This is a genomic window from Streptomyces sp. NPDC004610 (assembly GCF_040609715.1).
Lineage (GTDB): Bacteria > Actinomycetota > Actinomycetes > Streptomycetales > Streptomycetaceae > Streptomyces.
On the sequence record NZ_JBEXLA010000052.1, the window covers coordinates 1 to 52,342 of the forward strand.

A 52,342-nucleotide genomic window follows, 5' to 3' on the forward strand; every position below is an offset into this window, starting at 1 on the left:
AACGCGACTACATCTTCCACGGCACCCTGGCCACCGCAGCCCTCGTCATCTGGCTCCGCGACCTCGCCAAAGAGCCGTCAGACACGGCCTAGTCGTACTGCTCCTTCAAGGACGACACCACTACGGTGTACGCATGACTGTTGATACAACGTACGCATCCGTGCGGCGGGCGGACGACGCAGACCGGCAGGCGGTGCTGGACGTCCTGACCGAGGCGTTCATGAACGATCCCCTCGCCTGCTGGCTCTTCCCTGACGCACGCCGACGAGGTCGTCTCCAGGCGCACTTCTACCGCCCCTTGCTCACCCATCCGGCCGCCGAGGCATACCTGGCCGGCCGCCGCGAGGGCGCCTCGGTATGGCTGAGCCTGGCCGCAGGCCGGACGCCCTATGAGGAGCACCCGGACGCGCCGGAGGCGGGCGAGGAGACCGTCTTCGGCGAGAACGGCGCGCGGCTGCTCGCCCTGGGCCAGGCGCTCGCCCCACGCCATCCCGCCCGCGAACCGCACCTCTACCTCCCGTGCATGGGGGTGCTCAGCGGGCGGCAGGGCGCCGGACTCGGCTCCGCGATGTTGCGGCACCGGCTGGAGCGAGCCGACGCCGACGGGGTGGCCGTGCATCTGGAGGCGAGTTCGCCTCACAGCCGCGCCCTCTACCGGCGGCACGGATTCGAGGATCTCGGCGAGCCGGTTCGCGTGGCGGACAGCCCGCCCCTGTGGCCGATGTGGCGCCCACCGCACCGCTGACCGCGAACCCGACGCCGCCTTTCCAACGGACAGAGGAGAGAACGTCCATGACAACGAACCGCGACGCCGACCGGCGACCGCCGACCCTGGTGTTCGTCCACGGCACCAACTCCTCGTCGGCCTGGGCTTCGGGCCTGACCGGCGAACTCACCCTGCGCGGGCACCGGTGTGTTGCCGTCGACCTTCCGGGACACGGCCGGGAGGCGTTCTACCCCCGTTCGTACCAGGCCCCGCAGAACCTCGAAGCGCTGGCGACCGAGCCGTCGCCACTCGCCGAGATCACCCTCGACGACTACGTCGAGTACGTCGTGAAGGTGGTGCGCCGCGCCCGCCGCCACGGGCCCGTGATCCTGGTCGGCATGAGCCAGGGCGGCGTCACCCTGAGCCGGGTCGGCAACGCCATCCCTGACCTGCTCGACCGGGTCGTCTACGTCGCCGCCTACTGCTGCGTGGACCTGCCGAACCTGGCCGCCTATCTCGAAACCCCGGAGAACAGCGAGAGCCTGCTCGGCCAGGTGACCGCCGCCATGGTCGCCGACCCGGCGGCCCTCGGGGTGAGCCGGCTCAACTGGCGCTCGGCCGACCCCGCGGTGTTCCACGGCGTCAGGAACGCCCTTGCCGCAGACTTCACCGACGAAGGCGTGAGCCGGCTGCTCGCCACGCTCGAACCGGACGAGACCGCCGGCATTCCCACGGCTGAAGCCCGGGGCGAAGCACACACCTGGGGCCGGATTCCCCGGACCTATGTGCGCTTCACGCTCGACCGGCTGATTCCACTGGAGCTGCAGGACCGATTCATCAAAGAGGCCGACCGCCTCACTCCGGACAACCCGACTGACGTGCGAAGCGTCGCCGCACCCCATGTCGGCCCGCTCCACCGGCCCGAACTGGTGGAGATCTTCTCAGAGCTAGCCAGCCGCTGACCCAGCGCGGCACCCCACTGAGGGGGAGAGGTGACCTGGTGTTCGCTTCCGAACGTGGTCAGGGGGTGGAAGTGAGGAGGTCAGCGGCGATCAGGCCGACCTCCAGGCGCCGGGCCGCTGCCGCGCACAGGGCGTCCGGCATGGTGAGCCCGTGCCCGGCCCGGGAGGCGGTCTCGATCAGCTCCAGGGCGGCGGCGGTGTCCTCGGCGAGTTGAGCGCGGTCCTTGGCCGGGCCGACTACGCGGACCCAGGTGCCGGGACGCGACCGGCCGCCCGCCTCCGGGACCGCCTGGGAACGGGGAGGGTGCGGCGGAGTGTTCGCCCTCGAGGCAAGGAGCCGTCCATGGTTGCCCCGCACCCGCCGAGTCTCTCGCCGGAGCAGCGTCAGCGTCTGGAGCGGGTAGCCGACGAGGTCCGGCTGCGCGCTGCGCTGTACCCGGCGCCCGCCCGGCGCTCCTCCCGGCAGTACCCCGACGGCCGGTCGATGCAGTGGCGCACCGTGCCGGGATGGCGTCGGCGATGAGTGGCCACGGAGGTGAGTTGACGCGAGTCGGTGGACGCAGTTCCCGCACCCTGAGCGGCCTTGAGCCCATGCAAGGATCGGACCATGGACGAAACAGGTTTCTGGACCCTCATCGCGTCGTTCGACTGGGAACGGGCCGGTGATGACGAGGCGGTGCTCGCTCCTGCCTCGCGGGTACTCCAGGGGCTGTCCGCGCGAGAGACCGTTGCGTTCGAGGACCTGCTCGCCGCCAAGCTCTTCGCACTGGATACGCGAGAGCACGCTCGTTGGTGCTACCAGGGAGAGGCGGATCTGGACAACGGCGACGACTACATCTCCGCTGACGACTTCCTGTACGCGCGCTGTGTCGTGGTAGCGAACGGAAGGGAGTTCTACGAGGGGGTTTTCGCGGATCCCTCGCGTTTCCCGACCGGGATGGAATTCGAGTCTCTCCTGTACCTCGCCGGCAATGCGTACGAGGCCCGGACCGGAGCGCCGCACGACCAGCTCACGAGCGTGTCCTGGGAGAGCTTCAGCAACACCGACGGATGGCACCCCACCCGGAGCACGGCGGGGGGACGCTACACCGGACCTGCGATGCCGCCGCTGAACCGCCGGCCTGCATAAAGCCCCTTGCCCAGGGCATGGCCGCTGACCGAGTCAGTGAGAAGCGGCGCCGGCGGGCGTTCCGGCGTGGGCGGAGCGTGGCCTGCGGATTTCCGGGCCGGAAAGTTGTCCACAGATCGCAGCTCGGGGCCCGCCCTTCGCCGTGTTCTGTCCACAGGCCGGGGCTTTTGGGGTTCGGGTCCGCTTCAGGGTGTCAGGTGCCGGGACACATACCCGGAAGGGGCACGGCCGATGGCACAGACGAAGTTCGACCGGCAGGTGGAGCAGACCGTCGAGGTCCTCATGTTCGGTATCGGCAGGTTCCTGGCCGGCCGGTGGACGGGGTGCGGAAGACGAACGAGACGTTCTGGCATCCGGGTACCGGCCCGTCGCTTTCGATCCGTACCGGTACAGGCAGCGCAACACCGTGGAACGCTGCTTCCAGAAGATCAAGACCTGGCGCGGACTCGCCACCCGCTATGACAGGTCCCCAGAAATCTACGAGGCGGGACTCCACCTCAGAGGATCGATCATGTGGCTCAAGCACCTCACCCCAACCACGTGATCCGAACCCCAAACAGCTCCTAGTTCACCAGACTTCTCAGCGCCTTGTCCTCCGGTGTCCCCGGGGCCGCCGTATAGACGAGCAGACTCAGCTCCGTGTCCTGAGGGAAGCGAGTGATCTCGTACGACAGGGTGAGCGAGCCTAGTTCGGGGTGATCGATCCGCTTGAGCCCGTACGCCTTGGTCCGCACCGTGTGCCCGGACCAGTGCTGCCGGAACTCCGGGCTCCCCGCCTTCAGTTCGTTGACCAGCTCCCACAGCTCGGGATCATCGGGAAAGACCCCGGCTGCGATCCGCAACTGCCCCACGACCTCGCGGGCGACCATGTCTCGATCGGGGTAGCGGCTGCCGATCGTGGTGTCGAGCAGGTGAAGCCGCGGCAGATTGCGTTCACGCACAGCCAGCAGGCCGAAGTCCGTGATGAGACCGCACACCGGCCGGTTCCAGGCCAGGACATCCATCCTGTGGCCCATGACGAGCGCCGGGGCACTGATCCAGTCCAGCAGCTGCTGGACGGCCGGGCGCGCCGTGCCGCCTTCGCGGGTTCCCACGGCAGTCCTGTGGGGCCGGGCCAGCCTGAGGAGATGGTCCCGTTCGTCCTGGTCCAGGCGGAGGGCGACCGCCACGGCTCCGAGCACCGCGTCGGAGACGGTGTGATTGCGGCCCTGCTCCAGTCGCACGTAGTAGTCGACGCTCACACCCGCCAGATGTGCCAGTTCTTCCCGTCGCAGGCCGGGCACCCGTCGCTGGCCCGAGCCAGATGCGAAACCGACGTCCTCGGGCCGGATCCTGGCCCGGCGTGAGCGCAGGAAGTTCCCTAATTCTCCGTGATTACTCATGGAGTTCATTCTCCACCTTGGGTCTCGTGGTCCCTGGGTACGCCAGACCACAGGCTGAGTTGAGCACACCGACAGGACGGCCGACCGTGTGAGCATGAGGAGGTGGCCGGGCCAACGCGGCAACGGCAGACGGAGAACGAGTCACTTGCACCTGCCGGCCCCGCAGCGGGCCGCCACCCTCATGGAGAGATTCGCAATGGTGAAACCGGGCAATCCACCTGTCCCTTGCTTCCCAGCGAGTCCTCTTCACACCTCACGTTGATGCTTGGTGAATGAGAAGGAGGGCTCCCGCGGCACCGACTGGCGGTGCAGCGGAGCCTCCCCATGAGGCGACAGCCCTGGAAGGGCGGCCATGACTACTAGCAGAGGCAGTGGATCGTGGCGTGGACGGTGTTGTGGCGGCGCTCCCTCTCTTTGAGGAGGAGGTCTTGGAACGACACCCGGACGGGTCCGCCGACCATGGCGTCCCGTGTTTCCGGGAGTGGTACGGGTGTCGGCGGCGATGCGGTCGATCGGCAGCAGAGCGCAGCCGAGGATGACAAACGCCTCGGCCCGGATCGTCCTCATCGTCTCAGCCAGGGACGGAGTGAGGACGGACAGAGCCTCGGCGGCTTCCCGTACGAGCGGTAGATGGTCGTGATTCCAATGATTCCCCACCGTGGGGCCGATCTGGAAGCGGCCACGGAAGCCGGAGTCGAGGAGAGAGGAAGAAGGAAGTGCGCGCGCAGCGGCAGCGTCCCCAGGACGCGCGGCGGCGCCACTTCGTCGCCGCGTAGCCGCACTGGCCCCGGCCCCGGCCGCGGCTGAACTGGATCGGCAACGCGGCCGCGTGCCATCTCGCCCGACCCCCAACGCTTTTGTCCGGGGCACGGTCGGGGCCTGCCGGACAGCTTCCCGGCATCAGAACCTGAGGCCAGACGGGGCGGGCGCCGGCCTGACAACCCGGCAGTCCCATCCGGTGAACAAGGACACGGACAGGGCAACTCCCTGTCCTCCATGACCAACGACAAGGATACGGACACATGCACACGACTCATTTGGACGCACATCGCCCCGTTCGGAACACCGGCACAAAGAGGATGCCGCGTGGCCTGGCCATCGGCGCGGCCGTCCTCGCGATCACGGGGGCTTCGCTGGGGCCGGCTGCCACCGAGGCGGCTGCCCAGCCGAAAGCACCGAAGACGGGTACGTTCCGCGTCTTCACGAACGAGGTCCAGAAGAAGGAATCAGCGCAGAAGTTCACCAAGAAGGGAACCGGAAAGGTCCAGTACACGCTGACCAAGAAGCAGTGGGACCATGCTGTCGGTGTCAGGCTGATCACCTGCGGCAAGGACTGGAAGTCGCTGACCGCGTGGAAGGACTTCAAGAAGAAGAAGGGCCAGTACTACACCTTCGACAAGACGATCAAGGACGGCACGTGCTTCCGGGTGCAGTCCGGACGTTCTGCGGCCGGAGTGATCGAAGGCAAGGTCAAGTACTAACCCGCCACCCGCTGACGAGGCCCTCCCGGACCCCCTCGCACCACGCCCGGCGGGCGTCTGCCCTGAGCCTGACGCCCGCCAGCCGGGAGGGCACCTCTGGCCTCTTCCGCCAGGGGAGAGGCTGGCTCAGACCTGGCCCCGGCCCGCCCCGGACGCTCGTGCTGTGGGCCGTGAGCCCGGCTGTGAGGAGAACAGAAGATCGAACTTTCGGCCGGTTTTCGCTTTTTCATGCGACTCCGGCCGGATTGTCAGTGCCTGGCTCTACTTTCGACGGGGTAGACCTCTGACGGTGAAGGCGGTGCGTGTTGGCGAACGTCGTCTGGCACAAGCAGTTCGGGATTCTGCTGGAACTGACCTGGGACGACCTGGGGCATCCGGAACTGCCGGACTTGTGGGAGATGGTCTACAAGACGGACCGGTACTTCGGTCAGCTCAACGTGCCCGTCAGGGACAGGGACCTTCAGTGCGGCGGTGTGTGCCGGGACCTGGGCGTGGAAGCCCCCATGCACCTTCGGATGCGCAATGGCCGCCGCGAAGCCGTTCATGAGCGCCGCGAAGACGAAGAACGCCACGCCGTTCCGATGAGCGACGAGTACAAGGCATACCAGGAGCGCATCCTGCGCGCCGCGCTCGAGGGCGGCTTCGGCGGTGACAGCGAGGTCCGCACCCGGGCGGGCCGCACCTGGATCCAGACCGACACCCTGATCGAAGGAGCCGACGGGCGCCGGATCGGCTGGGAAGTCCAGCTGTCCACCATCGACGAGCGCGGCCTGCGCGGCCTGCGCGGTGTGCGCGCCCGCGCCGGCAAGGCCGCCAAGAACGGCATCACTCCGGCCTGGCACACCGACCGCGCCGCCTACGCCCAGCGCAACGACACCCACTGGACGCGCAGCGACAGCCTGCCCGCCCATCTCATCGCCCGTAATGGCGACCTGCGCATCGTCTCCGGCTTCCGCGTCCTCGACTTCTGGCACTGCAACGTCAGCGCCCTCTACCCCTGCCCCGATGGGGTCCGGCGCTGCGGCAAGGCCCACACCACGGCCAAGCCCCGCGACGTCTTTTTCGACGACATGGTCCGCCAGACCGCCGCCGGCACCATCGTGCCGATCCAGTTCCGCGCCGGGAAAACGGTGCACCGCTACTGGGTCACCAGCACCGACCGTGACCGCCTGGACGACCTGAACGGCGACGACTCAGCCCTGCCTCTTGAACGGAACACCGATTCTCCTACCGGCGCCAGCCGCAACCGCCCTACCTGCCGCCCGGCCGCCCACCCACAGACCGTCCACGCCACACAGGACTTGCGCCACATCCCCGGCTTACCGCTCCAGCCGTCCGCGCCGGCCATCGAGACCGCACCCCCGACCACCGTCGAAAACGTGAGCCCCGGCCCCGAGGCGGCCGACAGCGTCGCTGATCTGCCCAGCGAACTGATCACGCTGCAGCAAGCCGCCGACGCCGCCCACTCCAGGCTCCAGCAACTCCACGACCACCACGAGCGGGCCCAGCAGCGCCTGGTCTGGCGCCAGAGCGCAGTGGCAGCACAGGCCGCAGTCACCCACTACGCCCGCACCAAGCGCCTGAACCGGTACGACGTCGAGTCGCGCCTGCGCAGCCTCGTACGCCACATCGCGCGCTGACCGTCCTGGCTGGCGGCTCCGCTGGGGTTCACCGAAGGGACCGCCGCCTCTACTATTCCGGGGCTGACGGCAGGTCCGGCCCTGAGCCCGACCACGGCTGGGCAGCGTGCTGGCGGCCTGCCGTCGGTGAGCTGACACAGACCCGCCCCCAGGGGCCGTGCTTGCCCGCACAGATCAGGAGTGTCCGTTCGACCCCGGTCCGCCGACCGGGCTCCGTACGGTTGTGCCCATTGTCGGCAGCGGTGCGCAGGTTCTTCCGCGGTCCCTCGCCGCCCGGCGTGTCTGTGGTCTGCCGCATCCCGGCTGTAGTCCCTTCCGGGTGTCTGCCGTTCGTCCGCGCGCTGTCCGGCGATCCCGGCCGCGGAGGGCAGATTGATGCGGGCGGTGCGGTACGGAGCATGGTCACCCGTTTCGCGGGGTGGCAGGTTCTGACGGCATGCAAAGGGAGATCCGAGATGACGGACCAGCCGAAGGTGGAGCGCAGCACCTGCCCTGACTGCGAGGCCGGGCCCGGCCGTGACAACGCCTGTATCTCGGCCGTGATGACCGACGGCCGGGTCACCGAGATCTGGCACACAACCGAATGCCCCGCGTACATCCTCCAGCGGATCAACTGGGAGGAGAGCGCCCGCCAGGTGAAGGAACAGGACGCGTGGGCGCAGGGCGTCTTCCCGGCCGCGCACGAGCGCCTGAAGCAGGCCGCCGCCGCGGCCCCGCCGGGCAGCCCCGCCCGGCCGTTCGTCGACGCGCTCAGCGAACTGGTCCAGGCGCAGGCCGACACGACCGGCTTCGTGGACCTGCCCGAGTGGGCGACGATCCTGGAACGCCACTTCCCGCCGGAGCTTCCCGACCCCGGCCCCACTGGGTGAATCCTTCCCGCCGCCCCGGCCGGAGCCCCGGGCCGGATTCGGCGGCGGTCCGCTGCGGAGTCGTCACCGTGCGGCCGGGGGCGCGGTCGATCCGGCAGCCGGCTGCGGGCATGAGCACGGTTGCAGCGCGGGAACGCGCGGAGGTGAAGGGCGGGCCAGTCCGGCGGCGGCGTCCGGCAGACCGGCCCGCCCACCCGAGCGTAGGCCACGCGGGCAGAGCGCTCCTGTCGGCCCCTGCGCTGTGCCCGGCCCGGTCGCTGTCCCGGCGGGGCACGGGCCCCAGCGCGCGGGCGCGGTCCGGTTTCTGCGGGGGTCGGGCTGTGGCTCTGCCCGGTGTCCGGCCGGGGTGTCCCGTGGGCCCGTCCGGGGCCCGGAGAGCTGGGGGGTTGGGGGGTTGGGGGACCGAATTCCCAGGTGGACGGGGACCGGCCGCCCTGCTGGGGGGTTGGGGGGTTGGGGGTCAGCGGAAGATCCGCGGGCCTCCCGGAGCAGTGCGGGGACGTAGCGGGATCGGGGTCCCCACCGCTCCGGTACAGGGGCCGGTCCGGTCCGTGCCGCCCGGATGGGGACCATCTCCTGCGGCATCCCGTGCAGCGCTTCCTGCGGCAACGGTCGCAGCTTCTCCTGCCAGGGTCCTGCCGCGCTCTGTGTGCCGGTACAGGTAACCCCCCTGCTGTACGGGTGCGGTCGGGGAGCGGACAACCCCGCTCTGGGCCGCTTCGCCCGTGTCCCTGGCTGAGGTCGAGGGAGGTCGGGCTGGGCGGCGCGGCGGGGGACCGGGGCGCTCGCGGGTCCTGCGCGTCGGCGCCGCCGCGCGCCGCCGGGTCCGGGTCCGGGGTTCAGGGGGTGTCGGGGTGGCCGGTGTGGTCGAAGCCGTGGAGCAGGGGGGTGAGTTCCTGGGCGCAGCCGCACAGAGTGCACAGCCGTGTCGGCGGTCTCTCGGCGAGGTCCAGGGCCAGGTCCAGGCCGAGCGGCGGCGCGCCCTCCGGGGCTTCGTCGCAGTCCCGGGTGTGCAGGACACCCCTGGCGGGACCGCGGCCGTCCAGTTTCTGCAAGACCCATCCGGTGGGGCGGTGTTCGCCGAGGATCTCCCGGACCACTGTGTGCGGGGTCTGCCGGAGGCGGTCGGTGGGGACCTGGCCGTAGTCGGCGCCGTCGACGGGCCGTACCTGGCCGGGGGCGCGGACCCACACCCGGTACTCCGCCGCCTCCACACCGCCGTCCTCGAGGTCCCGGTACGAGGGCAGGCCCACGAGATACAGCCAGCCCGTCCCGGTCTGCCGCCGCCTCCACAACCGCGCGACGACCTCCTGTTCCGGCTGCCCGAGCAGCGGGTCGGCGGGCAGCACGACCCGTACCGGCACCGGTGCGGGCGCGTCGGCGGAGGGCATGGCCACGCCCCCCACGGTATGTTCGCTCCCCGGGCGGAGAGTGCTGCCCGGGAGGCTTACAAGGGGAGGCCCCGCCGCACCGGCTCCCTGACACCCCGAGGCCGGGCCACACCAGGCACCCGCAGACTGCGGGCTGTGGGCGGTTCGGGAAATCCTCCCGGCCCGCGCGGCGCCGGTGCAGCCTGCTGCCAGTGCGGTCCGTGAGTATCCGGGGATGGACCCTGACGAGCCCAGCGCCGTCTACCGGCTCTACGACGCGTACGGCGTGCTCCTGTACATCGGCCTGACCTGCAACCCGGCCTCCAGGTGGAAGGACCACCGCAAGGAGATGCTCTGGTGGCCCGAGGTGGTCCACAGACACCTCACCTGGTACGGCAGCCGCAGAGAAGCCTGGGACGCCGAACGCGCCGCGATCCGGTCCGAGGGCGCCCGCTACAACAAGGGCTGGTGGCCGGACATGGTGCCGAACCTGCCGCCCGGCGTGGCGCCGCAGCCGCACGGCGCGCGCACCGCCTACCAGTTCCGCGAGACCCGAGTTTCCCACCGAATCCTCTGGTACCACTGGCGCCTCACCCTCCAGGACGTCCTGGAGACACGCAGAGAACAAGCCGGCCGGGAAGACTCGGATCAGACATGGCCTACCTCACAACAGCAGCGATCAACGGCACAACGACCCTAGTCGCCACCGCCGTACCCGTGTGAAAGCCCACAGCAAAACTCCCAGCGCCGCCCAGCGCGTACGCGCAGATCACACGCAGCGACAGTCCGGTGAGGTCCTTCTGCAACGCCACGGGGTGACCGCCGGGACCATTGTCACCCCGTCCAGGCCCTATATCCCCTCCAACGCCTCCGGCCCGCTCGGCCCACTGGTCCGCCAGCGCTGTCGTGAGAGTGCCCGCGGGTGGGAGCCCCGCTACCTGAGACTCCGCCTGCTCTCCGCCGCCGCGCATCTGGTCACCACCACCCGCCGTCGGCACCTGCGATTCGCCCGCCACTGGCCCTGGAGCGACATCATCACCAACGCGATCCAGCGACTCGACGCCCTTCCAAACCTCGGCCGACCAGCTACAACGGCCACCCCTACGACAGCAACGCTCCGACCGGAACCGTGGAACCCGGCGCACGCCCGACACGACAGCCAGGACATCGGCATGCCCTCAGTACGCCGAACAAGCCGAAACGGTCCCCCAGCGAACTGGCGGACCGTCACGAAAGATCGAGGGCTAAGCGCGGTTGCAGGCCGCGATGGCGTGGGCATTGCTGACGTCGCGCGCGATCAGTGTGCTGATGCAAAGTGGCTTGAACACGCCCGACTGGCGGCATGCATAGTACACAACATCACCGATTTCGTAGTTCTTACTTGCCAAGTAGTTGACGCATTGCCTCTGTGTTGCCTGCGCCGGGGCGGCCGTCGCCAGTGGTACGGCTGTCAGCCCAGCGGTCATGGCCAGAGCGACTAGGACACGCTTCGCCTTCATTCTTTTCCCCGTTCCGTCACCAAGGTTTTCACCGTTGAGTTGATGAGGACAGGCAACACGATGGTTGCTTCTTCCGGGAAGTGTCTGAAGCGTCAGCGAAGGGAGCCGTCGGTGTCAGGTTGCATAGTCTGACCCTGGCTGTACTGCTAACTAAGGGCTTGCCGGGAATCAACACGTCGGTTTGATCTTGGTGTTGTCGGGGTTGAGGAACCTGGCGATGTCATCCCGTGTACGGAAGCGGGCTGTTGAGGCGGGGAGGTGGACACCGTGACTCCAGCAAGGGACAGCTCCTGGAGGCCAAGGACAACCTTCAGCGCATGCTGGCGAGCGTCCCGCTCAGCGACGAGGAACGCGCCGCCGTCGACGACGGCCAGGCCGCACTCGACCAGCTGCTGGAGGCGGGTGTCCGGCTACAACGCAGGCAGCCTCGGCACCGAGCCGATGGACCCGGCGCCGCCGGAGGCCCCCCCGGAGCACCCCGTCGTCGTGGGCTCCGGCTGGACCGGCGGGTTCCTCAACGAAGAGGCGTACCAGTGGGTGCGCTGGGTGGAAACCCTCTCCGATGAGGAGTGCACCCTGCCGTGGGCGGTCGGCCTCGACCTCAACACCGCGTTCCTCGCCGCCGCCGCCCGCCTGGTCGTCGGCCTCTCCGCCCCGGACCACTTCCACGCCCCGACGTTCAACCCGAAGATCCCCGGCTCCTGGCTGGCCGACCTCAGCCACATCGAGCTGGACCCGCGCCTGCCCAGCTCGTTCACCCCCGACGGCTCCCGCCCGACCGGCCCGGCCTGGTACCAGACGCACACCCTCGCCTACGCCCAGGAGCTCGGCTACGACGTGTACCCGATCGAGGCGTACCTGCGCCGCGAGACCGGTGCGTACCTGGATCCGTGGCACGACCGGCTCAAGAACGCCTACGTCGACACCCTTGCCGACATGGGCGTCACCCGGGACCTGTCCGACACCGAGTTCCTGGCGGCGATGGAGCACCACAAGGAGGAGGACCCGGCGCTGGCCGCCGTCCTCGCGGCGATCAAGGCCACGGTGAAGGGCGGCGTCGGCAAGCTCCGTGAGCGCCCCCAGGGCAAGTCCTACAAGGAGGGCGAGACGTGGCCGGCCCTGTCCCGGCCGACCTGGCGCCCCGACATCCGCGCCGCCGTCATCTCCAAGGCCCGGGTCAACATGCACCGCAAGCTGTCGAACATGGCCAGGATGACCGGCCTTTACCCGCTCGCGGTGCTCTCCGACTGTGTCGTCTACCCCGCCCCGAGCCCGAGCCTGCTGGACTTTCTGCCCTACGCGGAGTCCGGCAAGCCGCAGCCCGGCGCCTTCCGGCTCGGGCCCACGCCTGGTCTGGCGAAGCTGGAGGGCGTCCAGTCGATGCTGTGGGCGGTCGACCTGATGGAGAAGGGCCTCAACCCGGCCCGCCATATCAAGGGCGGCGACGCCGTCCTGGACGAAGGGGAGTAGGGCTGTGGGGGAGATCGAGGACGCCATCGAGCGCGCCGACCGGGAGTCCTTCACCCGCCAGCCGCCGAAGACGCTGAAGGGGCAGATCGGCTACCTGCTCAAGCAGTTGGGCAGCGCGAAGGCCGTCGCGGCGGAGCTCGGAGTCACCGCCGACTCCGTCAACCGCTACCGGCGCGGTGCCCGCAAGCACGCCCGCGCTGACGTCGCCGCGAAGATCGACGACGCGGTACGGCAGCGCTGGCAGCCACAGGTGCGTAGGCGCCGGCAGAAGAAGGCCGCCGCCTCGGGCCGGATCACGGTCGAGACGAGGGCCCGGTTCGGGTACTCCGCCGCCGTCGGCACGACCGACGACGGACGGTTCCGCAGGCTCACCGTGCACCTCCCCTCGACGTACGCGCAGCGTCTGTTCGACGCCCGCGATGCGGGGGCCAGCGACCAGCAGATGCGCGGAATCATCGCCGCAGGATTTAAAGAAGTGTATTTCCAGGACGGCGGCGGTCGCGCTATGGGCCTGTCGGACGTGGAAATCAACGACATTGATTGCCTGGATCTGGACTACTAGATAGGAGCGGAAATCATGACCACGGAATTTCCGCTGATGAGCCGGAGCACGGTACTTGTCACCAAGGCAGCTCGTGGTCACCAGGACCACGGAACGGAGCACGCTGGGGCGGCCCGCCGGGGGTGCGGAGCAGCTCAGGCGGCTGCAGAGCACCCTGCAGCCGTGACAACCGTGATGCGTCGCGCTGCTGGTGACAAGTAGCGTGCCGCATGGTGACAACCACCGTGCTTCGTCCGGCTGAAGCCGCAGCTCAGCGGGCGCCGAAGGTGACAACTATCGTGCCTCAGGACCCCATCGACCGCGACAAGAGGCCGCTGACCGCCGTGTACGGAGAGGCCGTGCGCGTGGCCGACGTCCTAGAGGCTCACCCGGACACTCACCGACTCGGCGTCCAGAACGACATCGTCTTCACCGCAACGGAACATCTTGGGGAACGGTGTGACGCAGGCCAGCCGATGAACCCCCGAGCGCGTCGTCCGGAGTATGGCCCCGCCTCAGTCATGAGCCCGTCGCTCGGCGGGTAGGCCCTCTCGGGGGGGCAAAGTACTGCTGCGGCAAGACAATCGGCCTCTTCCTGTGGCGGGCTTCCAGGGCCCGGGCACGCTGATCGGCAAGGCAGAGGGGTGCGACGTGGGCGAGCCGACGGTGCCGTCCCGGGACTCCCGGCGCGCGGCCGATATCCTGACCATGCACCGGCTGGCCCGCAGGGTGGACGGTCTACAGGCGCTGGTGCGGTGGCTGGCGGGCCGGACGGGGTGCTGGGTCGGTCTCGTGGACCCGGCTGGCGGCATAAGGGCAGCATCTTCCCTGGAGCACGGCTCCGATGTGCTGCCGCTCGTCACCGGCGGTCTGCGTGTGATGCGTGAGCAGGGGCTGCACACGTTCGTCGTGGGCGAGTCCCCGAGCCGCTCGGGCGCGCTGCTGGCCATCGACTTGCCCGGTGACCAGTCCGGTCCCGTCTCGTGCGGACTGGTCCTCGTGGTCGTCGGATCGGATCCTCTCGGGACGGCCGCCCCGGGCGACGCGGGGCCACTGCTCGGGATCTGCTACCGGGCGCAGGAAACCGAGCGGACCCGGCGGCGCGTGGAGATCGCCGACGCGCGCGGACGGGAGACGGTGCTGCATCTGCTGATGTCCGGGAACCTCACGACGGCGCATCAGATCGCGAGCGTCCTCGCACCGAGCCTCCACGATCCGGCCCGGTTCCATGTCGTTGAGTGCGGCGTGGACCGACGGGCCGAGACGATCCGCGTCTGCGCCGAACTCACCGGCGGCCGGGCCTGGATCGTACGGTGCCCCGTCCACTCCGACCACGTGCTCATGATCGCGCCCGCACCTGCGCCCTCCGTCCCCGCCGACGCCCGCCCGCTGGAAGCCGCGCTCGCGGCCGGGATCGAGGGCTGTGTCGTGGGGACCGGCGACGCGCTGGCGCTGCGCGACATGGCCACCGGCTACGAACAGGCGTTCCATGCGCTCGCGGTGGCCCGCGGTCGTCCCGAACGCTGGGCACGGTTCGACGCCACGCTGGGGCTGCCCGTCGTGGTGGGCCGCCAAGGCCGCGCCTGGGCCGACCACCTGCTGACACCTTTGACCGGACATGTCCCCACCCGGGGCACCGGCCTCGACGGCCGTGCGCTGGCCGAGACAGTCCGGTCGTGGCTGGCCTTCTCCTCTGCCGCGACCCGGCACATAAAGATCCACCGCAACACCCTTGCATCGCGCCTCCGCCACGTCGAAGCGCTCCTCGGCCTGGACCTGGACCTCGTGGCTGACCAGGCAAAGCTCGATCTGGCCCTGCGCATCACGGCACTGCCACAGGTGACGGACCACAGGCCGACAGACACGGCGCGACCGGCGCTGACGGCCCCGGCCGGGGACGACTTCGACGCGCTGCTTCACCTGCCGGCCGTACAGGAGTGGGCACTGACACAGCTGCGCCCCATACATGAGGACACGCCCGCTCTGGAGACGACGTTGCGCACCTGGCTGCGCAACGGCACCCGGCTCAGTGCAACGGCGCAGGCGCTCGGGGTGTCCGTGACGGGAACCCGCAAACGACTCATGAGGCTCGAACAGGTCCTGCACCGGTCACTGTTACGCGTTCCGAACGCGCGTCACGACCTCTGGCTGGCCATCGAGATCCTCGATCACGGAAGACCGAGCAGGAACATCTGACACACGACACCATGCATCACACACATCACGACGACACCAAAGGCGGAGCGGGACAAGCTCACCGCTGATCCACGCACAGCCCCGTAGCGCTGGGCGTGACACCGGCTGTGGTCGGCCGTCCAACCGGACGGCCAAGCGAAGTCCACAGAGGCTCCGGGCATCATCACCTGGGGCTGCGTACTGTCGGCAGTCGGCCGACCCTCGATCACGCGCCCCAGAACGAACTGGCGGCGGCGCGTCCGGGCATGGGGAGCGGGCGATCCAACACCGCCGGTGGTCTTCGATGGGCAACTTGACACTCCCGTGTCCCGCCGCCGGAATCTAGAGTTGCCCCGGCGGCCCTGACCCGGCCTCCCCGTTTCACACCAGGAGAAATACCCACGCGCACTGCCGCCATGGACAACTGCATCATCAGTGCGTATTCCGGCGCGGCTCTCCAGGAGAAATCTTTCGGCCGTCCTATTAGTTGCCGTCCGCTGGTCAAAGGACAACCATCATCAAATGGGGGAAACTTGAGAACGAAACGCCGTATCGCCGCGTTAATCGCGTCGACGACACTACTGGTCGCTGGAACGGTCGTAATGGGGGCGGGCACAGCTGCCGCTGTTCCCGATTTCACTGTCAAATTCAGCGGCGTAAGCAACAATGGGAGCTTCACCGTCGCGGTGTACAACAACGGCCGCTACGCAGGGCTGGCCGAGTGGAACGCTGACCACGTAGCCTATTCCCCCGGCGATGCCATGCGGGCAGTGGACAGGCTCGCAGACGGCTGGGGCGTTGAGGCAGTTCTCCAGAGCCCGTATCGCAAGGCCACGACACAGGGCCACGACTCGCCATACATAACCTCTTGGAAGACCGGAGATCTTCCGGAAGGCCAGACGGTGAAAATGCGGATCGGCGTGGTAAAGGGAGACGACTGGTATGTCTCTTCGTACTACGCTGGTCACGCGTAAGCGGTTCCTTGGCAGATGACTCGCTCCGCCTGCCAGCCAGCGCCGCGAGCCGATTCGGCGAGATCTGAGACACCGATAGGAGACGGTGCCGAACGAAGACTCTCAGGGCAGAGGACAGGGAGGCGTGCCTTGGTTGGCGGTCCCCCGGTCGGCTCCCAGCCGAAGGCGACGTCTGAGTGGTACGACCAGATGCGTCGACAGCCGCAGGTCCCCGGTGTCGGCCAGCACGGGCAGACCCGCTAAGACATCGGCCGGCACTTCGACGTCGGCGGCAACCAGGCCGCGGGCCGCCGTACGCCAGCTGATCGCCGAAGGGCTGCTCGTGGGTCCGCGCGGACAGTACGTCAACGCGTTCAGCCCCGAGCAGCAGCGCTGGCGCGTGAAGCAGTTGCGCGTGCGCGCCAGCCAGCTGCGCCGCGAGGCCCTCGAACTGATGAGGACCGCCCGGGAGATCTAGCAGGAGCTGCCCACCGGCGGCGACGCCCAGGAGACGTAGCCGCGCCCCGGCCCGGGTTCCGGGGCGGGTGTAACGTACCTGGTGTCACATCAGCCTCAGCCTGTGAGGTCTATCAGGCTCACGGGGCGATTCCCCAGGTAGACGCGATGAACTATGAGGCTGTGAGGTCCTGAGGCTGAGCTGGCGCCGGTGCTCCCGCCCGCCCCTGGTGCCGCCCGCCGACCCGGAGGACGGTGTGCGGGCTCATCGCCCGATGAGCCCCTTTGAGCGGTAGCCGGTAAGGAAGCGGTCCGGCAGACGATCCCTTTCCGCCGTGGAGCTTGACCACGACCCTAGCGCGGCTGACCGGGCAGGGGCCCCGGATGGCCGGTGCGGCGGTCGTCGGCCACGGAGAGGACCGGCGGGCGGTGACCGTGCTGCCCAAGCCGCGGTGAGCACGCCGCAGCCCGGGGGTGAACTGCCGCTTCCAATGTTCTGGCGATGCGCCCTCACTGCGGCCCCGGCATCCGGGGGAGGGTGACGGGTTCCGGCCTGTCAGTGCTCCGTCTGGGCGCCGGTCCCGGCGGAAACGGTGCCCCGATCGCGCCGGTGTCCCAGGGCATGCCCGCGGCAGCGAGGGCGGTCTGCCGTTCGGTACCCGCCCCGGTGCTCGACGTCCATACGCACAGCTTTGATGGCAAGGGCTCCGCCTTGCCGTCGGTTGTGATCTGTCCGCTGATCCCGATGCCACCTGGCTGTTCGAGGCGGTGCGGTGGTGCGGGGTGGGTCCACGTGACTTTGTCCGGGGGCACCAAGGGCGGCTGCCGGACAATGCTCCGTCGCGAAAGCTGCTGGTCGTGAGGTGATTCGCCGACCGGTTCACGGTCGGTGCCGTTCGCCGGTCCACGGGTTGGCCCATGGACCGGCATTCCCAGGAAGGACGCTGAATGGCTTCCGGGTTCAAGCAGGCCGCCCTGTCCGCTGTGGCTGCGGCGACGCTGCTGACAGGAACGTCGGAGACCGTCGGCGCGGCCACCCCTCAGGCCGCGCCGGCTGCGGCGCGGGCCAAGTGCGGTGCTCCGGAGATCAAGGTCTGGTACGACCGCGATCAGTACGGCTCCTACCTCAAGGCGTGGTTCAAGACCGCGTCCAGCTGTCCCAGGAACCGGCCCGTTGCCGCCATGGTCGGGGAGATCCTTTGCCTGGCCGGGCCGAAGAAGGGAAAACTGGTCTACAAGATCAACACGGCCGGTAAGACCCCGCTGGCGACCGACATGCGCACTCTGCCGCGCAAGAACCAGTGCTCGCGGTTCAAGGCCTTCGGCGTGCTCGCCTTCCGCGGTACCGCCATTGAGTTCGCCGACGAGTGGCTGTGGAGCCATGGCAACTACCCCGCATGAGACCAGCCGCGCCGGTGAGTTCCGGCGTGCCTTCGCAGATGAGGAACACATGATGCGTCACACCGCCCGCTCCGCGTACTGGACCGCTGCCCTGGCCGGCTCCCTCGCCCTGGCCGTCCTCGGCCCGGCACCCACGGCCGCTGCTGACGGCCCGGTGTACCTCGGCAAGGTCACCAAGCAACTGCAGTCTTTCGCTGCGGTGAAGACCACTGTCGTTGACAAGCAGTACCGGGGCGTCAGCCTGCCCGACTACCGGACGCACTTGATCTCGGTCAAGGTGTCCGGCGCCTGCCCGAAGTGGCGTGTACGTGCCGCCGTCGAGCGGCCCGGGGGCGGCAGCCCGGTCACGGTGACGAAGTCCAAGAGCGGCTGCGGCACCGTTCACCTGACACTGTCCGGCGGGATGCGCAAGGCCGTCTCCCTGTCGATGTACATCACCGGCGGCGGCACGTTCGGCGTGACGATTCCGCCCGTGCGCTAGTCGGCCGAGGCTGCACCCCCTGGGGAACCCGGGGGTGCAGTGCTCCGTTGTCGTGTGCCGGTTCTCGGCCGTGAGTTGTCCGGAATCCGGCGGATCAGCCGACGCCCGCAGGCGTCGCTAGGGGAGACCAGGGGCTCGCGCGTGCGGCCCGATGGGTGTGGTGGAAGGGGAGATCACGGATGGGGCGGCGGGAGAGTGTGCTGGATCCGGAGGAGGGTCCGGTCCAGGGTTTCGCGTACGGGTTACGGGAGCTGCGCCGGCAGGCGGGCGGTATCACCTACCGGGCGATGGCCCGGGTGACGCCGTACTCGTCGACGACGCTGGCGGATGCCGCCGGGGGAGAGCGGCTGCCGTCGCTGGAGGTCGCCCTGGCCTACGCGGCGGCGTGCGGCGGTGACGTCGAGGAGTGGCGGCGGCGGTGGGAGGAGACGGCGGCCCTCGTGCAGGCGCTGCCGGTACCGGAGGACGGGGCACGGCCGCCGTACTGCGGTCTGAACCGGTTCCAGCCGGAGGACCACGGCCGGTTCTTCGGCCGCGGCCGGCTGACCGCCGACCTGCTCGCCCTGGTCGGCACCGCACGGCTGGCGGTGCTGGTCGGGGCCTCCGGCAGCGGCAAGTCGTCACTGCTGCGCGCCGGTCTGGTACCGGCACTGCGGGGCGAGGGCCCGACACCAGCGCCGTTCCGGCCGGCGGCCGTGCGGATCCTCACTCCGGGGCGGAGCCCGGCACGCACCCACCGGCCCCTGTTCACCCCGTCCGGGCAGGGCGGCGACACGGTCGTCATCGTGGACCAGTTCGAGGAGACCTTCACCCTCTGCCAGGACACGAGGGAACGGGCGGAGTTCATCGCACTGCTGCTCACGGCGCGCGACCCCGCGGCGCGCCTGCGGGTGGTCATCGCTGTCCGCGCGGATTTCTTCGGGCGTCTCGCCGCCCACCGGGACCTCACCGACGCGCTGGGATCGGCCACTCTGCTGGTGGGGCGGATGACGCCGGAGGAACTCCGTGAGGCCATCGTCCGGCCCGCAGCGTCGGCCGGCCTGACCGTCGAACGCGCCCTGACCGCACGCCTGGTGGAGGAGACCGCCGGCGAGGAGGGCGGTCTGCCGCTGCTGTCCCATGTGCTGCTGGAGACCTGGCGGCGCCGCCAGGGCCGCATGCTGACCCTGGCCGCCTACGAGGCGGCGGGCGGCCTGCACGGCGCCGTCGCACAGAGCGCCGAGGCCCTCTACACCCGCCTCCCCGACGACCGGCGCACGGCCGTGCGGCGGACCCTGCTGCGGCTGATCGCCCCCGGCGAGGGCACACCCGACACCCGCCGCCCCGCCGGCCGCACCGAACTCGGCGCCGACACACCCGGCACCCCCACCGCCGAGGTCCTGGAGGAATTGGCCCGCGCCCGGCTGACCACCCTCGACGACGACACCGTCCACCTCGCCCACGAAGCACTCATCACCGCCTGGCCCCGGCTGCACGACTGGATCGAGACCGACCGCCACCGGCTGCGCCTGCACCGCCAGCTCACCGAGGCCGCCGCCGGCTGGGAACGCCTGGGCCGCGACTCCGGAGCCCTCTACCGCGGCGTACGCCTCGCCGAGGCCGACGAGGCGTTCGGCCCGCCCGAACGGGCCGCGGACCTCACCCCGGCCGAACGCACCTTCCTCACCACCAGCCGCACAGGCATACGCAGAGAACGCCGCCGCCTGCGCCAGACCCTCGCCGTCATCTGCGTGGTCACATCCCTGGCCGGCCTCGCCTTCTGGCAGCGCTCCACCGCCGTCGACCGCGAGAACGAAGCCCAGACCGCACGCCGGACGGTCCAGTCCCTGCAACTCGCCGTCCAGTCCGAAGCACTGCGCGACAAAGACCCCGACCTCGCCGCGCTGCTCGCGGTGCACGCCTACCGGGCCCACCCCACGCCGGAGGCGGCGGACAGCCTGCACTGGGCGGCGTCCCTGCCCACCCGGAAGCGCCTGACCGGATACGACGACATGACGCATACGGTGGCGTTCAGCCCGGACGGCCGCACGCTGGCCGTCGGCGGCCCCGCCGGATCGGTGCGGCGGTGGGACACCCGCACCGGAAACGAACTCAAGCCCTTTACCAGGCATGGCAGCGGCGATGTCTCGGTGGTGGCGTTCAGTCCGGACGGCCGCACATTCGCCATCGCCACAGCCGATGAGGTGCGGTTGGCAGACGCGGACACCGGACGCACTCGACACACGATCAGTCTCCCCAGCTATCGGCTGACGGCGATGGTGTTCAGTCCGGATGGCCGCACGCTGGTCACCGGCGGATTCCTTGGGGAGTTGAAACTGTGGGATGCCCGGACTGGCCGTCTGCGGAACACTTTTCCTGGTGAATTGAGTGTGCGATCGGTGGCGTTCAGCCCAGATAGCCACACATTCACCACTGACAGACTCCGCGGAGTAACACTGTGGGACGCCCGGTCCGGCGGCCTGCGCGAGACCCTTCCGGCTGCTTCCGAAACGCAATCGATTGCCTCAGGTGCGCACGTGGCGGCGTTCAGTCCGGACGGCCGCACACTCGCCACCGGTGGGGAGGGCGGGGTGAAACTGCGGGATATCGGGTCCGGCCGCCTGCACGAGACCCTCCCGGCTGACCCACAGGTGCGCGCGCTGGCGTTCAGTCCGGACGGCCGCACACTCGCAACCGGCGGGGACGAAGGAACCGTGCAGTTGTGGGACGCGCGTACCGGCGAGCTCCGGGACACCATCCCCGGGCCGGGCCGGGTGAACGCGCTGGCGTTCAGTCCGGACGGCGGCACTCTCGCCACCGGCGGTGGTACCCCTTCCACCGGCAGAGGCATCTTCTCCACCGACGCAAATGATACGTATGTACGGTTATGGGATCTGGAGGCGGACCGGGTGCGGGAGGACTTCTCCCCTGGCCCCGGCGGACCGGTGACGTCGCTGGCGTTCAGTCCGGACGGCCGTACTCTGGCCACCGGTATGAATCCGGGGCCGCTGAGGCTGTGGGATGTGACGGCGGGCCGTACCACGGACGTCCTGGCCAGGGAGCCCGGGCCGATATTGACGGTGGCGTTCGACCCTGAGGGCCGCACCCTTGCCACGGGCAGCGGAAGCGAGAACGACAGCATCCGGCACGCGACGCTGTGGGACCTGGAGAATGGCAACACTCCGCGCCCCTTCACTCCCCGGGGCTACAACGCTGTGCCGTCACTCGCGTTCAGTCCCGATGGTCGCACCCTGGCCACGGGGGACGTCGCCGGGCCGGTCTATCTGTGGGATCCGGACACGGGGAGTCTGCGCCATCAGCTGGACGGCGCAGGCGAACTGCGGTCGCTCGCGTTCAGCCCAGACGGCGGGACGCTGGCCGCCGGGACCTTGTACGGCGCCACGAAGTTGTGGGACGTGGAGAGCGGCCGGCTCATCCGCACGCTCGCCGACGAAGAGGAGGGCGCGCTGTCGGTCGCCTTCAGTCCGGACGGTCGCACTCTGGCCACCGGAGGTGCCGACCACCTGGTGCGTTTGTGGGACGTGAGGACCGGCCGCGTCCTGCGCACGCTCAAGGGCCATACCGCGGACGTGGAGTCCGTAGCGTTCAGCCCTGATGGCCGGACCCTGGCCACTGGAGACGGCGATGGCACGGTACGGCTGTGGGACATGACGAGCGGTCGGCCGCGGAAGGTCATCGGCAGTCTCGTGGAGAGCGTTATGTCGCTGGCGTACAGTCCCGACGGCCGGACCCTGGCCAGTGGCGGCGGCGAGGGCTCGGTCCGGCTGTGGGACGCGGCGGGCGGCGAGCCCCGGGGCTCGCTCATCGGCCACACCGACACCGTGGGAGGCTGGCGTTCAGCCCGGACGGCCGCACCCTGGCCACCGGCAGTTCCGACGGGACCGCACGACTGTGGGACATCCGCCTGCGCGAGCCGGCGGCAGCGATCAGCAGGATCTGCGAAGCCGTCGGCCGTGACCTCACCCGGGACGAACGCGCCACCTACCTGCCAGGGCAGCCCGTCAACCGCGCGTGCCCATGAGGACGGACCGTCACGCGGACCTTGCCCACGTGGCGCGGGAGCGGACAAGGCGCTGGATGTTCGCGAGGTTCGGTGTGACGTCAGCCGCAGGTACTCAGTGCTGCGGCTGACGTCACACCGGCAGCGAGCAGGCTCGATCACGACGAACGGGCCCTGACTCCAGTCCGGACCACCAGAGGCCTGGAGGAGAACGCTGTTCCGGCCCGCAGGGTGCCGGACGGCCCGTGTTCCTGGTGGTCGTCGGCGTACGGACGACGAGGGTGGTGGCGAGAAGCGGCGGGTGCCCCGAGGAGATGATCCCCGGGGCACCCGCCGTCCTGCTGCCAGGCACCGCCAGCGTACGTGTCCAGGGTCTGCGCCCACGTCAGCCCGAGCCCGGCCAGCCGGGCGGGTTGCTCCACGCAGTTGCAGGGCACCGTCCGCTGCATCCGTCTCGTACGGGCCCTCTACACCCGCTTGGACCGCCTCAGGGATTCTTTCCCGCCGTCCCGTAGCCCGGCCCCCGCGCTGCTGGCGTCCGCCCGCCGACTGCGCCAGTCTCCCTCCGCTGCCCCCGGCAGGGGGCGGTATCCCCTATGTGGTGGATGTGTTCCCGATGGGCGGTGTGCGGTGCTCCGGGTGTGCCATGATCGCGCCGTGAGGAAGATCATTCCCCTGTCGGTCACCGCTCTGGCCGCCGCCGTCCTCCTGTCCGGGACAACCCCGCCCGCATGGGCCGTGCCCGCTCCCGCTCAGCAGGATCCCTTCGACAAGCGGGTCCGCTGCACGACCACCGACAAGGACGGACGAAAGATCGTCACCCGGAACGGGAACTCCGCACTGGGCTGGAACCACTTCACCCACCGGCACAACATCAAGAAGTGCGCGATCCTCCACGGGGCCCTCAAGGACAAGGCCGACCGCAACGACGGGCAGGGACGCCTGGAGTACGACGGGGTCGCGGTCAAAGACGGACGCATGGTCAGGTTCGTGGTGATCGTCCAGTACACCCGCAAGACCAAGGACAAGAGGCACGACGCCGGGGAGAGGCAGAAGATCGGTGTCGTCAACGCCTTCTGCCGCAACCAGCCGAACAACAAGTGCCCCGCGTGGATGAACCAGTGACCGGCCCCGAAGACCCCAGGGATCCGGAAGACCGTGAGCAGCAGGCGTCCGTCACCCGCCTGCTGCTCTACTACCTCAACGGGCCCCTCGCCGAAGGGTGGCGTCTGCGCGGAGTCCTCCCCGCCCCCGGCGCCGTCCGCATCGCCGTCCTCGCCGAGGGCGACGGCAGCGACGGGGGCGAAGGGGAGGCCGTCACCTTCCTCTACGAGTTCCCCCACGACACCGTCGCCCCGTACTACATCCCCGGCATCCTGCGCACCGTCCTGACCGGCACCCGCTTCTACAGCAGCAGTGAGGTCGGTGAGGTGATGGGGATGACCCTGATCCGCCTGCGCCCCGGGGAGATCACCCCCGACCCGGAACCCGAGGCCGGTCTCGCGCTGACCGTCCTGCGGTCCCTGTCCGAGCCCGGCGACGACGAACACCCCTTCCTCGTCGGCTTCCTGATCCTCGACCCCACCCGGATGCGCCTGTACGTGCAGCGCCCCGACGGTCCGGGCATCGCCGGCGCCGACATCCGCTTCACCGACGCGTCCACGGCGCTGATCGGATCGGTCCCGAGCCTGCTGGGGGAGAAGCAGTACCGGCGGCCGTCACCCGGCGACCCGCACTGCGACTACGTCGTGGACCTGACCGGCTGGTAGCACCGGCCCCGCTCCTCCGGGCCAGCCGACAGTTCCGGGAGGACTGGCGCACCCGGAGGGGAGAGGACAGGAAGAACGCCGCCTCCCCCACGGAGCGGCGGCCGTCAGCGCTTCGTCTGGGCCTCGGGGGTGGCGCCCCTGGGCCGGGGCAGTTCCTGTCGCCCGGTATCACACCTGTGCGGGATGGACCTGGTCCCCCGCAGCAGCGCGTGCCCGGACCACGGGAAGCCGGACCTCACGCGAGGGCGTCCCAATGTGCGACGTACAAGCGCGGCTCACTGTCAGACCCTCTCCGTACGCTTGATGTGAGACACCTGAGACAGGTGCGCAACGCGGCCCGTCGCATCAGATCCCACGACTTCGGCAAGTTCTCGAACGTACACGCCGGGGGTTTGAAACGGAGCCTGGAGCAGGCCGCGCGGCGCAACCTCTCGGGTGCTGACCCAATCCGAAAGCGGCACACATGGAGGCGTGTTGACCTACACCGGGGCGATCGAGAGCAGCGCCTACCTGGAACAACTGCTGATGTGGGTGGACGCCCACCACCAACAGCGCCCGGCCGAATTCGTCGACGTGACCCGGTTCGTCGAAGAACGCCAGCTCGAAGACGAGGATCCCACCGTCCTTGCTCTCCAACTTGAGCAGTACGGCCTGGTGAGAATCGCCCGCAGCATGACCGGAGCCACCGACGTCCACCTCGCCGACCAAGGCGTCGTCGCCGTACAGCAGCTGAAGAAACTTCAAAAGGACCGAGCCGCCAGGCTGCGCCACACGATGGACGCCTTCCTGCGATGGCTCTACGACACCGCCGGCGATCAGACGCCCATCAACCCGACCCTGTTCCTCGCAACGCCCGGCTCGTACTTCGCCGGAGCCGAGATCACCGGCACAGAACTTCACCAAGCGCTCGCCTACATGACAGAGCACGATCTCATCGAAGCCATCGACACTGACCCCACCACGGCCGCCATCACACCCCGGGGCGTCAGCTGCGCTCTGGCAGGAGGAAGCGTGCAAGACCACATCAGCCAGCCGAAACCCGGCGACAACATCACCTTCCACATCGGCGAGAACACCGGAAACATCGCCGCCAACAGCCGCGACTTCACCATGAACGCCACGAGCAACAAGGACGGGATCGACCTTGCGGCGGTCGTCATGCTCGCCCGCGCCCTGCGCCAGGCCGCACCCATCCTGGAACTGCCGGAAGACGACGTCAACGAGTTCACCGACCTCGCCACGCGTATCGAGAACGAGGCCGCCAGTGGCTCTCCCGACCCCGGAAAGCTCCAGCGCTGGGGTGCCAACGTCATCGCCATCCTCAACTCGCCTGTCGTCAGCGGCGCGCTGGGAAGCGTCCTCGCCGCGTACACGGGGACTGTCCTACCGGGCCTTCCCCCAGCCTGACATCCCGATCCCACGCGGGCCCCAGAAGCTTCCCTAGGCCTGGCCTGTCCCGTTTCATCACGATGCCGCCACCCACTCCAGCACCAGCGGGTGGAGGGAGCGGGTCCGATGGCGGTTCCACGACGAGCCGATAGCTCCCCATTCACCGGGACCGCCTGTGCGGTGACCGCCGACGTACGCAGGCACGCCGCCGTACTACCCAAGGGCGACGGTCGCGGCGCCCTCGCTGAAGTCGGCCTCCGTCACGCCGACGGTCGCATGTCCGCCCCGCTCGAAGGCACCGTCCGCTGCGCCTAGAACCGCGGCCGCATCGTACGGGCCCTCTACACACAGCTGGGCCCGCTTCACAGAACCTGCCCGGCCGCCACAGAGCACCAGGGGACCGCGCCCGGCCCGGCGCGCCCGATGGACCTGTGCGCACCTGCGGCGAGTGTGGTGTTGCCTGTGCCTACTCCGGCCGTTCGGGCCCCAGGTAGCGCACGGGCGGGCTGTGTTCGGCCAGGCGCATGACCACGGTTGCGTGCCCGTGTTCGGCGAGTGCGCGCTGTGCCTCACTCATGTTCAGGATCTTGTTCATGGTGTAGGTCTCGGTGCAGGGCCCGAGGTCGATCTGGTGCTCGCCGAAAGTGAAGATCATGGATTCGTATCCGGCGGTGAGACGGAACGTCCCGCCGCAGGTGTCGGTGAGCTGGTTGAGGCCCTCGGCGCTGATCACGTCTGCGGACATGGTCTCGCCCCGCATCACGATCTTCTCCCCGTCGAGCAGCGCGAGGGCTTCCCTGACTTCGCGCACGTCCCGCCAGGTGAAGTCGTCGGGGACGGGGAAGAAGTGTCCGGTCGTGCTCTGCAGCCGCGCGAGATCGGTGAAGGCATCGGCCCATCTCTGGGCTTCGCCCGCCTTCCAGCCCTGCGGTGTCATGCCGGGGGTGATCGGCGCGCGCATCTGGCCGGTGGAACCTCCGGCGAAGACGAACGTCATGACGCGGCCAGGGACGCTAGCGGCGATCAGCCGCAGCAGCGGCACCATGGCCGTCGGCATCGCGGCTTCGGGCGGCTCGAAGGAGAACTTCAGCTGTGCGGAGGGATCGCGATGGCTGAAGCGCAGACGTACACGCATCACACCGGTCGGATCGCTGCCATGGAGGGTGCCGCCGTCCATGCCCAGGACCCGGTGCGTGAAGGCCACGGGAAGGGAGGTTACTGGTACGCCGGAGAACTGCTGGACCGCAACCTGTCCGCGTAGCGGCGGCGTCACCTCCTGCCGAGGCGAGGTGATGCGCAGCCCGCCGAGCCTGCCCCGTTCGAGTGCGAGCCCGGCGGGCCCAGACAGGCTGGCTTCGGCGAGGTTGTCCGCCGTCAGCTCTACCTCGCCGCCGAAGCGCAGGGTCTCCTCATATCGCGCCCGCCGCTCGGTCTCCTGCGGGTCACCGGCGGCGAAGCGGATACGGCCGATGACGCGGATTGCCGCCTGCCCGTCGAGGTCGGGCCCCTTCGGCGTCAGCTGCACGATCGTCTGCCCGTCAGCGCCCAGCGTGGTCTGCACCGCGTGGTGATGGGAGATCTCCTGGACCCGCGCATGTAGCGCGTGAGCCCGCTCGAGGTAGTCGGGCAGCCCGCCCAGCAGCATGTCGCGTTCGGCGCGGGCCTCAGCGATCCGTTCCAGGATGTAGTCGCCGGACTGCTGCAGCGCGTAGCGCACCAGATCAGGATGGGCCGCGAACTTCTCGTCCAGCCAGCTGCGCCCCAGCCACTCCCGGACGAACGGGAACTGTGCGCGCAGACCGTCGAACCATCGCTGCTCGGCAGGATTGGGGTCGATGGGTACGAGCAGATCCCAGTGATCGGGCTGGTGACGGGCTCCCGACACCAGCGAGCGCTCCACCTGCCGCCTGCGACCTGGGGGCATCCGCCCGGTGAACGACTTCGCCTCGTAGACGACGAGTTCACCGCTGTCGGTGTACTCGAATAGGTCACGCCCGCCGTCCCCGCCGCTGCCGTCGACCGCATGCGCCTTCTGACGCAGGCGCAGCATCAACAAGGTGACGAGCGACTCGGACACCTTCGGGCTCTCGGCCAGCTTCTCCCAGGGAACCTTCACCACACGTCCACCCTACGAACTCCCTCTGACAATAAGTTCTTTTCGGCCGGGAAGCTGCTGTCTTGCCCGGCGCCAGCCTCGGCAGGGGCCGGGCCGACGGCCTCGCTGGGGGCTGTGTGAGGCTGTGATCAGCTGGCGACCTCCAAGGTCGTCGATCCAGATCCTTGTGTTGTGTCCAGAACCGCGCCCGCCTGGTCCGCGCCCTCTACGAACGGCTGGACCACCTGGACGCCACGCTCGCACCGGAGACGGCTGCACCGACCGTCGGCTGACGCGCTTCCTGCGCCTACGGCGGCGCGATGGGTACATGTACCGGTATGGCGTCGGAGCGGATCCGGTGGCCGGTCGTCGTGGATCGGGCCCGGGAGATCGTGGAGAGCTACGAGGGCGGCGTCACGCTGCGCCAGGTGTTCTCTCCACAGTTCTGATCTGTCTCACTGCAACGAGTGGTTTGGTCAACTAGCTCTAGAGTGTCCGGTCTGTCCTGCTCTTCTCTGTTCTGGGTTGGTGTTCCAGAGGAGGGGAAGTTGGACCTGTTCTTCGTGAGACGGCCGCTGGTGGAGCGGTACGGGGATGGGCTCGCCGGTGGTACAGCGGTGGCCCTGTTGGACCGGCAGGTGATCCCGGACGGGACGCCGATCGTGCTGGGGCCGGACATGCGGCCGGTCGAGCCGCTGTCGTCGTGGTTCCGTCACCTCGCCTACTTGGGCCGGGTCGCCGGGACGATGCGGTCGTACGCGTACGTGGTGTTGCGGCTGGCCGAGTACCTCACCTCGCGGCAGACGGACTTGCTCGCTGCGGGCGAGGTCGATCTGCTTGCCTACCGGCGCCAGCGCTTGGACGTCCAGGCGGTACCGATCGACCCGGTGACGTGGGACCGGGAGGCGTCGACAGTCAACGGGCTGTTCGCCTGGCTGACCGAGGCCGGGCACCGCTCCAGCGGACCGTTGCGGATGCCGAAGGCTTACGGCTCGGGGATGTCGCACGGTATGCAGGTGCGGCATCTCGCGCTCGATCAGTACCTGTTCTTCCGCGACGTCGGGCTGGGCGGGCAGTGCCCCGACGGCGAGGTCGACGTCGCTTTTCGGGGCGGGTTTCCGCACCGCAACCGGGCGGGAGCCGAGCTCGCGTTGATGACCGGGATGCGCAAGCGGGAGTGGTCGACGGTGCTGCTGCCGGAGCTGGACCGCCGGCCCGAAGGGCCGGCGGAGTTCGGGTTGCAGGCATGTGCGAAGGGCGGGCGGCGCCGGAAGGTCTACGTCCCGCCCGCGCCGCTGGACCTGGTGGACACCTACCAGTTGCTGGAGCGGGCGGAGATCGTGGAGCGGGCGGCGGCCCGGCTCGCCAGCCGACACCGCGAGCTGTTCGTGGTCGACGACATCGATGACTTCGGCCGCCTCTCGGGGGTGTTGAAAGGGCGGCGCCGGACGTTCGCCATGGCCAGGATGCCCGCCGAGCTGCGGCGGATCACGGTCCGCGAGTGCGCCGGCGGCCTGGAGGCGATGGCGGTCTTCCTCGGACAGGGCGGGCTGATGCTGGGGCCCTCGTCCTGGGACCGGATCCGGCGCCACGCCTGGGAGAGGATGTCCGCCTTCGCCCAGCGGGGGCCGACGCCGGTGCTGCCGCGCAGGCCCTGGCGCTTCCACGACCTGCGGCACACGTTCGCCCTGCGGCTGCTCAAGCACCTCACCCAGATGTTGATCGAGGCGGAACTGCGGCGGGCCGACCCGCGGCCGCTGGTGACGTTGGCCGAGCACATCTCGATGAACCCGCTGCTGGTCGTCCAGCGCGCTTTGGGACATGCGAGCCCTCGCACCACCTACGAGTACCTGGCCTACCTGGAGGACCCGATGACCTACGTCGACCAGGCATTTCGCGCTTGGTCGGACAGCGACGGGGCCTCCTATGCGGACATCGCAGTCTGGCTGCTGGAGAGGGAACGCAATGCCCAGGAGGGGTGAGCGCACACGGGACTTCACCGAGCCCGCCGAGGAGGAGCGTCCCCAACGGCTCGGTGGTCTATGGGAGCTGCAGGCGTTCACCGCGACCGGCCGCAGGGCCAGGGTGAAGGTGGACACGACGGGATTCGCCTGCCGCCACCTGGCGGACGAACTCGCGGCCGAGCTGGCCGACTACGTCGAGTTGAAGCGGCCGCATCCGACCGGGGTCTTCACCTACAGGCAGGGACTGCTCGACCTGTGCTCGTTCGTGGACCGCGAGGCCGGGACGGAGGCGGCGGACTGTTCGCTGGCCCACTCGGAGCCTGACGTCAGCTACTACATCCGGGAGTGGATCAGGGCCCTGCCTGAACAGTTCGAGGAGGGCTCGACCAGGCCCTACTTCCTGGCCGCGGACGTGTTGTCCCTGATCCGCTTTCGCGGCCAGCATCCCGAGCGGGTGCTGGCGCCGGCCGTCCAGCGGGTGCTGACGACCGCGATCCCGGCGAGCGTTCCGCGCACGCACCGGCAGCTGGAGGAGTTCACACGGGCGGAGAAGCGCGAGCTGGTCAGGGGCGCCTGGGCGGACATCCGCGGGCTGAAGCAGCGGCTTGAGCGGGGCCGGGAACTGGTGGCGGCGGGCGCCGACCCGCGCACGGCGGGCTGGAACAGCCTGGCGAACCTCGCCTTCGGCCTGGCGAACGGCCTGGTCACCCCGCTGGAGATCTGGAGGGCTCTGCCCAGCCACCATGCCTGGCAGCCGGAGTTGAAAGATGTCTTCGACTTCGCCGGAGTGCGGTTCAACCCGAACACGGGCCGCTACCTGCTGACGATCGCGATCGCCTCCCTGCTTTATCCGCGCAACATCGACCTGCAGTCGTTCCGGGTGCTGCTGATCGCCGCGACCGGCCACGCTCCCGAGGAGGTCGCCTACCTCACCGAGGACGACGTGGAGTTCGTTCCCGGAGGAGTACGGCTGCGGCTGGTGAAGCGACGCGCCCACAAAATCCGCTACCGGGAGTTCAAGGAGATGGGCGAGGAGAGCCGGGTCATGCACCCGGACCGGGCCGGGCTCAGCACGGCCGAGATCCTGCGGACCTTGATCGAGGTCACCGCTGGTTCCCGGCGCCGCAGCACCGCCGTGAAGCCCTACCTGTTCATGCGGGCCAATGTCGTCCCCGCCACCGACAACTCCCACCAGCGCGGCGAACTGTCCTTCCGGCCCTTCGAGCCGGTCGGCCGCGGCGGCGACCTGGCCGAATGGGTGGAACGGACCGGAGTCACGGTCGCCGGGAAGATGGACATCCGGCGGCTGCGGAAGTCGACCAAAGTTGAGAAGACCATCGCGTTTCGCGGTCTGGTCAGCGATGCCGCCGACGACCACACCGAGCAGGTTTTCTGGGGCCACTACGCGCATGGCACGACCCTGAGGACGATGGCCGGGCACACCATCACTCGGGCGCAAACCGACTGGCTTCAGCGGGCGCTTGCCGGGCCGGTGGTGCTGGACGAGCAGGCCGCCGGCCAGCTCGGCGATCCGGAGGTCCGCGACACGCTCGGGCTGGACGCGAAGCAGGCCGAGGACATCGTCCAGGGCGAACTCGACATGGGCGTCAGCAGCTGCCGCGACCCCTACCAGTCGCCCTACAGCCCGGCCGGCGAGCTCTGCGCGGTCGCCCCGCTTCGCTGCCTGGAGTGCACGAACGCGTTCATCCTGCCCTCCAATCTGCCCCAACTCCTGTTGTTCGCCGAGCACGTGGAGTCTCTGGCGGCCCGGCTAGACCCCCGCGTCTTCAATCGAGCATGGGGGCAGAGCCGCACGAACCTGAAAGCGGTCCTGGCCGACGTGCTGCCCGCCGACCTGGAGCGGGCCCGCCAGCAGATCACCGACCAGGGCCTGCGGCTGCAGCTTCCCCTGTCCTCGTCCGTGGAGTTCGACTCATGACCTCACCTGCAGACGTCGGCCACGAGGCCGTACGCGATTCGGCACCATCGTCCCTGCACGGATATCTCACCGCCCCGCTCGGCCTGTCGGATGTCTTCGACCAGGACGAGCCGGTCCTCCAGGGCCGGCCGCTGTTGCCGGGCGTCGAGATCCCGTCCTTCGGCTGCACGGACCGGTGGCCGTTCGAGGCTCAACGGCGTCCCGCGAACGTCGCTCGCTCGGGCTGGGTCGCGGTGTTCGACAGCTTCCCCCGGGAGTGGAATCTGCGGGCCCGTGAGATCAGCATGGCCGTGCTCAATCCGCAGCACCCGGCCCTCGTCAAGATCGGGGCCGACCTCGACCGGGACCCCTACCAGCCGGGCACGGTGAACGGGGCGCTCTCCGGGCTGCGGGTTCTGATCGAGTGGGCCCGCGAAGCGGGCCTGGGTTTGCATCCCGCCGCTTGGAGCAGCAGCGACATGCACCGGTTCGCCGCGGAGAAGTCCGAGACCCATTCGACAGCGATGGTCCGCAACTACGTCGGCTCGATCCGGCTGCTGCACGAGCTTGCTCCGGCGCTGACCGGCGGCGGCCTGGCGGCCGACCCCTGGCCGGGACGCTCGGCCCGCGCAGTGGCCAAGGACCCCAGATCCGACGTGGTCTCCACCCCCAACATCCGGCCCGAGGTCTGGTTCCCGCTGATCAAAGCGGCTTGGACCTACATCGATGTCTTCTCCGCGGACATCATCGGTGCCCGCGACACCCATCTGCGGCTGTCCTCACGACCGATCGGCCCGCTGGAGTCGCTGCCCGACCACGTGAGCCGATGGCTGGCCGTCGCCCACCACGCCATCCCGCTTCATCACGGCGGGTCAGGACAGGCCGGTGAGACGAACTGGAACCTGCTGGCCGAGCTCATGGGCCGCAGCCGCGGAAACGCGTTCTCCATCAGGGCCCGCGCCGGGAGCCGGATTGGCAGAGCACGGGAGATCGTCGGGCAAGCACTCGCTGCCGGGCGGGGGCGTCCTGGCAGCCTCATCGAGCACATCGCCGAAGTGGACCGCCCCGACGGCAGCCGGGGACCCTGGCATCCCGGCATTGACCCCTGGGCCCTGGGACACGAATGCCGAGCCCTGCGAGCCGCCTGCTACATCTTCGTCGCCGCGCTGTCGATGATGCGCGACAGCGAGATCCGCGAAGTCGTACGCGGCAGTGTCATCGCCGAGTTCTACGGGGCGCCGGCCGTCATCTCCCGCAAACGCAAGCAGGACCCCGGCCGCCCCTTGGAGCACTGGTGGGTCATCGAGCCGGTCGCCCGCGCGATCCTCGTCGCCGAGGAACTGTCCGCCCACCCCGAACTCGTCTTCGCCGACCCCGGCCTACCGGGCAGTACGACTCGCGGCAACAGCTACGAGCACAGCATCAGCCGCAAGCTGATCGAGAAGTTCATCGAGCACGTCAACGACACCGCCGACCGCACCGGCCTGGAGCAGATCCCGGCGGACAGGGTCGCCCCGCACATGTTCCGCAAGACCATGTCCATGCTGGTGGCCACCGAGCCCGGCGCCGAGATCGCCCTGGGACTCCAGCTCAAGCACGCGGCCACCAGGGCCCTGGCCAACCGATCCACCCAGGGCTATGGGGCCTCCGACGCGAACTGGGCCCGCCTGCTGGACACCGCCATTGAGGACGCCCGCTTCATGCGCCTTCGAGACCTCTACGACCAGCACCACGCAGGCGCCGTGATCGGCTACGGCCCCGGCGCCGACAAACTCACCCACACCTTCGACAGCGTCAAGAAGGCCGCTCTCGCAGCCACCCGCACCGCCAAGACCGGCGACAAACGGACCGAATACGACCTGCTGCACAAGACACGCGTCACGCTCCGTTTCGGCAAGCTCAATCACTGCACCCTCGACCACAACCACCCCGACGGCGCGAAGTGCCTCGAAGAAGCCGTAGTCCCTGCCGGCCACACCGGCCCGCTGATCGACCGCTGCCAGCCCGGCCGCTGCCCCAACAGCGTCATCACCCCCGACCACCTCAAAATCTGGAAGAGCGAGGAACACAGCCTCCTAACTCTGCTGGAGACACCCAAGATCGCCCCTTGCCGCCGGGACCAGCTGATCCAACAGCTCGACGACGTCCGCTCAGTGATCCGAAGGGCCGAGAAATGACCCAGCCCACCACCGAGACGCTCACGGACCAGGTCTCCACCGAGACCGTGAAGGCCCTGCGAGCTGCCATGGAACGACTCCTCGCAGGCCGCCCCACCTGCACCGATGGACGGCTGGTCAAGGAGAATCTCTACCGCGAAGCCGGTGTCAGCCGGGCCACGATGAACCGGGCCCACCGCATCCTCGCCGAATGGGACCGGCGCACGGCTGCCACCGACGCCCGCACCCCCGGCGAAGCCCGACGCGATGACGAACTCCAGGAACTACGTGTCGAGGTGAGGACCCTCAAACGCGAGCGGACCCAACTCCAAGGCCGCCTCGATGCCTCCGCCACTGTCATTGCCGCCCTCCACCACGACAACGCCGCCCTACGGGACCAACTCGCTGGCCAGGGAGCAGTTGTCGCCCTCCACGGACACCGGGCCTCCACTCGCCCCGAGGCCACCGGACAGCGCTGATCATCTGAAACCCTCGCCGCGAAAAGCATTCCGTCACGCCGGAAATCCGGGCCTACAATCTGCTCCATGACTTCGGATGCCGTTCAGCCCTGCCCAGTGGCTGACGCTCACAGACGACTGATGGACTGCCACACCCAGTGGCACATGCTGCACGACTCCTACCTTGATCCGGACGGATTCAGGCTCAACCTGAATTCCCTGGTTCCAAACCTCAGAAACGTCACCTGGCTGCTTCAGAAGCAGAAAGCCGTGATCCCTGATTTCGCCACCTGGTATCCGGAGTTCCAGGAGGCTTGCAAGAAAAGCGAGATCATGGGGTGGGTCGTTAAATCCCGCAACCGGATCACGAAGGAATCAGACCTGGAGCTCTTGAGCGGCTGCCAGGTGATCTGGACCCGGAACTGGCTTCAGCGTGTCGAGGGAACCGCTACATTTCCGCCCCGGATGTCCACACCTGAGATCATTCACGCACTGCGTCACTCCAACACCCCGCCCGTCGGCTTGATCACGGTCCGGCGGAAGTGGGTCGACAAGGCGCTCCCTTCGTGGGAACTCCTGGCCGCCACCGCTGAAGCATATTCTTGGCTCAGTCAGATTTTGTGGAGGGCCCACGAGGCGTTCGGTGTCGATAGGTGCGACCTCGCGGACCGGCCTGTCGAATGCGTCACGTCGGCGCTTCACGGCACTCTGATGCGCTTGCCCTGCATGCACCTGGCCCAGTCGGAACTACAGGCCCACTTCACCATGTCGGGCGGCGTCGTCGAGGAAGAGTTCGAGTCTTTCGATCCGGACACTGCGACTCTGGAAGCCGCCGGAGAGCGATACGGGGAACTCAAGTTCCCCACGGCCGGCCCCATCGAAAATGTCCCCGGGTTTATGGCGATAGCTCGGAAGCTGACTGAGAAAGACGGTCATCACGGCATGTTCGCCTTCCTCTATAACGGGGAAAGGGTGGTCGCGACCCAGGAACTGCGATTCAACGATCAGGACACCAAGATGCTTTCATTCGAAGGCCTCGCTGACCTGGTGGAATCCACGCGAGCCGACGGGATCGTGATCATTTCCGAGAGCTGGCTCGCGATCCCCACAGAGAAGGAGAAGGAGCTGAAGACCATCTTCTTCCCGGCCCGGGACCGTCTCGACCGAATGGAAGGGATCACGGTCTATGCCGCGACGAGGGACGGCCGGCAAGCGGAACTGCTCTCCATGATCGAGCGTGGCCTCAACGGCGAAGCGAGCTGCGGAGAACCAGTAGACGTCACGATTCCGACGGGGGCGAACACGCTCACGCCCATCAGGCGGAAGTGGGACGACATGCAGAAGCGCGGGCTCTGAACCCTGTCTCGGTCGCCTCTCACGGAACTGCAAACCCAGGCCACGACTCGCACGGCATCAGGGAAGGTCAAAGGCCACAACTGGTGTCTCATGAGACACCGGAACGGTGGAGAACACGTCATGTACCGCTTGGTCTCCGAGCGCGCGCTGCCGCACACCGCTCCGATGTACCGGCGGCTGTCCGCACAGCTGGCCAGGGCACGTCGGGAGGGCAGGTTCCCCGACCTGATCGACACGGTCCGGGAGATCCATGTCCCGCCCGCCTGGCCGGGCGCGGACGCGTTCGTTGCGGAGATGCCCGGTTGGTTCCGGCTGGACCGCACTGAGGGCCAGGAGCACGCGCTGTACGTCGCGGCGGAGAAGGACACCCTGCGCCGGCAGCTGACCGGCTGGCTCGCGTACGCGGGCATCCCGGTCCTGGTGGTCCGCGGTTTCGGCTCGCAGTCGTACGCCGGCGTCGTCCACGACCGCGTCACCGCCGACCCGCGGGACGCCGTGCTCCTGGTCGTGGTTCTCCCAGGCTTCTCTGAGTGTGGTGTGACGTCGCACTAGTGGTGTGACCTGGGGATTTCTCTAGCATCTCTGGGGCTGTCGCGATTGTTGCGACACATTGCACATGAGATCGGAGGAGACCCTTGCGGGCCTTTCCTGTTCAACTCCCATCCGGTGTCCGCTACTGGACCGTGGTGGATGACGGCCTGGCCGTGGTCCCGGAAGCAGACGCGTTCCTGCGGTACGTGCGGTTCGGCAGAGACCAGGCCGAGTTGACGACCCGTACGTATGCCGGGCACGTCGCGCTGTACCTGCGGTGGTGCATACGGACAGGCCGTGACTGGCGGGTGGCAGCCGAAGAACTGGGGCTGTTCATCGTCTGGCTGAAGTTCGGCTCGAAGACGGTCACGGGCATCGAGCGGCCGGTGGGCAACGGGCTGGTGTATCCGGGGCCGGGGGCTGAGGCCGTGCGCGAGCCGGCCCGGGTCCGGAACGTGCTCACGGGGGTACGGCAGTTCCTGCTGCACGGCATCACGGCGAAGACGGTGCCCTCGTCCGTGATGGCTCAGCTCTATGAGGTGGCGGAGTCGTGGGACCTGCCCGAAGAGGCTCGCGGGGAGGAGCTGACCGGCTACCGGATGAGGCCGCGGCACCGGGTGCAGGTCCCGCGGAAGAAGGGTGAGCGGGCCACTGACCGGGAGATCGTGGAGTTGTTCCTGGCCTGCCGCACTGCCCGGGACCGGTTCGTCGTGCTGCTGCTCGGCCGGGCCGGACTGCGGCCGGGAGGCGCCGCCGGCCTGCGTCGGGAGGACATGCACTTCATGCCGGACTCGACGCCGCTGGGCTGCCCGAAACGGGGCTCTCACCTGCACACACTGAGGCGGGACAACGTCAATGGGGCCTGGGCCAAGCGGCAGCCGACCGCCGCGCCGGGCCGTTGGAAGCCCGTCGACCGCCTGGTGGTCCTCGCCTACGACCAGTACGTGATGGAGCGGATGGCGCTGCCGCACGGCCCAGGCGGCGACTTCGTGCTGGTGAACCTGTTCGCCGAGCCGCTCGGCGCCCCGATGACCGCGGACTCGATCACCGAGTTGTTCGGGCGGCTGTCGAAGCGCGCCGGGCTGAGCCGGAACGTCACGCCGCGGATGCTGCGCCGGGCGGCCGGCAGCAACCTCGCGGACGCGGGCGGCGGCCAGGACGAGATCGCCGCGCTGCTGGACCACTCCCGGCTGTCCAGCGCGGAGCCGTACCTGACACCGGCTCCGGATCGCCTCCGGGACGCGGTGGACGCGGTGCCCTCGCCCCGTGAGTTCACCGGGGGTGCCCGATGAGTCGCATGCTCACGCCCGTGGTCACCGCTCCGGCCCCGGGAACAGACGCCTCCGACGCTGAGGTGACCGCCTTCCTGTGGTCCATGATCAGCGAGGACTTCCTGACCGAGGCGGGCTGGAACTCCGAGCGCCGCGTGATGACGCCGGTCGGTCATCCCACCATGGGCGGCAGGCGCTGTCCGGTGCCCGACTGCGAGTCCCCGGTGCGCGGGAAGAAGCTGTGCAGTACCTGTTACACCCGGCACCGGACGTCCGGCATGCCCTTGGACGAGTTCGTCCCGGTTCCCCGTATCTCGCGCCATCTCCACCTGGGCACCGAGAACTGCCGGGTCTCCGGCTGCGAACGCCCCTGGATCAACTCGGGCAACGAGCCGGTATGCCGAGCCCACCGCTGGCAGATGATCAAGCACGGCGGCACTCTGAAGGAGTTCCTCGCCGACCTGTCCGTCAGGGGCCTGCCCGGCCTGGGGGACTGCTCGGTGCTGGCCTGCAACCGCCAGGCCGTCAACAAGAGCGGCACGCGACTGTGTTACCCGCACGGCAAACTGCTCCCCGCACTGCGCCGGGAACCAGGGTTCGACGAGGAGGAGTGGCTGCGCACCGAGCCGTCGGGCGGCTTCGGCATCGAGATCAGCTTCCGGGGCCTTCCCGAGCTTGTCGTTGCCCAGCTGCTGTTCGGACTCCAGCACCGCTGTCACCGTGGCGCCCGCACCGAGGCCGGCAACTTCCGCGCGCTGATCGACAAGACGGTCCGGCCCTCGCTCGCCCGCCGCCTGGAGGACGTCCCCGACCCCGTCGCGAACAGCAACGCCCTGATCCTGCTGAACCGGACCCGCATCTACGCGATCCGGGCCGTGAAGACTCCCGAGGGCGAGTACGCCAAGGACGAGTGGGACCTGGTGGCCTTCGGCCACCGCGGCACCCTTGTCTTCACCGTGATCCACCAGCCCTGGCTTCGGGAGAGCGCCAAACGCTGGGCCCGCGACTACCTCTCCAAGGTCCGCTCCAAGAGCACCGCGTCACACGCACAGCAGCACCTCCACGGCCTGGCCAAGGTCTCCGACACTCTGCGAGCCCGCCCCGACCGCGGCATGGACAAGACCGAGCTGTCCCGCGCCGACATCGAGAACTTCCTCAACCGGATGGCCTTCCTCGACGCCAACGGCCGGTACACCACGAACACCCGCATCACCTACGTCCGCATGGCTCGCAACGTCCTCAAGCAGTGCCGGGTCATGGGGCTGACGCGTCCCGAAGGACCGATGGCGGGCCTTCCGGACGACTTCGTCATCACCCGCCTCGACGTCCCCAAGGCGCCGGAGCCCTCGGAAGAGGGGCAGGACCTGCCGCCCGAGGTGATGCGCCAGCTCTGCGCCCACCTCGACTCGTTCGAGGCGATGACCTGCTTGGAGATACGTCTGAGCGTCGAGCTGCTGATGGACACGGGCCGTCGGCCCGAAGAGATCTGCCGCCTGGAACTCAACTGCCTCACCCGCGACAGCCAGGGCAAGCCCGTGCTGCTCTACAACAACTGGAAGGAACAGCGGGTCGGTCGCCAGCTACCCATCCACGAGCCGACCGCGAAACTGATCACCGAACAGCAGAAACGCGTACGAGAACGCTTCCCCGACCGGCCGCCGCCGTCACTGGTCCTGCTGCCCGCACAGAATCTGAACCTCCGCGGGGACCGGTCGGTCGACTCCAACCACCTCAACGCCATGCACCGCGAATGGGTGGAGAAGCTGCCCGACTTCGTCCTCGACGACGGCACCGTCTTCGACAAGGAGAAGGTCTTCCCCTACACCTACCGGCATTCCTTCGCCCAGCGCCACGCGGACGCCGGTATACCCGTCGACGTCCTGGCCGAGCTCATGGACCACGACAGCCTCGAATCCACCCGCTCCTACTACCGCGTCAAGGAAGTGCGCCTGCGCGAGGCGGTCGAGCGCGTCACCCAGTTGCAGTTCGACCGCCACGGCACCCGCATCTGGGGAGCCGTCACCACCGTGCTGGACGCCGAACGCACCCGCCGCGCCATCGGCGCGGTCGTCGTCCCCTTCGGCACCTGCTCCGAGCCCACCAACGTGGCCGCCGGCGGCGGAGCCTGCCCGCTCCGCTTCCGCTGCGTGGGCTGCGACCACTTCTCCACCGACGTCTCCTACCTCCCCGACCTGCGCACCTACCTCGACGACCTCCTGCGGCAGCGGGAGAAACTGAGGTCGATGGCTGAGGCGGACGACTGGGCCCGCGCCGAGGCCATGCCGTCGGACGCGGAGATCACCCGCATCCGACGTCTGATCCAGCGCGTCACCGAGGACGTCGCGACGCTCACCGAAGCCGAACGCGCCGAGATCCAGCGGGCCGCCCAGGTCGTCCGCCAGATGCGGCAGAACTTCCTCGGCATGCCCCGCGTCCGCCAGCCCCTGCCCGACCTGCGACCGGAGCGACCCGCATGACCGCACCCGACTCCACCGTCCAGGCGATGATCGAGGGACGCCGGGCCGACACCGGACGACGCCGCCAGCGCGTGCTCACCGCCCTGGCCCAGGCTGCGAAGGACGGATCGGACCTCAGCGTCGCAGCGATCGCCCGCCGCGCCGGCGTCGACCGCACCTTCCTCTACCGCCACCGCGATCTGCTCGGCCAAATCCACGCCCAGGCCGCCGAGCCGCCCACCACCCTCGGAGGCCGCGGCCCAGCCGTCAGCAGGGCCTCTCTGCAAGCCGATCTGCTGGCCGCCGACGCCCGCACCGCCCGGCTCGCCGCCCACGCCCGCCGCCTCGAAGCCCGCCTCAGCCAGGTCCTGGGCGAGCAGGTCTGGCGCGAGTCCGGTATCGGCGGCCCCGAGGACACCGAGCAGTTCAAGGCCCGGATCACGACCCTCGAACAGCAGGTCATCGACCTGGAGCTGAAACTTCAGGAACGTGACGACGACCTTGCCGCCGCCCGCGCCCGAACCGCGAGCTGATGGCCCAGCTCAACCGCCACACAGATTGATCAAACAGATCGTGATCAGCTGAACACGTGGGCGCCCGAGGCCGTGACGATGGCCCCGCCTCGGGCGTTCACGGCATGAGGCTCCCACGACTCACACCAGCGGTGATGCGAGAAGATCAGGGATGCGAGAAATCGGCCGATGCGAAAGAATTTGACATGCGAGAAACTTCTACAGTTGAGTGTCCGTCAAACCTCAGCCGATGAAGGGAGTTGCTCCCGTGGCACCAACGAAGACCGCTACGGCGCGGAAGGTCGTGGTCAAGCAGCGCCGCAAAGCCGCGGAGCCGGAGTATGAGCCGGTGCCGGCCGACCCCCGGCCCGTCCACTACGAGAAGGTCCGAGTGGGTCTCCTGGAGGTAGACCCCAGCCTGGACGCCCAGCGCATGTTCCAGCGCTCGTGGGCGAACAAGTTGGGGAAGAAATGGAACCCCCGCCTCCTTCTCCCCGCGATCGTCTCGAAGCGGCCGGACGGCCGGTACTACCTCCTGGACGGCCAGCACTCCACCCACGTGGCGGAGGAGAAGCACGGCCCCGACTTCGAACGGCACTGCATGGTCTACGAGGAGCTGACCCCGGCCGAGGAGGCCGCGCTCTTCCTCGCCGCAAACCGTGACCGCAAGGCGGTCAAGCCCGTCGACAACTACCGCGTGGCGTTGACCGCAGGGGAGCCCCTGGTGACCAGGGTCAACGCCGAGGTGGAGTCCTGCGGCCTGACCGTTACCGGCAGCACATCCCCCAACCAGGTGGGCGCCGTCCAGGCCATTCTGACTATCGGCGAGAAGCGCGTGGACCTGCTCCCCAAGGTGCTCACCACCCTGGCCGAAGCATGGGGCCGGGACGGCACATCCTGGGACAACATGATGATCCGCGCGGTGGGGATGGTCATCTACACCAACTGGAAGAAGGAGGAGGCGGCCCCGAAAATCGACCTGGACCGCCTGGCCGTCGTGCTCCGCAAGCGCACCGTGCGCCAGTGGAAGACCGACGCCATCCGCTCCACGCACTCCGGCGGCGGCTCCCAGTCCCGTTCCCAGCCGCTGGCCGAGAACATCGTGACGTCCTACAACATTGGCACCTCGGACCCCACCCAATTGGTGATTGCACCCGGCCGCGGCGCCAGCGCGTAACGCCTCGAACAGTGTCCCTCCACCCCGCTAGCGACGGGGTGGAGGGACACTGTGTGTCCGGACCCTACCGGGCCACTGCGGCCTCAGCATGATGGGGCCTGCGCGAGCTCGTGCACCACAACTGTTGCATCGGCTACAGTGCTCCCGACCGCTCCTGAGCTGCGGAAACTCCGTCCGCACACTCGCGGCGCCCCGGAGAAACATCGGCGACTTCGACTGTTCGGGCGAGGACATCGAGCGGGACTGGGTGGCGCGGACGGGCTGCTGGAGCCGGACGGAGCGGGTGCTGCTCACCTACGACCAGGTCCAGCAGTACGAACTGCCCGCGACCGGAGGCAAGAGCGGCGACCCGCGATGGCCCGGCTTCGCCCGCCGTTACGGCTTCGATCCCGGCCGCCCGGTGCAGTGGGAGGTGGAGGCGCTGGAGCCGGCCGAACTCCGGCGTCTGGTCCTCGCCGCCGTCGACCCGTACGTCGACCGTGACGTCCTGGCCCGGCAGATCGCCCTTGAGGAAGAGCAGCGCCGCGCCCTGGCCGCCTTTCTGGACGGCTGGGGCGCGGCGGGCGGGGGAGTACCGGAGTAGCGCTGTACGGGTGCCTGAAGGTTCAGGCGGGTGTGGGCGCGGGTGCCGGGCGCAGCGCCGCGAGCGGTGAGCGCCGGCCCTTCTCCACTGTGCGCAGCCGGTCCCAGTCGACTTCGGGGTGGGCGGGGACGACGGCGTCGACGGAGGCGGTGGTGTAGAGGGCGACGTCGACGGCTCCGGCCCGGCTGGTGCCGAACCGGACCTCGATCGACTGCGGGGAGCGGACCCAGCCGAGGCGGACCATGTGGTCGAAGTCGGCCCGGCGCACCCGGAGCCTCGCTGCGGCCTGCTCGGGGCCGAGCGGGGTGTCGGCGGCGACCAGGTCCGCCAGGTCCTCCCGGCGGCAGACCTCCGCTACCTGGCCGGGGTGGTGGAGCGTCCCGTCGGGGTTGGCGCTCAGGTCGGTTAAGAGGCCGCGGCCGACGAACCGGCGTACCACGAACGCCGTCACCCGCGCCTGCTCACCGAACGTGTTCGGGGTGCCGAGCGCGGCGGCGATCCGGTCGGCCGCCCTGCCGCCGCTGATCGGCGGAGCGGGCATCGCGGCCCGGATCGCGTCGGCGTCCAGCGCCTCGACGGCGGCCCGGGACCACTGCCGGGAGGACACGTCCGGCGCGGGGACGAGTCCGGTGTGGAGAGCCCACCGGAACGTGGTTGCGGGCACCTTCAGGCGCTTGGCGGCCTGACCCGCGTCGTACTCGGTTCGTCGCATGAGAACACCTCTCGCTCGTTCACCAGAAGATGCAACAAAACATGACATATTACACGAAAACTGTCAATACCCTTTTAAAATAGGCAAGTTGGACGCACGCCGCCAGGACCGCGCCCGCGTACGCGAAGGAGAATCACCCGCCCGGGTGCCGCTCCGCGCCGACCGGGCGGCCGCGGTCGGGGCGACCACGGGCCCGACCATGAGGCCGACCACAGACCCGACCGCGCCGGGCCTGTGGGCGTCCGAAGTGACACGTAATTCGAACACGCGATCTAATGCAGGGATGGACGCGAAGGACTTCCCCGACGACCTGGTGCAGACGCAAGCCGCCTGGATCGCCACCTACACGGCGCTCGCCGCGCCTCGCCCCCGCGACACCACCGCCCTGCGCCGCCGTCTGCTGCTCCTGTCCGTGCGGCTGTGGTGGCACCCCTACTGGGAGACCGTCCCCTCGGCGCCGGTGGCACGGTCCGAGCTGCGCCACCTCGCCCGCGCCCACGGAGCCGTCCGGGCCGTGTGACCGGTCGCCCCGGTCGGCCAGGAGCACGAGGTTGCGCTGGGGGTTGCGCGGTCCACAGAACCGTCTCGGTGTCCGCGCAGGTCACCGCACTGCTTTGCCGTGGTCGGCCTGCTGACATCCCCGTTGCGGCTGCTCTGCCCATGTCCCTCGGCTGGAGTGAAGGAGGAAAGGGCGGGGCGGGCGGGACGGCAGCGGCCGGGGATCGGGGCGCGCTCAGCCGGTCGGCGCGGCGGACCCGGCCGACGCGCTGACCGGCCGTCGGGAGGGAAGTGGTCGGCGCTGCGGTGCTGTCCTCCGAGCGGCGGGCCCCGCCAAGGGGTGAGGCGGGAAACTCCCACCGGAGGAGGCACTGCTGTGATCGTTCGACTCGCTGGCGGTTCGCTCGCCGGGCGCGAGCTGGAGACCACTGACGCCCCGTGGGCCGGGGACTGGCTCACGGCCGGTGACGCCGACTGGGGCCTGTACGTCCCGGTGCACCGCGACCCGGCGACCGGCACAGTCCTGGCGGAGGTCCGGGTCACCCTCCCGCGCCGCCGGTAGGGGCAGGGGCCCACCGGCACCGTGACGCATGAGACCCCGGGCCCTGTCGGGCCCGGGGTCTCATGCCGTCAGTGGGCGGGTGGTCAGTAGTTGTCCCAGTCGTCGTCTGGTCTTTGTACCCGATGCTCAGTCTCCGGCGCTGCCGCCACCACCCGAGCCGAACCCACCCGTCCGTGCCTGTCGTGCTGCCTTCACCCAGGCAGTACGGCGGCGCCCGCGGACACCGGACAGCATCGACAAGACGGCCCTCAGCACCGCCCAGGTTACGGCGATCCGCATGTCTCGCTGCTTGTCTCGCGTCAGACGGCGCGCCCCACCGAATCCCGATCCTTCCCGCCATCCAATGCTCTTCCGCCACTCGTTGGCAGCCTGTTGGTCAACGACCGTCCACTGCTTCCTGCACGTGTGACGTTTCGCGAAGGACACTCCTGCGTCGTACAGGGCGCCGCACTTCCAGCACGTGTAGATGTTCGCCAAGGCCTACTCCCCGCTCGGACCTGTAGACCGTATCGAGTGCCGTCGCAGCTGGGGAAGAGATCCTCTGTCCCGGACCGGGCGGGGCAGGGCGTGGCCCTGGTGGTGGTGCTGTCCGGCTTGTGCGGAGTGCCGGGACCCTGGCGGTACCGCCCTCGGGGTCTCGCGGGCGACGGTGGGCTTCCGGGGGTGGCGGTGTGAATTGGCTGCGGTGCAGGCGGTGTTCGGGTTCGATTGAGGTATGTCTCCTGCGCCTGTCCGCCGTCCGCGGTTACGCCGTACCACCCGCCTTGCCGCTCGGACCGAGCGTGGTCCGGGGCCGGGTTCCGCCTGGCCACCGGAGGCCGTTCCGGGCCGTCGGGGCGGGTTGGACTGGGCGCGCCGGATCGAGCTGCTCACTGTCGTGATCGCCTCTCTCGTGGCGGTTGCTGGCCTCTGGTACTCCAACGTCCAGACACAGCAGGCGAACGAGCAGGCTCAGCAGGCCAATGCCCAGGCGCGGGAGGACCGGGAGCTGGCCAAGGAGGGGCAGATCACCGACCGGTACACTGCGGCGGTTGGGAATCTCGGTGAGGACAAGATGGATGTGCGCCTCGGCGGCATCTATGCCCTTCAGCGGATCATGCAGGACTCCCCCCGCGATCAACCCTCTATCGCCAACGTGCTGGCCGCTTTCATCCGTGTCCATGCCGCCGAGGAACCCGAGACGAGCACGGGCACCGTCGGGCCGCCGGAAGACGGCATCGAGCACGATCCTGTTCCGGTGGGACTGCCGGATGCCGTGGCCGCGTTTGACGTTCTCACCACCCGGGACCCGGCCCACGACGAAGGGCCCTACCTGAGCCTGACGTCCGCCTATCTGGCCGGGGCCGAGTTGCATACCGGAGCCCAGCTCGACAACGCGGACCTGGTGGGTGCTGTGCTGTACGGCGCGACCATGGCCAAGGCACACCTGGCCGGAGCCACTCTCTCATCCGCAGACCTGACCCTCGTCAACCTGAGCGAAGCCGACCTGAGCGGCTCAATCCTGATTGACACCAATTTCTACTACGCTGCCCTGTCCGACGCGGACCTGACAGGCGCCATGATGCAAGGGGGAAACCTGAGCGGAGCCAGCCTGCTCAATGCGGACCTGAGGGAAGCCTCTCTGATCGACGCGGACCTGAACGAGACGGCCCTGAGGGGAACGGATCTGAGGGACACCGACGTTACCGAGGCCCAGCTCCTCACTGCGGTGATCGATTCCTCCACCCGCCTTCCTCCCCACCTCGCGGCAGACCCCGACGTAAAGGCGCGGATCGCCGAGGTCGAAGCGCAATTTCCATGACCTGTGTGCCAGCCTGAAGGCCACACGAATGCTGTCATGACCCTGGGCTGTCCTCGGTTTCGTACAAATGCTGCTGTCCCGCAGAGAGGACTGCCCCGCTACCTTGAGCGCCGGTGTGAGGTACTTGGGACCTGGGCCGCAGACGTCGCGGGGATCGGTGCCGTTGGCTCCGATGAGGTTTTTGGACAACCGGAGGTCCAAGGCGGCCACGGTCGCGTCGATCCGGGCTGGTGAGATCAGGCAGCAGGAGCCGCAGGTGTTAGAGGGCGAAGCCGATGATGCTGGTCGTCGTGCAGTGCTAGAGATGGTGACGGAGTGCGCGTCTTCGTGGGATTCCCTGCCGCCGGACAGAGCGTAGGCGGACTTGGACGCGTTCTAGGCCCGATCGCTGATGGTGCAGTGCGCGACAGCCCGCACCCTGGTGAGCCAGTCCTCGGTGAACAGCAGTTGCTCGATCGGATCGCCGGGCACGGAGATACCGGTTGCGGTGGTGACTTCGTCCGTGCCGGTCAACTTGTTGTTCCGCTTGAACGGCACGTTTCCGAGCGGCCTGCTCGGGAGCGTGCTGGAAACCGACATGGTCCGTACGACTGCGCCTGCCGCGCCCGAAGGCACGAGAGATCCCCACGCCTCAGGAAAGACGTGGGGATCTCTCGTGCCTTCGGTGAGGGGGCGGTCAGTAGTTGTCCCAGTGGTCGTCGCGTTCGGAGGGTGGTCCGTACTGTTCGATGAGGTCGCAGGTGCAGGTGCCGCCTTCGTACAGTTCTCTGTTGCATTCTTCGTGGTGGTCCCGGTCGGAGCGGCGTCCGGCTGGTGCGGGCGGCTCGGTCTGTGTAGCGGACCGGGGCGGGGCGGGCCGGAGTTCGATGTCCGCGACGGTGCGATGTGCCGGGTTGGTGTCAGTGAGCGGGTGTCAGTGATGGCATGTCAGGTACGGGTGTTTTCGCTGGTCGGGCATTGAGGAAGGGCGTGGTCACTGTCGCGGGGCGGTTTCTGCAGTGGGTGCGGCTGTCATGGGGCGGTACACCCCTCTCCACTCCGCTGTCTTGGGAACGGCACTTCTGATCCTTTCGGGGGCTGCGCAGCGGCACGGTGGTCGGTGACGGTCTTGCGCGGGTGGAAGGGCGTGGGGTGGGGGAGCTGGGCGCGTGGGGTGAGGTCGCGGCGGGGTTGAGGGTGTCTAGGCCGGTGCTGGTGGCGCGGCTGCTGGAGCTGGATGCGGTCGGGGTGTTGACGACGGCGCACGTGCGTGCGGGCGCCCAGGTTGGCGGGGTGAATGTGCGCACGGTGTGGCGCTGGTTGGAGGCTGCGCGGACGGAGGGCCGCATGGAGCCAAGGCCGCGGGCCCGGCTGGAGGTGTCCGACCAGATGTGGGAGGTGCTGGCGCAGGCGGGCGGGAACGTTGCGGCGCTGCACCGGCATCTGAAGGCGGCCGGGGGCGAGGTGCCCTCGCTGGCGTCGTTGCACCGGGTGGTGCGCCGGGATCTTCAGGCCGGCAGGGTCCTGCCGGACCGTGCGGTGGTGCGGCGGGAGCGGGATGAGCAGCAAACGCGGCTGGCACTGGCTGACCTGGCCCTGGCCGGACCGGGTGAGGCAGGCGCGGCGAAAGTGGCTGCGCGCCGGCTGCCGCGTCTTGCACCAGAGGCGAGCAGCGGCTTGCCGGTGGGGGAGAGTGGCGCGCTGGCGGGTGTGGCGTTGCCGGCGGGCGCTCAGCTGGTGCGGACGTCGTCGGTGCGGGCGGTGGCCGAGGCGGTCGGGCAGGCGATGGCGACCCAGGGCGCGGTGTGTGTGTTCGGTGACCCGGGCCGGGGCAAGACCGCGGCCGTGCGGATGGCGCTTGGCGAAGTGCCTCCGGGCTGGAAGGTGACGTGGGTGCCGGTACCGGTGCGCCCGTCGGTGGCCGGCATGAGGCGTGCGGTGTTCGACGCGCTGGCGCTGGCGGGCCGCTTTCCGCACACGTCGGCGCTGGCCGACACCGCGGTCACGGGGGCCTTGAGTGAGGCGCGGGTGCTGGTGGTCGACGAGGCGCAGCGCCTGCCCGTGCCGTGCCTGGAGTACCTGCAGAGCCTGTGGGACCACCCCGGCACCCGGATCACGCTGGTGCTGTGCGGAGCGGGCAGCGAGCGGGCGCTGTCCCGGCTGCCGCAGCTGGCCTCGCGTATCGGCGCGTGGCAGGAGGTTCCACGCCTGGACGCAGCGGAAGTGGCGACCGTGGTGACCGGCTTCCATCCGCTGTGGCGCACCGTACCGGCCCCGGACCTGACGTGGATCGACCGGTCGTGCGCGCACGGCACGTTCCGCACGTGGGCCGCTTTGACTGCGCACCTGCAGAACGCGCTGCTCACCACCGCTGACGCATCCATCGACCGGGCCTTGCTGAGGCGGCTGTTTAAGCGGGTCGCGCCGCCACTGTGAACGAAAGCGCTCCTGCAAGAGACGGGAGGGCGATCGCATGCTCCCGGCCACCGGCAAGCACATGACGTCCCACCCGCCCGAGGGGAGCTGACATGAAGGACGGCGACGCCATCCGCCCAGACGGCGGACTGCCTGCGGTGTCGAGGACGGCGCTGCGTGGTCCGGCTGTGCGGCGGCTGCTCGCACTGCGGGCAGCCAAGAAGCTGACAGTAGGCCATGTGCGGGTGGCTGCGGACGCGCTGGGGGTGTCGGAGCGCACGGTGTGGCGCTGGCTGGCCACCGCTCAGAGCGATGAGACCGCAGCCGCCTACCCCGGCGCACGCTCCCGGGTCGATGCGAGGTTCACCGTTACGCCCGAGGTCCGTGGACTGTTGGCACTGTGGAAGGGGAACGTGCGGGCGGTCCACCGCGAACTGGTCCTGCGTGCTGCCAGGCAGTCTCCGCCTGCCAACGCACCGTCGCTGACGACGCTGCACCGGGCGATCCGCCGTGATCTGACGCTGGGGGAGCGGGCCGGGCTCGCGGGAGGGGAGCGGGCGGCGCGCAAGCATGATGTGTTCCTGGCCCGGCCGCGGGGCTGGCGCAACCAGGTGTGGGAGACCGATCACGTCCAGGTGCCGGTGCTGGTCGATGTCGAGGGCAAGGCCCGCAGGCCGTGGATCACCTGGTTCACCGACTGCTCCACCAACGCGATCACCGGTGTGGCGGTCACACCCGGGCATCCGTCGCGGGAGTCGGTACTTGCCGGCTTGCGCTCCGCGGTCCTGCGTGAGGACCCCTACGGCCCGTTCGGCGGCGTGCCCGAGAAGGTACGGGTGGACCGCGGCAAGGACTTCCTGTCGAGGACGGTGACCGCCGCGTTCGATCTGTTGGACGTGACGGTGGAGGACCTGCCCGCCTACACCCCCCACCTCAAGGGCACCGTGGAGGGGCTGAACCGGGCGGTGGAGAGCATGTTCCTGGCCTCGCTGCCCGGCTACGCCCGCCAGCCTCGTCCGGGTAAGCGGGCTGCCCGTCCGAAGGACGAGGTGCTGCTGGGCTTCGAGGAATTCACCGCCCGGCTGCTGGATTGGACGCTGTGGTGGAACACCGAGCACCGCCCGGCGCCGTTGCGTGGCAGGACTCCGCTTCAGGCGTGGCAGGACGATCCCGCTCCGCTGCGGGGCGTGCCGGCCGCGGATCTGTGGACGTTCACCCTGGAGGACGCCGGCACCCGCACGCTGACCACCCGCGGTATCCGCTTCAGGAAACGCGACTACGTGGGGCCGTGGATGACCGGCCAGGCCGGGATCCAGATCCGAGTGCGCTTCATGCCCCACCACGATCACCGGATCGAGGTCTACCACGCGGCCACCGGCCGCTACCTGGGTCCTGCGGACCTGGCCGACCAGGCCACCGACGAACAGATCAGCGCCGTACGAAGGGCGCGGTCCGCTCGCGCACGCCGCCTGAAGATGGACCTGGAGGCCTCACAGCGCGAGCGCTATGCCGCTGTGAACCAGCCCGAGGCACCTCGGCGGCTCGGCGCGCTGACCGGTGCGCAGGCCGAGGCCGAACTCGCCCGGACTGCCGACGCCGACCTCGCGCAGCTCGCGATGCCAGATCTCATCCCGCACGCTGCGCCCCCGGCCGACTGGCGCACCCCGGCTTCCCTGGCCGCGCTGACCGCACCAGGCCCGCCCATCCGGTACCCGGACGGCCGTGACAGCGCTTCCGCCCCGGACGGCCGCGACGGGCGGGCCGCACGTCCCACCACCGATGAAGACGGAGACGCCTCGTGACCGCGGCCACCTACCAGTACGTCGACCTGCCGGACGCGTCTGTGGTCACCACCCGCGCCCTGCTCACTGCCCGGGAGAACATCATGGACACGGTCGCTGCCCGCGCGATGATGTGCATTCATGGCGGCGCCGGCTTCGGCAAGACGCTCGCCGTCAACACCTGCCTGCGCGAACTCGAACCCGGCGAGGACGTACGTAAGATCACTTTCAGGGCCCGGCCCACCGCCCGTGCGGTGCGCTACGAACTGTTCACTGCGCTCGACCTGGCCGGCGAGCCACCGCGCCACCCCAGCGAGTTCGACCGTCTGCTGAAGACGGCCCTGGCCGAACGCCCCCGTACCTTCCTCGTGGATGAGGCCCAGTGGCTCAACGGGGAGGCGTTCGAATACTTCCGCTATCTCTGGGACGAACCCTCCACCCAGCTCGCCATCATTTTCGTCGGTGGCGCGGGCTGCCACACCGTGCTGCGCCGCGAACCGATGCTGTCCTCCCGTGTCTTCATCTGGCAGCAGTTCACCCGACTCACACCCGACGAGGTCCTCGAGGTGATCCCGCTGTTCCACCCGGTCTGGGCCGGCGCCGCCCCCGAGGACATCGCCTTCGCCGACCAGCATGCCGCGCACGGCAACTTCCGCGCCTGGGCCCAGCTGACCGCCCACACCCGTACCGCACTGGCCCGCACCGGTCGCGCCCGCGTCGACCAGGAGCTGCTGCGCTGGGCCTTCAGCCGCCTCGCCTGACCACACCGTCCATGCCTCCTGCCCCGCCGCTGCCACCCGTCACCGTGGTTCTCGACCGCCACGACGACGTGCTGCACACGCACACCGCTCTGGCCGCCCATCATCCGCCGTCCGGCCGGATCACCCTGCACCCCGGCCCGGGCACCACCAGCGAAACTGGCCTCGCCCACGACCTTCTCGTCGCCCTGGGTAAACCGCCCCTGCTCCCGGGCCGCTTTCCCGGCGGCCGTCAGCCCGCCTGGGAAGCCGCCGCGGCCTGGATGACCGCCCTGCCCGTGAACCGGCTGACCGTGCTGCGCGCCCACCGCCTCACGGCCCGCCGCGCGATGCGCCTTGTGCAGCTACAGGCCCGCACCGGGATTCACTTGACCTTGGTTTGCCACCGCCCTCACCTTCCCGCAGCTCTGCACCAGGCCGTGCGGACGGCCGACTACTCCGTCACCGCCGACTTCGAGGCAGCCCGCCGCCACTACTACGGCACTCCTATTGCCGAGCCCCCGTCGGCAGAGGAGCCCACCGGGCCGGCCAGCCGGTGGCTCACCCTGCCCGCACTGGACCGCCTCGTCTCCTACGACAGCCCCCGCGCCTGCGTCGCCCCGTGCACGCCACCGCCGATCGCCTGGCGGCACCGCCCACCACCCGTGCCTCTCACCGCGTACACCGCCCAGCGAGTCACCCACCGGCTGCACACGGCGACCGCACATCCTCGCCTGGCCGCAGCCCTTGCCACCGCGCTGTTCACCGGCGCCTCCCTCCAGCAACTCGCCACCGCACGCCCCCGCGACTACGACGACGCCGCGGCCACGCTCGCCCTGCACGACCGCGCCCGCTACACAGACGGCTGCGCCGCCTACCCCGTACCACCCTGGGCCAGCATCTTCCTGCGGGCCGCAACCAGCTTCACCCGGCTCCTCTCCGGCGAGGACCAAGAGCTGCTCGCCGGAGAGGAGCCGGGTGACCGTGCCCACTTGCTGCGCGTTGCGGAGACGGCCAGACTACGCCCGCCCCAGCCGCCCACAGGCCGCCGCAAAGGCCCGGTCGGCCGGGTGGAGTGGGACTGGCGCGAGCGGCAGGAAGCCGAGAAGTACGAAGCGATACCGGCCAGGCGCGCCAAGCCGTCGCAACGCTGACCACCCTGCAGTGCTCGCTCGATGGGCCAGGCTCAGCCGATCGAGAAGTCGGCGAACTCAATGTCGCTGAAAGCCACGTGCAGGCCGTGGGCCCGGCAGCCCCATTCGCGAAAGTAGGCGTGTCCCAGCGCACGGGCGAGTATCACCGTCTGCTGCTGCTCGCCCGCGCCGGCATCCCGGGCGGCGAACAGCTCCCGAGCCACCTCTCCCGGCAGATCCTGTGTGATCCACCGCACCCGCGGATCGTCCGAGGAACCTGCCGCAGCAGCAAACCCGAACCGCGCCCTGGTATGGAAGACGAAGCCTTCCGCCTCGGCCTGGGCACGCCGACGAGCCCGTACTCGCGGCTGCCACCGCGCCAGGACAGCCTCCTCGATCGCCTGGGCCTGCAGCGGCCCCGGCAGACGACGCGCTCCGGGCTTCTTCGTCACCCACCGCTGCACAGTGCGCTGCGACACCCCTAGGAGTTGTCTTCAATTGTCACGCCCACATCAGGAGCGATGCGAGGGTGACGGCTGCCTGGTAGGACTCGGCGGTCTTGTCGTAGCGGGTT

At 69.2% G+C, this 52,342-nt stretch carries 45 protein-coding genes and 5 pseudogenes; 41 read left to right on the plus strand and 9 right to left on the minus strand.

Annotation, left to right across the window (positions count from 1 at the left end):
- Window positions 1-133: 133 nt before the first annotated feature.
- Window positions 134-745 carry a GNAT family N-acetyltransferase gene (locus ABZX40_RS37840; RefSeq protein ID WP_355749591.1) on the plus strand — a complete coding sequence of 204 codons (612 nt, stop codon included), beginning with the start codon at window positions 134-136 and terminating at the stop codon, window positions 743-745.
- Between the two features lie 47 nt (window positions 746-792).
- Complete coding sequence (locus tag ABZX40_RS37845) at window positions 793-1,668, plus strand: alpha/beta hydrolase (RefSeq protein WP_355749588.1); 876 nt, start codon at window positions 793-795, stop codon at window positions 1,666-1,668.
- 58 nt (window positions 1,669-1,726) lie between these two features.
- Here the strand turns inward: ABZX40_RS37845 and ABZX40_RS37850 are convergent, their stop codons facing one another.
- On the minus strand, window positions 1,727-2,026 hold the full coding sequence (locus ABZX40_RS37850; RefSeq protein WP_355749585.1) for a hypothetical protein: 300 nt from the start codon (window positions 2,024-2,026) through the stop codon (window positions 1,727-1,729).
- Here ABZX40_RS37850 and ABZX40_RS37855 point away from each other — a divergent pair.
- The 3 genes and pseudogenes from ABZX40_RS37855 to ABZX40_RS37865 form a co-directional block, all read left to right on the plus strand.
- A complete protein-coding gene (locus ABZX40_RS37855; RefSeq protein WP_355749582.1) occupies window positions 2,012-2,191 on the plus strand; it encodes a hypothetical protein in 180 nt (59 codons plus the stop codon). The two genes, ABZX40_RS37850 and ABZX40_RS37855, sit on opposite strands and share 15 nt — an antisense overlap.
- 84 nt (window positions 2,192-2,275) lie before the next feature.
- Window positions 2,276-2,797, plus strand: coding sequence for a DUF4240 domain-containing protein (locus ABZX40_RS37860; RefSeq protein WP_355749579.1), 522 nt, complete (start codon window positions 2,276-2,278; stop codon window positions 2,795-2,797).
- Window positions 2,798-3,185: 388 nt separating this feature from the next.
- Window positions 3,186-3,341: pseudogene (locus ABZX40_RS37865) on the plus strand (IS5/IS1182 family transposase); the annotation flags it as partial.
- Between the two features lie 19 nt (window positions 3,342-3,360).
- Here the strand turns inward: ABZX40_RS37865 and ABZX40_RS37870 are convergent.
- Together ABZX40_RS37870 and ABZX40_RS37875 are read right to left on the minus strand one after the other, a co-directional pair.
- The gene (locus tag ABZX40_RS37870; RefSeq protein ID WP_355749577.1) at window positions 3,361-4,179 is read right to left on the minus strand and encodes a helix-turn-helix transcriptional regulator; all 819 of its coding nucleotides are present in this window, start codon (window positions 4,177-4,179) and stop codon (window positions 3,361-3,363) included.
- A 492-nt stretch (window positions 4,180-4,671) separates the two neighbouring features.
- Window positions 4,672-4,800: pseudogene (locus tag ABZX40_RS37875) on the minus strand (IS5/IS1182 family transposase); the annotation flags it as partial.
- Between the two features lie 401 nt (window positions 4,801-5,201).
- Between ABZX40_RS37875 and ABZX40_RS37880 the strand changes: the two are divergent.
- The 3 genes from ABZX40_RS37880 (at window position 5,202) to ABZX40_RS37890 (ending at window position 8,169) form a co-directional block, all read left to right on the plus strand.
- Window positions 5,202-5,660, plus strand: a complete 459-nt coding sequence (locus ABZX40_RS37880; protein WP_355749574.1) for a hypothetical protein — start codon at window positions 5,202-5,204, stop codon at window positions 5,658-5,660.
- Between the two features lie 305 nt (window positions 5,661-5,965).
- Window positions 5,966-7,300, plus strand: a complete 1,335-nt coding sequence (locus ABZX40_RS37885) for a hypothetical protein (RefSeq protein WP_355749571.1) — start codon at window positions 5,966-5,968, stop codon at window positions 7,298-7,300.
- Window positions 7,301-7,755: 455 nt separating this feature from the next.
- Window positions 7,756-8,169, plus strand: coding sequence for a hypothetical protein (locus tag ABZX40_RS37890; protein ID WP_355749568.1), 414 nt, complete (start codon window positions 7,756-7,758; stop codon window positions 8,167-8,169).
- A gap of 839 nt (window positions 8,170-9,008) precedes the next feature.
- Here the strand turns inward: ABZX40_RS37890 and ABZX40_RS37895 are convergent.
- Window positions 9,009-9,560, minus strand: coding sequence for a DUF6233 domain-containing protein (locus ABZX40_RS37895; RefSeq protein WP_355749598.1), 552 nt, complete (start codon window positions 9,558-9,560; stop codon window positions 9,009-9,011).
- A 214-nt stretch (window positions 9,561-9,774) separates the two neighbouring features.
- Here ABZX40_RS37895 and ABZX40_RS37900 point away from each other — a divergent pair, with 214 nt between their 5' ends.
- Both ABZX40_RS37900 and ABZX40_RS37905 read left to right on the plus strand, forming a co-directional pair.
- Window positions 9,775-10,239 (plus strand): GIY-YIG nuclease family protein, encoded by a 465-nt coding sequence (locus ABZX40_RS37900; RefSeq protein WP_355749565.1) that lies wholly within the window; start codon window positions 9,775-9,777, stop codon window positions 10,237-10,239.
- A 214-nt stretch (window positions 10,240-10,453) separates the two neighbouring features.
- Window positions 10,454-10,618 (plus strand): annotated as a pseudogene (locus ABZX40_RS37905) (transposase); the annotation flags it as partial.
- 165 nt (window positions 10,619-10,783) lie between these two features.
- Here ABZX40_RS37905 and ABZX40_RS37910 read toward each other — a convergent pair.
- On the minus strand, window positions 10,784-11,005 hold the full coding sequence (locus ABZX40_RS37910) for a hypothetical protein (protein ID WP_355749600.1): 222 nt from the start codon (window positions 11,003-11,005) through the stop codon (window positions 10,784-10,786).
- Between the two features lie 435 nt (window positions 11,006-11,440).
- On the opposite strand from ABZX40_RS37910, the pseudogene ABZX40_RS37915 reads away from it, so the two are divergent.
- From ABZX40_RS37915 to ABZX40_RS37970, 12 genes and pseudogenes are all read left to right on the plus strand, one after another.
- A pseudogene (locus tag ABZX40_RS37915) lies at window positions 11,441-12,508 on the plus strand (transcriptional regulator); the annotation flags it as partial.
- Between the two features lie 4 nt (window positions 12,509-12,512).
- Complete coding sequence (locus ABZX40_RS37920) at window positions 12,513-13,070, plus strand: XRE family transcriptional regulator (RefSeq protein WP_355749562.1); 558 nt, start codon at window positions 12,513-12,515, stop codon at window positions 13,068-13,070.
- A 630-nt stretch (window positions 13,071-13,700) separates the two neighbouring features.
- Complete coding sequence (locus tag ABZX40_RS37925; protein ID WP_355749559.1) at window positions 13,701-15,245, plus strand: helix-turn-helix domain-containing protein; 1,545 nt, start codon at window positions 13,701-13,703, stop codon at window positions 15,243-15,245.
- Window positions 15,246-15,640: 395 nt separating this feature from the next.
- Window positions 15,641-16,198 (plus strand): hypothetical protein, encoded by a 558-nt coding sequence (locus ABZX40_RS37930; RefSeq protein ID WP_355749556.1) that lies wholly within the window; start codon window positions 15,641-15,643, stop codon window positions 16,196-16,198.
- Between the two features lie 322 nt (window positions 16,199-16,520).
- A complete protein-coding gene (locus tag ABZX40_RS37935) occupies window positions 16,521-16,655 on the plus strand; it encodes a hypothetical protein (protein ID WP_355749553.1) in 135 nt (44 codons plus the stop codon).
- Between the two features lie 926 nt (window positions 16,656-17,581).
- The gene (locus ABZX40_RS37940; RefSeq protein WP_355749550.1) at window positions 17,582-18,034 is read left to right on the plus strand and encodes a hypothetical protein; all 453 of its coding nucleotides are present in this window, start codon (window positions 17,582-17,584) and stop codon (window positions 18,032-18,034) included.
- Complete coding sequence (locus ABZX40_RS37945; RefSeq protein WP_356009209.1) at window positions 18,015-18,515, plus strand: hypothetical protein; 501 nt, start codon at window positions 18,015-18,017, stop codon at window positions 18,513-18,515. Before ABZX40_RS37940 ends, ABZX40_RS37945 begins: the two co-directional genes overlap by 20 nt.
- Before the next feature lie 287 nt (window positions 18,516-18,802).
- A pseudogene (locus ABZX40_RS37950) lies at window positions 18,803-22,234 on the plus strand (hypothetical protein); the annotation flags it as partial.
- Window positions 22,235-22,281: 47 nt separating this feature from the next.
- Window positions 22,282-22,536, plus strand: a complete 255-nt coding sequence (locus ABZX40_RS37955; RefSeq protein ID WP_356009213.1) for a WD40 repeat domain-containing protein — start codon at window positions 22,282-22,284, stop codon at window positions 22,534-22,536.
- Window positions 22,537-23,172: 636 nt separating this feature from the next.
- Complete coding sequence (locus tag ABZX40_RS37960) at window positions 23,173-23,640, plus strand: hypothetical protein (RefSeq protein WP_355749544.1); 468 nt, start codon at window positions 23,173-23,175, stop codon at window positions 23,638-23,640.
- The gene (locus ABZX40_RS37965) at window positions 23,637-24,284 is read left to right on the plus strand and encodes a hypothetical protein (protein WP_355749542.1); all 648 of its coding nucleotides are present in this window, start codon (window positions 23,637-23,639) and stop codon (window positions 24,282-24,284) included. The genes ABZX40_RS37960 and ABZX40_RS37965 overlap by 4 nt, the downstream gene beginning before the upstream one ends.
- Window positions 24,285-24,758: 474 nt before the next feature.
- A complete protein-coding gene (locus ABZX40_RS37970) occupies window positions 24,759-25,691 on the plus strand; it encodes a hypothetical protein (RefSeq protein ID WP_355749539.1) in 933 nt (310 codons plus the stop codon).
- Between the two features lie 448 nt (window positions 25,692-26,139).
- Here the strand turns inward: ABZX40_RS37970 and ABZX40_RS37975 are convergent, their stop codons facing one another.
- Window positions 26,140-27,792 carry a hypothetical protein gene (locus ABZX40_RS37975; protein ID WP_355749536.1) on the minus strand — a complete coding sequence of 551 codons (1,653 nt, stop codon included), beginning with the start codon at window positions 27,790-27,792 and terminating at the stop codon, window positions 26,140-26,142.
- A gap of 296 nt (window positions 27,793-28,088) precedes the next feature.
- Between ABZX40_RS37975 and ABZX40_RS37980 the strand changes: the two genes are divergently transcribed.
- The 12 genes from ABZX40_RS37980 (at window position 28,089) to ABZX40_RS38035 (ending at window position 42,150) form a co-directional block, all read left to right on the plus strand.
- On the plus strand, window positions 28,089-28,217 hold the full coding sequence (locus tag ABZX40_RS37980; protein WP_355749533.1) for a hypothetical protein: 129 nt from the start codon (window positions 28,089-28,091) through the stop codon (window positions 28,215-28,217).
- A gap of 99 nt (window positions 28,218-28,316) precedes the next feature.
- Window positions 28,317-29,750 (plus strand): hypothetical protein, encoded by a 1,434-nt coding sequence (locus ABZX40_RS37985; RefSeq protein WP_355749531.1) that lies wholly within the window; start codon window positions 28,317-28,319, stop codon window positions 29,748-29,750.
- Window positions 29,734-31,671 carry a hypothetical protein gene (locus tag ABZX40_RS37990; RefSeq protein WP_355749529.1) on the plus strand — a complete coding sequence of 646 codons (1,938 nt, stop codon included), beginning with the start codon at window positions 29,734-29,736 and terminating at the stop codon, window positions 31,669-31,671. The genes ABZX40_RS37985 and ABZX40_RS37990 overlap by 17 nt, the downstream gene beginning before the upstream one ends.
- Window positions 31,668-33,827: an integrase gene (locus ABZX40_RS37995; protein ID WP_355749526.1), complete on the plus strand. Its 2,160-nt coding sequence runs from the start codon at window positions 31,668-31,670 to the stop codon at window positions 33,825-33,827. The genes ABZX40_RS37990 and ABZX40_RS37995 overlap by 4 nt, the downstream gene beginning before the upstream one ends.
- Window positions 33,824-34,285, plus strand: coding sequence for a hypothetical protein (locus ABZX40_RS38000; RefSeq protein ID WP_355749523.1), 462 nt, complete (start codon window positions 33,824-33,826; stop codon window positions 34,283-34,285). The genes ABZX40_RS37995 and ABZX40_RS38000 overlap by 4 nt, the downstream gene beginning before the upstream one ends.
- Window positions 34,286-34,351: 66 nt before the next feature.
- Complete coding sequence (locus ABZX40_RS38005; protein WP_355749520.1) at window positions 34,352-35,620, plus strand: hypothetical protein; 1,269 nt, start codon at window positions 34,352-34,354, stop codon at window positions 35,618-35,620.
- Between the two features lie 120 nt (window positions 35,621-35,740).
- Window positions 35,741-36,172 carry a hypothetical protein gene (locus tag ABZX40_RS38010; RefSeq protein WP_355749517.1) on the plus strand — a complete coding sequence of 144 codons (432 nt, stop codon included), beginning with the start codon at window positions 35,741-35,743 and terminating at the stop codon, window positions 36,170-36,172.
- Window positions 36,173-36,303: 131 nt separating this feature from the next.
- Window positions 36,304-37,443, plus strand: a complete 1,140-nt coding sequence (locus tag ABZX40_RS38015) for a tyrosine-type recombinase/integrase (RefSeq protein ID WP_355749514.1) — start codon at window positions 36,304-36,306, stop codon at window positions 37,441-37,443.
- 5 nt (window positions 37,444-37,448) lie between these two features.
- A complete protein-coding gene (locus tag ABZX40_RS38020; RefSeq protein WP_355749511.1) occupies window positions 37,449-39,899 on the plus strand; it encodes a tyrosine-type recombinase/integrase in 2,451 nt (816 codons plus the stop codon).
- Complete coding sequence (locus ABZX40_RS38025) at window positions 39,896-40,411, plus strand: hypothetical protein (RefSeq protein WP_355749508.1); 516 nt, start codon at window positions 39,896-39,898, stop codon at window positions 40,409-40,411. The genes ABZX40_RS38020 and ABZX40_RS38025 overlap by 4 nt, the downstream gene beginning before the upstream one ends.
- A 247-nt stretch (window positions 40,412-40,658) precedes the next feature.
- Window positions 40,659-41,567: a DUF6551 family protein gene (locus ABZX40_RS38030; protein WP_355749505.1), complete on the plus strand. Its 909-nt coding sequence runs from the start codon at window positions 40,659-40,661 to the stop codon at window positions 41,565-41,567.
- A 124-nt stretch (window positions 41,568-41,691) separates the two neighbouring features.
- Window positions 41,692-42,150: a hypothetical protein gene (locus ABZX40_RS38035; protein WP_355749502.1), complete on the plus strand. Its 459-nt coding sequence runs from the start codon at window positions 41,692-41,694 to the stop codon at window positions 42,148-42,150.
- Window positions 42,151-42,172: 22 nt separating this feature from the next.
- On the opposite strand, the gene ABZX40_RS38040 is transcribed toward ABZX40_RS38035, so the two are convergent.
- Entirely contained in the window at window positions 42,173-42,862 is a 690-nt protein-coding gene (locus tag ABZX40_RS38040; RefSeq protein WP_355749499.1) for a hypothetical protein, read from the minus strand.
- A gap of 283 nt (window positions 42,863-43,145) precedes the next feature.
- Between ABZX40_RS38040 and ABZX40_RS38045 the strand changes: the two genes are divergently transcribed.
- From ABZX40_RS38045 to ABZX40_RS38055, 3 genes are all read left to right on the plus strand, one after another.
- Complete coding sequence (locus ABZX40_RS38045) at window positions 43,146-43,382, plus strand: hypothetical protein (protein ID WP_355749496.1); 237 nt, start codon at window positions 43,146-43,148, stop codon at window positions 43,380-43,382.
- A 354-nt stretch (window positions 43,383-43,736) separates the two neighbouring features.
- On the plus strand, window positions 43,737-43,922 hold the full coding sequence (locus tag ABZX40_RS38050; protein ID WP_355749494.1) for a hypothetical protein: 186 nt from the start codon (window positions 43,737-43,739) through the stop codon (window positions 43,920-43,922).
- A gap of 877 nt (window positions 43,923-44,799) precedes the next feature.
- Window positions 44,800-45,723, plus strand: a complete 924-nt coding sequence (locus ABZX40_RS38055; protein ID WP_355749491.1) for a pentapeptide repeat-containing protein — start codon at window positions 44,800-44,802, stop codon at window positions 45,721-45,723.
- A gap of 375 nt (window positions 45,724-46,098) precedes the next feature.
- On the opposite strand, the gene ABZX40_RS38060 is transcribed toward ABZX40_RS38055, so the two are convergent.
- Window positions 46,099-46,260 carry a hypothetical protein gene (locus tag ABZX40_RS38060; protein ID WP_355749489.1) on the minus strand — a complete coding sequence of 54 codons (162 nt, stop codon included), beginning with the start codon at window positions 46,258-46,260 and terminating at the stop codon, window positions 46,099-46,101.
- A gap of 651 nt (window positions 46,261-46,911) precedes the next feature.
- On the opposite strand from ABZX40_RS38060, the gene ABZX40_RS38065 reads away from it, so the two are divergent.
- The 4 genes from ABZX40_RS38065 (at window position 46,912) to ABZX40_RS38080 (ending at window position 51,789) form a co-directional block, all read left to right on the plus strand.
- Window positions 46,912-48,138 (plus strand): ATP-binding protein, encoded by a 1,227-nt coding sequence (locus tag ABZX40_RS38065; protein WP_355749486.1) that lies wholly within the window; start codon window positions 46,912-46,914, stop codon window positions 48,136-48,138.
- Between the two features lie 92 nt (window positions 48,139-48,230).
- Window positions 48,231-49,919: a Mu transposase C-terminal domain-containing protein gene (locus ABZX40_RS38070; RefSeq protein ID WP_355749483.1), complete on the plus strand. Its 1,689-nt coding sequence runs from the start codon at window positions 48,231-48,233 to the stop codon at window positions 49,917-49,919.
- On the plus strand, window positions 49,916-50,659 hold the full coding sequence (locus tag ABZX40_RS38075) for an ATP-binding protein (RefSeq protein ID WP_355749480.1): 744 nt from the start codon (window positions 49,916-49,918) through the stop codon (window positions 50,657-50,659). The genes ABZX40_RS38070 and ABZX40_RS38075 overlap by 4 nt, the downstream gene beginning before the upstream one ends.
- An 11-nt stretch (window positions 50,660-50,670) precedes the next feature.
- Window positions 50,671-51,789 carry a hypothetical protein gene (locus tag ABZX40_RS38080; RefSeq protein ID WP_355749478.1) on the plus strand — a complete coding sequence of 373 codons (1,119 nt, stop codon included), beginning with the start codon at window positions 50,671-50,673 and terminating at the stop codon, window positions 51,787-51,789.
- A 32-nt stretch (window positions 51,790-51,821) separates the two neighbouring features.
- Here ABZX40_RS38080 and ABZX40_RS38085 read toward each other — a convergent pair whose 3' ends face one another.
- A complete protein-coding gene (locus tag ABZX40_RS38085) occupies window positions 51,822-52,220 on the minus strand; it encodes a hypothetical protein (RefSeq protein WP_308427914.1) in 399 nt (132 codons plus the stop codon).
- Window positions 52,221-52,342 lie beyond the last annotated feature (122 nt).

Excerpts from the sequence above, each read along its gene's own strand:
- ABZX40_RS37870 (WP_355749577.1), bottom strand. The coding sequence starts at position 4,179 with ATGAGTAATCACGGAGAATTAGGGAACTTCCTGCGCTCACGCCGGGCC.
- ABZX40_RS37990 (WP_355749529.1), top strand. The coding sequence starts at position 29,734 with ATGCCCAGGAGGGGTGAGCGCACACGGGACTTCACCGAGCCCGCCGAG.
- ABZX40_RS37845 (WP_355749588.1), top strand. The coding sequence starts at position 793 with ATGACAACGAACCGCGACGCCGACCGGCGACCGCCGACCCTGGTGTTC.
- ABZX40_RS37895 (WP_355749598.1), bottom strand. The coding sequence starts at position 9,560 with ATGCCCTCCGCCGACGCGCCCGCACCGGTGCCGGTACGGGTCGTGCTG.
- ABZX40_RS37945 (WP_356009209.1), top strand. The coding sequence starts at position 18,015 with ATGGCAACTACCCCGCATGAGACCAGCCGCGCCGGTGAGTTCCGGCGT.
- ABZX40_RS38010 (WP_355749517.1), top strand. The coding sequence starts at position 35,741 with ATGTACCGCTTGGTCTCCGAGCGCGCGCTGCCGCACACCGCTCCGATG.
- ABZX40_RS38070 (WP_355749483.1), top strand. The coding sequence starts at position 48,231 with ATGAAGGACGGCGACGCCATCCGCCCAGACGGCGGACTGCCTGCGGTG.
- ABZX40_RS37900 (WP_355749565.1), top strand. The coding sequence starts at position 9,775 with ATGGACCCTGACGAGCCCAGCGCCGTCTACCGGCTCTACGACGCGTAC.
- ABZX40_RS38040 (WP_355749499.1), bottom strand. The coding sequence starts at position 42,862 with ATGCGACGAACCGAGTACGACGCGGGTCAGGCCGCCAAGCGCCTGAAG.
- ABZX40_RS38005 (WP_355749520.1), top strand. The coding sequence starts at position 34,352 with ATGACTTCGGATGCCGTTCAGCCCTGCCCAGTGGCTGACGCTCACAGA.
- ABZX40_RS37890 (WP_355749568.1), top strand. The coding sequence starts at position 7,756 with ATGACGGACCAGCCGAAGGTGGAGCGCAGCACCTGCCCTGACTGCGAG.
- ABZX40_RS37995 (WP_355749526.1), top strand. The coding sequence starts at position 31,668 with ATGACCTCACCTGCAGACGTCGGCCACGAGGCCGTACGCGATTCGGCA.
- ABZX40_RS37880 (WP_355749574.1), top strand. The coding sequence starts at position 5,202 with ATGCACACGACTCATTTGGACGCACATCGCCCCGTTCGGAACACCGGC.
- ABZX40_RS37860 (WP_355749579.1), top strand. The coding sequence starts at position 2,276 with ATGGACGAAACAGGTTTCTGGACCCTCATCGCGTCGTTCGACTGGGAA.
- ABZX40_RS37940 (WP_355749550.1), top strand. The coding sequence starts at position 17,582 with ATGGCTTCCGGGTTCAAGCAGGCCGCCCTGTCCGCTGTGGCTGCGGCG.
- ABZX40_RS37980 (WP_355749533.1), top strand. The coding sequence starts at position 28,089 with ATGGGTACATGTACCGGTATGGCGTCGGAGCGGATCCGGTGGCCGGTC.
- ABZX40_RS37910 (WP_355749600.1), bottom strand. The coding sequence starts at position 11,005 with ATGACCGCTGGGCTGACAGCCGTACCACTGGCGACGGCCGCCCCGGCG.
- ABZX40_RS38025 (WP_355749508.1), top strand. The coding sequence starts at position 39,896 with ATGACCGCACCCGACTCCACCGTCCAGGCGATGATCGAGGGACGCCGG.
- ABZX40_RS37840 (WP_355749591.1), top strand. The coding sequence starts at position 134 with ATGACTGTTGATACAACGTACGCATCCGTGCGGCGGGCGGACGACGCA.
- ABZX40_RS37930 (WP_355749556.1), top strand. The coding sequence starts at position 15,641 with ATGGACAACTGCATCATCAGTGCGTATTCCGGCGCGGCTCTCCAGGAG.
- ABZX40_RS38080 (WP_355749478.1), top strand. The coding sequence starts at position 50,671 with ATGCCTCCTGCCCCGCCGCTGCCACCCGTCACCGTGGTTCTCGACCGC.
- ABZX40_RS38045 (WP_355749496.1), top strand. The coding sequence starts at position 43,146 with ATGGACGCGAAGGACTTCCCCGACGACCTGGTGCAGACGCAAGCCGCC.
- ABZX40_RS37855 (WP_355749582.1), top strand. The coding sequence starts at position 2,012 with ATGGTTGCCCCGCACCCGCCGAGTCTCTCGCCGGAGCAGCGTCAGCGT.
- ABZX40_RS38020 (WP_355749511.1), top strand. The coding sequence starts at position 37,449 with ATGCTCACGCCCGTGGTCACCGCTCCGGCCCCGGGAACAGACGCCTCC.
- ABZX40_RS38000 (WP_355749523.1), top strand. The coding sequence starts at position 33,824 with ATGACCCAGCCCACCACCGAGACGCTCACGGACCAGGTCTCCACCGAG.